Consider the following 57,301-nt stretch of genomic DNA (forward strand, 5'->3'; position numbering starts at 1 on the left):
AGTCCGGCTCCCTGGACGAGGTCTACCGCCACCACCGCATCGACACCGACAGCATCGTCGCCGCCGCACTCGATCTCACCCGGTGAAGCGGAGTGGGGGGGGGGGGGGGGGGGGGGGGGGGGGGGGCCCCCCCCCCCCCCCCCCCCCCCCCGTCGCGCATCACCCGTCCACGCGCGCGTGCGCGTCCGTGTCAGCTGTCGCCGGTGCGCTCGCCCAGGACGACGGTGGTCGTGGCGGACTTGCCGTCGCGCTCGTAGGTGATCTCCACCGAGTCGCCCGGCTTGTGGGTCCAGATCTCGCTGATCAGGGTGGGGCCGCTGTCGATCTGGTGGCCGCCGAAGCCGGTGATCACGTCGCCCGGCTTCAGGCCCGCCTTCGCCGCGGGGCCGTTCGGGGTGACCGAGGGCGTGCCGCCGGTGCCCCGCGCGGCGATCTCGGCGCCCTCGCCCTTGTCGTTCATGTTCACGGTCGCGCCGATCACCGGGTAGACCGGCTTGCCCGACTTGATCAGCTGCTGGGCAACGTTCTTCGCCTGGTTGACCGGGATCGCGAAGCCGAGGCCGATCGAGCCCGCCTGGGACTGGCCGAAGCCGCCGCTGGTGGACTGGATGGCCGAGTTGATGCCGATCACCGCGCCGCTCGCGTCGAGCAGCGGGCCCCCGGAGTTGCCCGGGTTGATCGAGGCGTCCGTCTGCAGGGCGCTCATGTACGAGTTGCTGCCGCCGGACGCGTCGCCCGAGGCGACCGGGCGGTTCTTGGCGCTGATGATGCCCGTCGTCACCGTGTTCGACAGGCCGAAGGGGGCTCCGATCGCGATCGTCGAGTCCCCGACCGCCACCTTGTCGGAGTCGCCCAACGGGAGCGGCTTGAGGCCCTTCGGGGCGTTCGTGAGCTTCAGTACCGCCACGTCGTAGCCCTCGGCCCGGCCGACGACCTCCGCGTCGTACGACTTGCCGTCGGAGAAGGTCACGGAGAGCGTGCCGCCGTCCGCCGCCGACGCCACTACGTGGTTGTTGGTGACGATGTGGCCCTCCTGGTCGTACACGAAGCCCGTGCCCGTGCCGCCCTCGCCCTGGGAGCCGCCGGACTTCGCCTGGATGGTGCCCACGCTCGGCAGCGCCTTCGCCGCGACCGCCGCGACCGTTCCCGGGTCGCGCTTGAAAGAGGCCGGGGAATCGCCCGAGGAGACGGTGGTCGAGCCGACGCCGTCGTCACCCCGCTCGGCCGCCCAGTAGCCGATGCCGCCGCCGATGCCGCCCGCGACGAGCGCCGCCGCCAGGACGGCCGCCACGAGGCCGCCGGTCCGCCTGCGCGGCGCGGCGGGAGCGGGGGGCACGGGCGCGTGCGGGGCGCCCCAGGAGGGGACGGTCGGCGGGGGCGGGGGCCAGCCGCCGGCCGCGTCCGCGGGGGCTGCGGAGGCGGCGTGGGTCGCCTGGGCCTCGGGAGCGGCGTGGTGGGGCCCGGGAGCCGCGTGGGCCGCGTGGACCGCCTGGGTCTCGGGGGCGGCCGGAGTCGCCTGGGCCGGCTGGACCGGCTGGACCGTCGGCATCTCCCGGGTCTCCGGGGCTTCCGGCCCGCTCGCGTCCGCCGGGTGCGCCGGCTCCGCCGCGGTCGGCTCGGGGGCCCGGGACGGGGCCGGAGGGGCCGACGGGGGTACGGGAGGCGTCGGAGGGGCGGACGGAGCAGCCGGATCCCCCGGAACCGCCTTGCCCTCGTTCTCGGTGCTCACAGCTCGCTCTCCTCGTTCACTGCGTTGACTGGCGTTGACTTCATGGACTGGTCGGACGTGTGGTCCGGTCGTCTGCCCGCTTTCGGCCGCGCGTACCTGTGGGTGCCCGACATTCGAACCACACGCGCGTGCGTGTGACTGTTCTCGACCGCGTGAGGTTGTGGTCGCTCCGGCTCCAGGGTGCTGCGACCAGCTTTTCCCACCGGACGTCAGGCCGCTGTAAGGCGGAGCTGTGCGTTCGCACTCCATCCTTTATAAAGGACAGAACGGACAGTCCCGGTGTGCTCGCCGCGCCCCGCCAATGGCACCATGACGCGGTGACTCACGCACGGCAGCAACCGAACCGCGCCCCCGTCCAGGTCGTCGCCCACCGCGGAGCGTCCGAGGACGTACCGGAACACACCCTGGCCGCCTATGTGAAGGCCATCGAGGACGGCGCCGACGCCCTGGAGTGCGACGTCCGGCTCACCGCCGACGGGCACCTGGTCTGCGTGCACGACCGGCGCGTCGACCGCACCTCCAACGGCCGCGGGGCCGTCTCCACCCTCGAACTCGCCGCCCTCGCCGAGCTCGACTTCGGCACCTGGAAGGGCCGGGGCGAGTCGGCGGAGAGCCCCGACCGGCGGGCCCCCGGCTCCACCTCCGTCCTCACCCTGGAACGCCTCCTGGAGCTGGTCTCCGACACCGGGCGCCGGGTCGAGCTGGCGATCGAGACCAAGCACCCCACGCGCTGGGCGGGCCAGGTCGAGGAACGGCTGCTCCAGCTCCTGAAGAGATTCGACCTCCACGCGCCCGCGTCCCCCGAGGACTCCCCCGTGCGCGTCATGAGCTTCTCGGCCCGCTCCCTGCACCGAATCGCCGCCGCCGCGCCGACGCTGCCCACCGTCTCGCTCGCCCAGTTCGTCTCGCCCCGGCTGCGCGACGGACGGCTCCCCGCGGGCGCGCGCATCGCGGGCCCCTCCATCCGGATCGTCCGGCACCACCCCGCGGTGATCCTGCGGCTCCAGAAGGCCGGGCACCAGGTCCACGTCTGGACGGTGGACGAGCCCGAGGACGTCGAGCTCTGCGAGCGGCTTGGCGTGGACGCGATCATCACCAACCGCCCGAAGCAGGTGCTGACCCAGCTGGGCCGGGACTGAGCCCCTCCGTTTTCCCTCACTTCCGCCCCATCCGTCACAGGGGACAAAGGGAGCAACACGGGTTACAGGGAGTGCACCGGCGCGTTCCGTCCGTACGCGATCGTCACGAGTGCCTCATCCCACGCCGATTGGCCGGTTTCCGGTCCAGGTCATCGGGGCATTCACACCGTGGCGTGGGGCAAAGGAGGTCTCGGGGGTGGCGTTGGTGGTGGCACAGGAGGTGCCCACGTCGTCGAGCATGGCCGTACCCCATGGCCCTGCGGGCGTGGGTGAGGCGCGGCACCGGATGCGGGACGAGCTGTACCGCAGCGGGGTCGCGGAATCGGTCGTCGACGACGCGGTACTGATCCTTTCCGAGCTGCTCAGCAATGCCTGCCGGTACGGCAGGCCGCTGGGGCGGGCGGATCGTGGCGACGGGGACGTGCGGGCGGCCTGGCGGGTCGACCCGGCGGGCGGCCTGCGGGTCGAGGTCACCGACGGCGGAGGCCCGACGCGGCCCGTCCCGTCGACGCCCTCGGTCACGGCCCGGGGCGGCCGCGGGCTGAACATCATCAGTGCGCTGGCCCAGGACTGGGGCGTGCGCGACAGCGCGACCGGCGAGGTCACCGTCTGGGTGGTCGTCACCGAGGGGCACCGCCGCGAGGACTTCGCGACGCACGTCGGCGGCGGGGCGGGCTTCGACTTCCTGGACGCGTACGAGGACTTGGACTGATCCCGGGTCCGGCTCCCGGCGCATACGAGGGTCCGGGCTGTTTCCGGGTCCGGCACCTGGGCGCGCACGAGAGCGGGGCTGATCCCGGGTCCGACCAACGGGCACGTACGAGGGTCCGGGCCGGTCCCGGGTTCGGGAGCCGCTCCCGCGGTCCGGGTCGGGGCCCCGGCGCGGCCCGCCTGAGGGGCGGTGGCGGTCGGGGCGGCTAGGCTCGCGCCCGAAACAGCACCGCAGACAAGCACCGCCGCGATCGGGAGAAAGCCACACCATGGCCAAGAAGCGCCCCCAGACGAAGGCCGGCAAGGCCGGCCAGGCACAGGTCACGAGCGGGGAGATCCCGGTCGTCGGCGCGCGCGAGCCGTGCCCGTGCGGTTCGGGCCGCCGCTACAAGGCGTGTCACGGCCGGGCCGCCGCGCACGCCGTGACCGAGCTCGTCCAGCGCCCCTTCGAGGGTCTGCCCGGCGAGTGCGACTGGGTCGCGCTGCGCGAGCTGGTGCCCGCCGCCACCGTGCCGCTCACCCTGAAGGGCGGGCTGCCCGAGGGCGTGCCGTCCGTGACCCTCGCGACCGTGCTGCCGATGGCGTGGCCGGCGCTCCGCCGCGACGACGGCTCCGTCCTGCTCGCCCTGCAGAACGACTCCACCTCCGGCGACCTGGCCCGCGACCTCGCCGACACCCTCCAGCGCGCCCTGGACTCCGAGCCGGGCACCCCCGTCCCCGCGCGCCGCGTCCCGGCCGAGGGCCCGCGCCTCCAGGACCTGCTGGACGCCGACGCCGCGTTCGCCCCCGAGGTCCACACGGGCTTCGAGTTCTGGATCCCGCAGTCCGCGGACGGCGCCGACCCGGAGGTCGCCGCCTCCCTGGAGCGGGCCAACGCGGCCGCGATCCCGACCGTCCGGCTGACGGGCGTCGACTCCGCGTACTGGTGCGAGACCCCCGACAAGAACCACCTGCGCTGGGTCATGCCGTACCCGGAGGAGAAGCTCCTCGACGCGCTCGCCCGGCTCCAGGCGGCCGGCGAGACCTCCCTCGGCCCGGACACCCGGCTCGTCGGCTCCTTCCGCGCCCACGGCCTCGTGGTGCCGGTGTGGGACCTGCCGACGTCCATGACGGCCGAGGAGTGCGAGAAGCCGGCCGCCGAGTTCTTCGAGCGGCTGACCGGGGCGCTCGCCTCGGACGCTCCGCTCACGGCGGAGGAGCGGCGTGCGCGCGGCGGCCTCACGAACCGTCAGGTCACTCTCAGCTGATACCCCAGGTGGTATCGGTGACTGACAGACCGACCAGTCGGTGACTTCCACCACAACCCGGTCTTCGGACAGGTAAATCCCTGTCCGAATAACCGAGATCGAATTTGCGAACAGCAGATCTCTTGTTACCGTTCTGGAAGCCCGGTCGCTGGTGCATCCCCCGTCGCCAGCGACCGGGCCTTTCCATGTCCGCTTCCGGCCCGGCCGGGGCGTCCGACGTCAACTTCCCTCGCGGTCCGCCGTGTTGCTGCCCGCCCGCAGCAGCAGCGGAGTGCCGCCGCCCTCGCCCGCGCCGGCGAATTCCGCCACCGCCGTATACGCCGTGACCGGGCCCGCGCCGCGCTCCCGGGGCGTTTCACAGGTGCCCGGTTCATCCTGCGCGGGAACTCCGCAGCGCACCTGCACGGTCCGGCCGCCGGGGGCCATGAGGGTCAGAAACGCGTCGAGTTCCCGCCTCGTGGCGTTGCGGTAGTACGTACGCGCCCAGACGTCGGACCCCTCGTTCAAGACACACGTCTGCGCCTCGGCGCCTCCGGGAGAGGCGAGTTCCGGCCCACAGCGCGTGACCCGCTCGGGAGCGGCCGGCGCGGCGGCGACCGGAGGGACGGAAGGAGCGGGAGGGGCCGCGGAGGTCCCGGAAGCGGTCGGTTCCGGCGTGCGGGGCCCGAGGCCGAGGCCCTTCCAGAGCCCTCCGGCCGCTCCGTCGTCCCCGGCCTTCCCGTCGCCTTCGCTCCGGGTGCCGGGAGGTCGTGCGGAGTCGCCGGCCGGCCCCGCCGTCGCGACGAGCGGCAGCAGCACGGCGACCGTGACGGCGGCCCCGAGTACGACCACGCGGAGGTTCACCGGAGTCATCGGGCCCACCTGCTCCTGCTCGGCTGGAGATCCTGAACGGTGGGGCGAACATAGCGGCGGACGGCGGGTGCCCGGACGGCCGCGCACCCGTTTCCCGTACGCGTCGGGGCGGGCCGCACCCGTTCGGGTGAACGTCCGCCGCCCGCCACGTACCGGTCGCCGCTCACCGCCCGTCGACCGCCGTCAGTACGCCAGCCGACTCCCGCCGCCCGGCATGTTCGTGCTCGCCTCCACCAGGGCGTCCACCACCGCCTCGACGTCCGGCAGCCACGGCCGGGCCGAGCCCGCGAGGGGCGCCCGCTCCCAGCGGACCTGTCCGGAGCCCGCGACCGAGGGAGGCAGCAATAGATAGCCGCCCTCACTGTGGAACCGCAGCGAACTGGGCACGCTGTCCTTCGCGTACAGCAGGTCGCCCAGCCGCTCCAGGTCGTACGGGGCGACGAGGATCGACCACCGGGTGGGGGTGGCGACCACAGGGCCGAGGCGCATCCCCGTGGCGTCGAGCGCGGCAAGGGCCCGGGCGCCCGCCACGGCGGGGAGGCTGACCGCGCAGGGCGCGCCGCCGCCCGTGGCGAGGACCACCGGGGCGTCCGGGCGCCGGGTCCACCACCAGCGGACCATGCGCTCGTCCGTGGTGGCCGCCAGCAGCCCGGGGTCGTAGGGGTGCGCGCCGGGCACCACGCAGTCGGGGTCGGGACAGGAGCAGTCGGGCCCCGCGTCCGTACGGGCCGACTCCCCCGGGCCCGCGTCCGTACGGGCGGGTCCCTCCGGCCCCGTGGCCGTGCGGGACAGCGTCCTCAGGCCCGCGGCCGTACGGGACAGCACCTTGAGGCCCGTGGCCGCGCGGGGCGTCGTTCTCAGGCCCGCTCCCGGCACGACGGGCCAGTTCCATTCGACGGCGAAGGTGACCGCCGCGTCGAGCCGTGCGGTCCTCGCCTTGCGCCGGAACCAGAGCTTGCGTCGCCTTCCGAGGATCTCGCGCATGAGCGCTCGTTCCTTTCCGTTGAACGCCGAATTCCCATCACACCACGTGCAGATTCATTCACCGTGCGTATCAGAGCGCGTACCGGGTCGGCGGGGGACCGGTACCGCGTGGGGGCGGGGCCGGTCGGGCCGGAAGAACCGTGTACAACCCGGTGGAGCCAGTGGAGCCCAGTGGAGCCAGGTCAGAGCCAGAGCGGTTCAGAACACGTTCCCCGCCAGTCGGTGGCGGGCCGCGGCCTGCGGCGTGAAAGACGCCGGGGTCCCGCATCACGTTCCGGGGCAGCTTCAACTGCCCCCGCCTGTCACCGTTTACGTACCCCGCACGCTCGGAATGACGCGCTTTCAAACGACGCCAGTCGACCGCAAAAGGTGCACACCGGGGGTAATTTTCGGCCAACTTCCCGGTTACTTCAACCCTCTCGCGCGACCTCACGGACACCACTTTTCCGGTGGGGACAATGCTGGACATCGCTCCTCTTGTGCGTGTACATGTGGGTACATCGAGCGGCGCAGGATGACATGGGGGTTTGCGATGCTATGGCGTCAAACGCACCGGTCGGAAAGCCGACTGACATGAGTGCCCCACGTCTGCCGAAAGTGGCTGGAATCGATTCAACGGTTCCCGCGCCACCGCACACTACGGCGCCCCTCCCCGGGGTCCCCCCGGCCGCGCCCCCCGCCGACGCGGCCCTCCCTCCCGGAGTCCTGATCCAGGACCGGCTCGCCTCCTGGGTCTCCGACCTCACCACCCTCCACGAACTCACCGAGCGCCTGATCAAGACCTCGTCCCTCGACGAGGCCCTCCGCGAGGTGCTCGGCGCCGGAGCCGCCCTCGTCGGCGCCCGCCGGGGCATGGCGGTCCTCGAACCCGCCGACGGCCTCGGCCCCACCAGCACCATCGGCCTCGGCCTCGCCCACGCCGACCTCGGCACCATCGAGACAGTCCCGCGCGGCTCGGGAAGCTGCGGCCGCCTCCTCGACGGACTGCCGGAGACCGATCCGCCCGGAGCCGACCTGCCCGGAACCGGTCGCCCCGCGCGCGTGCCCGATCCGATCGCCATCCGCGACGTACGGACCGAGGAGGGCCTCGACCCGCGCCACCGCGAGGTCGCCGCCCGGCTCGGCTACGCCGCCAGCTACGCCCTGCCCCTCGCCACCGAGGAGGCCGGCCGGCTCGGCGCGGCCGTCTGGCTCTACGACGAGCCCGCCGAACCCGACGAACGCCGGCGCCACCTCATCGGGCTCTACGGCCGCTTCGCCACCGAACACCTCGCCCGCCTCCTCCAGGTCGAGCGCGCCCGCGTCCGGGTCGCCACCGTCGCCGAGGAGCTGCTCCCGAGCCGGCTCCCCCGCGTCCCCGGCGTCCGGCTCGCCGTCCGCCACCGGACCGGCCCGCAGGGCGGCGGCGACTGGTACGACGCGCTGCCACTGCCCGAGGGCGCCCTCGGGCTCGCCGTCGGCTCCGTCTCCGGGACCGGCCCCAGCGCGCTCGCCGCCATGGGCCGGCTGCGCGCCTCCCTCCGGGCGTACGCGGTGATGGAGGGCGAGGACCCGGTCGCCGTCCTCTCCGACCTCGAACTGCTGCTGCGGCTCACCGAGCCCGCCCGCTCCGCGACCGCGCTCTTCGCGTACGCCGAGCCCGCGCAGCGCCGGATCGTCCTCGCCGGGGCCGGGCACGCCCCGCCGCTGATCGTCGGCGACCACCGCACCGAGTTCGTCGAGACCTCGCTGTCGGCCCCGCTCGGCATGTTGACGTGCTGGGAGGCGCCGAGCGTGGAGCTGTCCCCCGCGCCGGGAGAAACGGTGCTCCTCTACACGGACGGGCTGCTGCGCCGTACCGGCGACACCACCGACCGGGCCTTCGCCCGGCTCCACGCGGCTGCCGCGAGCGTGCCGGGGGCGGACCGGTCCGACCCGGGCGCCGTCGCCGACCACGTCTTGCGGACCCTGCTGCCCGAGGGCCTCGACCCTGCCGTGGAGGGCGAGGACGTGGTGCTGCTCGCGGCCCGTTTCGAGTGAGGATTCCGAGGGGGGACGCGCACGCGTGCCGGGCCGCCGGGTAAGCGGACCGTGACGTTCCGGTAATGGGCCTTCCGGCCCTGGGCCCCCTTCCGTACGACCGTACGATGGTGGGGGTTCAGTGTCGTACCAGAGGAGGCAGACCCGTGGCCGAGGAGCTCACCCCGGAGACCCCGGAAGAGACCGAAGACCAGCCGATCAAGCAGCGCAAGAACGGCCTTTACCCGGGCGTGTCCGACGAGCTGGCCGAGAACATGAAGTCCGGCTGGGCCGACACCGAGCTGCACGGCCTGGAGCCGATCGCCCAGGCCGACCGGACCGCCGAGCGCCGCGCCGCGCTCTCCGCCCGCTTCCCGGGCGAGCGCCTGGTGATCCCCGCCGGGAACCTGAAGACCCGGTCGAACGACACCGAGTACGCCTTCCGCGCCTCCACCGAGTACGCGTACCTCACCGGCGACCAGACGCAGGACGGCGTCCTCGTCCTGGAGCCGGTGGAGGACGGCCACGAGGCCACGATCTACCTGCTGCCGCGCTCCGACCGCGAGAACGGCGAGTTCTGGCTCGACGGCCAGGGCGAGCTGTGGGTCGGCCGCCGCCACTCCCTCACCGAGGCCGAGCAGCTCCTCGGCATCCCGGCGAAGGACGTGCGCGAGCTCGCCGCCGCGCTCAAGGAGGCCACCGGCCCGGTTCGCGCCGTCCGCGGCCACGACGCCGGCATCGAGGCCGCGCTGACCGACAAGGTCACCGCCGAGCGCGACGAAGAGCTGCGCGTGTACCTCTCCGAGGCCCGCCTCATCAAGGACTCCTTCGAGGTCTCCGAGCTGGAGAAGGCCTGCGCCGCCACCGCCCGCGGCTTCGAGGACGTCGTCAAGGTCCTCGACAAGGCCGAGGCCACCAGCGAGCGCTACATCGAGGGCACGTTCTTCCTGCGCGCCCGCGTCGAGGGCAACGACATCGGCTACGGCTCCATCTGCGCCGCCGGCCCGCACGCGACCACCCTGCACTGGGTCCGCAACGACGGCGACGTGCGCTCCGGCGACCTGCTGCTGCTCGACGCCGGCGTGGAGACCAACGAGCTCTACACCGCCGACATCACCCGGACCCTGCCGATCAACGGCCGGTACACCGACCTCCAGCGCAAGATCTACGACGCCGTGTACGAGGCGCAGGAGGCCGGCATCGCCGCGGTGAAGCCCGGCGCCGCCTACCGCGACTTCCACGACGCCGCCCAGCGCGTCCTCGCCGAGAAGCTCGTCGAGTGGGGCCTGGTCGAGGGCCCGGTCGAGCGCGTCCTGGAGCTCGGCCTCCAGCGCCGCTGGACCCTGCACGGCACCGGTCACATGCTCGGCATGGACGTCCACGACTGCGCCGCCGCGCGCACCGAGGCCTACGTCGACACGACCCTCGCGCCGGGCATGTGCCTGACCGTCGAGCCGGGTCTGTACTTCCAGGCCGACGACCTGACCGTGCCGGAGGAGTACCGGGGCATCGGCGTCCGGATCGAGGACGACATCCTCGTCACCGAGGACGGCAACCGGAACCTGTCGGACGCGCTGCCGCGCCGCTCCGACGAGGTCGAGGCGTGGATGGCCTCGCTGAAGGGCTGACCTCCGCGTACGTTGGAACACGAAGGGCCTCCGCCGACCGACCGGCGGGGGCCCTTCTCCGTGCCCGTGCGTCCTGTGTTCCCCGTGTGTCCCAGGCGCTCACGCCATGAGGAGCGACGGGGTGTCCTTCCACTTCAGGATCTTGTCGAAGCTGACGACCGCGCCGCCCCGGCCCGAGCGGTTGCCGAACTGCACGTGGTCGGCGAGCTCCTCGATCAGCCGCATCCCGCGCCCGTGCTCGGCGTCCGAGGGGGCCGCGGGAAGCTCCACGTACGGGAAACCCGGCCCCGAGTCGGCCACCTCGATGCGACAGGTCTCGCCGTCCAGGTACGCCGTCACCCGGTAGGCCCCCGAGAGCGCCCCGGGCGGTCCGCCCGGCCCCGCGTCGGGGTCCGCGCCCGCGCCGCCGTGCTCGACCGCGTTCGCACACGCCTCGGTCAGCGCCACCGACAGCTCGTACGACACGTCGGGATCGACCCCCGCCGTCTCCATCGTGCCCAGCAGTAGCCGGCGCGCGAGCGGCACGCTCGCGGCTTCGCGCCGCAGATGGAGTGACCACCAGATGCTCATGCTCCAGCCTCCCGGCATCGGCTCGGCGGACCAGTGGTCCAGCAGCACGACGTACCGATACCTATTGCCGTACGGGAGGCTCCGTAAGCGCCCCGGGGCGTCAAGAGCGCCCGTTCGGCGGATGCCCGGGGCCCGCGGGCCGGTGTATGTCGGTCCGCGGGCCGGTGTATGTCGGTCCGAAGAGGCCCAAGAACGACCTTCCGGACCTGCCGTATGGCGGTGGGGGGCGTGGTGCGATGATGGGGCCGCCATGTCTGCCCCCGCGCTCGCTCCACGGCTGCTGAGGGCCGCGGTGTTCACCGCGGTCTGCGTCGTGCTGTCCGCGCTGGGCCACGCCCTCGCGGCGTGCGCGGGCGTCGCCCCGTGGTCCCTGGTCGCCGGTTTCCTCGGCGTCTTCGGCTTCGCCGTCCTCTTCGGCGGCCGCGAGCGCTCCCTCGGCTCCGTCGTCGGCGCCCTCGCGACCGGGCAGCTCGGCCTGCACGTCCTCTTCGGCCTCGGACAGCACCGGCTCGCCCTGGGCGGCCAGGCCGACGACGCCCTCGTCCGGATGGCGGCGCGGCTGGTCTGCGGGGCCGGGGCCACGGCCCTCACCCCCGCAGACGCCACCAGGATCCTCACCGACGCCGGGGTCGACCCGGCCGCCGCGCACGCCCACGCGGGACACGGCGCGGCCGCCGCGCAGGCCGTCCCGGCCGACGGGCTGCTGCCCGGTCTGCCCATGCTCCTGGGGCACCTGCTCGCCGCCCTGGCCACGGGCTGGCTGCTGCGGCGCGGCGACCTCGCCCTCGGCCGGCTCGTCGCACTCTCCGGGCAGGGCGCGACCGAGCTCGCGGAGCACGCCCGGGTCCGCTCGCTGCGGGCCGCGCTCCGTCTCGTACGGATCCTGCTCGCCGGGCTGCCCTCGGTGGCGCGCACCGCGCCCCGGCGGACCCTCCGCACGGCCTTCGACTCCTCGCCGCCGCCGGTGGCCGAGGCGCTCAGGGACACGGTGATCAGGCGCGGCCCGCCGGCCGCCGACTGCGTGCTCGCAGCCTGACGCGGTCCGCTCGACAAGGAGCGGGGCCGCGTTCGTCCGCACGCCCGCCCGGATTCCGTTCTGGATTCGTCCCGGATTCCCGGCCCGGCGCGCCGGACCCTCTCGTCCTTCGCCGTCTCCTCTCCGAGCTGGAGTGTTCCGTCATGAGCGTTTCCCGCATCTCCACCCGCGCCGCCCTCGCCGGGGGCATCGCCCTCTCCTCCGTCGTGCTGCTCTCCGGCACCGCCTTCGCGCACGTCAGCGTGCAGCCGCAGGGCGAGGCCGCCAAGGGCGGCTACGCGACCGTCAACATCAAGGTGCCGAACGAGCGCGACAACGCCTCCACCGTGAAGCTGGAGGTCAGCTTCCCGCTCGACCACCCCCTCGCCTCCGTCATGCCGCAGCCCGTCCCCGGCTGGAAGGCCGAGGTGACGAAGAGCAAGCTCGACAAGCCGCTGGAGCTGCACGGCAGGAAGATCAACGAGGCCGTCTCCAAGGTCACCTGGACCGCCGACGGTTCGAAGATCGGCCCCGGCCAGTTCCAGCAGTTCCCGCTCTCCCTCGGGCAGCTGCCCGAGGACGCCGACCAGCTGGTCCTCAAGGCGGTGCAGACGTACGACAACAAGGAGGTCGTGCGCTGGATCGAGGAGCAGAAGGAGGGCGCGGAGGAGCCGCAGAACCCGGCTCCCGTCCTGAAGCTCTCCGCCGCGTCCGACGACCACCACGGCGGCGGCGCGGCGCCGTCGGCCACCGCGTCCGCCACCGCTTCCACGGGTGAGAAGGACGGTCACGACGACAAGGCGGGCGACCACGAGAAGGAGGCCGTGGCTTCCTCCTCCTCTTCCTCCTCCGACACCACCGCCCGGGTCCTCGGCGTCGTCGGCATCCTGATCGGCGTGGCCGGTGTGGCCTTCGGCGTCCTCGCCGGCCGCCGCCGCTCGGCCTGACGGCCCCGCTTCCTCTCCGAGGACACGGAAAGAACTCCCGAAGGACACGGAAAGAAACAGCATGTCCGCACAGAAGACGAACGCCCCCGAGTCCGAGGGCGGTCCGGCTCGTCCGGGCCGCCCGGGCCGGCGCACCCCGCTGTTCATCGCCGCGGCCGCGATCGTCGCGGCGATCGGCATCACCGCGGCCGTCGGCCTCGGCGACGACGGCAAGACCTCCGGCGCGGGCAAGGGCTCCGTCGCCGAGGTCTCCGGCGGCACCGACACCACCAAGGCCGCGACCGTCCTGGACCGGCCGTACGACAAGCCCGCCCTCGTCCTCACCGACACCAAGGGCCAGAAGTACGACCTGCGCGAGCGCACCAAGGGCAAGCCGACCCTGATCTACTTCGGCTACACGCACTGCCCCGACGTCTGCCCCATGACGATGAGCAACATCGCCATCGCCAAGAAGCAGCTCCCCAAGGCCGACCAGGACAAGCTCCAGGTCGTCTTCGTCACCACCGACCCCGAGCGGGACACCTCCGCCGAGCTCGCCAAGTGGCTGCCCGCCGCCGGCGACCCCTCCTTCACCGGTCTCACCGGCGAGTTCTCCGCCATCCAGGCGGGGGCCCGGCAGATCGGCATCGGCATCGACCCGCCGAAGAAGGAGAAGGACGGCAAGGTCGTCTCCATGCACGGGGCCCAGGTGATCGCCTTCTCGCCCACCACCGACCAGGGCTACGTCCTGTACGGCGAGGACACGACCGTCGAGGACTACGCCAAGGACCTGCCGAAGCTCGTCAAGGGGGAGAACCCGTGAACCGCCGCACCACCGCCCTGTCCGCCGCCGTGGCACTCGCCGCCTCGCTCGCGCTGACCGGGTGCTCGTCCTCGTCCGACGCCGCGGGCGGGGACGGGAAGCCCGAACTGAAGGTCAGCGGCGCGTTCATGCCCCAGCCGGTGATGGACATGGCCGGCGGCTTCCTGACCATCACCAACGACGGCGACACGGCGGACAAGCTGACCTCCGTCACCAGCCCGATCTCGGACGACGTCACGATCCACGAAACGAAGAACCAGAAGATGCAGGAGGTGAAGTTCTTCGAGATCCCCGCGAACGGGAAGCTCGCGCTGGCACGCGGGGGCAACCACATCATGTTCATGTCGCTGAAGGAGAAGCCCCGGCAGGGCGACAAGGTCAGCGTCGAGCTCCACTTCGAGAAGTCCGACCCCATCAAGGTCGACCTTCCCGTCGAGGCCGCCAACCACAACCCGCAGCAGCACTGAACGCGTTGACGGAGTTCGCACAGGGCCGGTTCGCGCAGGACCGGCGCGCACAGAACCGGTTCGCACAGGATCGGCGCGTGCAGGACCGGCGCGTACAGGACCGGTTCGCAGAGAACTGACCGACGGAGTGACCCAGAGATGACAACCACCGCCCCGCGCCTCGGTACCGCCCTGGCCCGGCTGCTGATCCTCGCGGCCGCGCTCCTCGGCACGCTGCTCGCCGGCGCCGCACCCGCCTCCGCGCACGCGGCGCTCACCGGCAGCGATCCGAAGGACGGGGCGGTGGTCGCCACCGCGCCCAAGGAGGTCAACCTCACCTTCTCCGAGCAGGTCGCCATGAGCGCCGACTCCATCCGGGTCCTCGACCCGGCGGGACGGCGGGCCGACACCGGCGAGATACGCGACCTGTGCAGCGGCTCCGTCGTCCGGTACGGGGTGGAACTCCGCGCCGGGCTGCCCGACGGCACGTACACCGTGGCCTGGCAGACCGTCTCGGCCGACAGCCACCCCATCGCCGGCGCCTTCACCTTCTCCATCGGCGCCCCCTCCGCCACCTCCGTCGCCCTGCCCGACCGGGAGCCCGGCGGCGGCCTCGTCGGCGCCCTCTACGGCATCGCGCGCTACCTCTCGTACGCCGGTTTCGCCGTCCTCGTCGGCGGCGGCGCCTTCGTCCTGGTCTGCTGGCCGCGCGGCGCGAGCGTCCGCCCGGTGCAGCGGACGGTGGTGCGGGCCTGGCTGACCCTCACCGGCGCCACCCTGGTGATGCTGCTCCTGCGCAACCCGTACACCGGCTCCGGAGAGCTCTCCGACGCCTTCGACCTGGCGGGCCTGAAGAGCGTCCTGGAGACGAAGACCGGGGCGGCGCTCACCTCCCGGCTGCTGCTGCTCGGCGCGGCCGCGCTCTTCGTGGCGGTCCTCTTCGGCTCCTACACCCGGCGCACCGACCCGAAGGAGAAGAAGGACCTCGTCTTCGGCCTCGGCATCGGCGGCGCCGTGGTGGCCACCGGGATCGCCGGGACCTGGGCCCTGGCCGAGCACGCCTCGACCGGGATCCAGCCGGGCATCGCCATGCCCGTGGACATCCTGCACCTCCTCGCCGTGGCCGCCTGGCTCGGCGGCCTCACCGTGCTGCTCGTCGCCCTGTACCGGGCGCCCTCCGTCGAACGCGCCGCGGTCGAGCGCTTCTCCAAGGTCGCCTTCGCCTCCGTGGTCGTCCTCGCGGCCACCGGGCTCTACCAGTCCTGGCGCCAGGTCGGTTCCTGGTCCGCCCTGACCGGCACCCGCTACGGCCAGCTCCTCCTCGTCAAGATCGGCCTGATGGCCGTCCTCGTCGGGATCGCCTGGATCTCCCGCCGATGGACACGGCGGCTCGCGGACCTGCCTCCGACGGAGGAGGAAGAGCGGGGAGCGAAGGAGACGGAGGACTCGGAGGAGCCCGAGGACGGCGAGAACGCTGAGGCCACCGAGGACGGCGAAGCCTCCGGCACCGACGAGGTGCCCGGGGCTTCCGGGACCGACGAGGTGCCCGGGGCTTCCGGGACCGACAAGGCCTCCGGCCCCGAAGAGGCTTCCGGAGCGGCCCCCGCCCTCGACCCCGAGCGGGCCGCTCAGCTCGCCCGGCAACGGGCCGCCGTCGCCACCGCCCGGCGCAAGCGGGAGCGGGACGCCGACCCCGAGCGGTCCGGGCTGCGCCGCTCGGTGCTGACCGAGGCCGCCGTCGCCGTCGTCCTCCTCGTCGTGACCACCGTGCTCACCGCGACCGAGCCCGGCCGCACCGAGGAGGAGGCCGGACGGTCCACCGCCGCCTCCGGCCCGGCCGCCGTGCCCGACCGGCCCGTCGACATCCGGCTGCCCTTCGACACCGGCGGCGTCGACGGCAAGGGCGTGGTCCGGCTCAGCCTCGACCCCGGCCGCACCGGCGCCAACGGCCTCCACCTCTATGTCGAGCGTCCCGACGGCAAGCCGCTGGACGTCCCCGAGGTCAAGGTCGCCCTCACCCTGGAGGCGAAGGACGTGGGCCCGCTGCCCGTCGCCCCCGACCGCATCCAGGCCGGACACTGGAGCGCGAGCGGCGTCCAGATCCCGATGTCCGGCGAGTGGCGGATCCAGGTGACCGTCCGCACCTCCGACATCGACCAGACCACCATCGACAAGAACGTGAAGATCGGCTGACCCCCCGTGAGCGAGAGCGACAACATCGAGCGCGACAACCTTGAGATCTCCCGGCGGCGGCTGCTCGGCACCGTCGGCGCGGCGGGCGCGGCCGGCCTGGTCGCCGGTGCGGCCGGCGGCGCCGGGATCTCCGCGGCCGTGTCCGGCGACGACGCCGCCTCCGCGAACGGCGCCGGCGGCCCGGCGGCCCTGACCAGCGTCGGCTCGACCCAGGTGATGTTTCACGGGAAACATCAGGCGGGCATCACCACGCCCCTCCAGGCGCGCGGCCATCTGATCGCCTTCGACCTCGCCCCGGGAGCCGGGCGCAAGGAGGCCGTCGCCCTGATGCGCCGCTGGTCGGCCACGGCGAAGGTCCTGATGGCGGGCAGGGCCCCGGCCGAGGACACCGGGGTCGCGCTCGACGCGGGCCCCTCCTCCCTCACGGTCACCTTCGGCTTCGGCCGTACCTTCTTCGACCGCACCGGCCTGACCGCCCGGCGCCCCGTCGAGCTGGATCCGCTGCCGGCCTTCTCCTCGGACGCCCTGGACCCCCGGCGTTCGGAGGGCGACCTGTGGGTGCAGATCGGTGCCGACGACGCCCTCGTCGCCTTCCACGCGCTGCGGGCCGTGCAGAAGGACGCGGGGGACGCGGCCCGGGTGCGCTGGCAGATGAACGGCTTCAACCGCTCGGCCGGTGCCACCGCGCGTCCGATGACCGCCCGCAACCTCATGGGCCAGGTCGACGGCACCCGCAACCCGAAGCCCACCGACGCCGACTTCGACCGGCGGATCTTCGTGCCGGCCGGGGCCACCGGAGCCGGGGAGTGGATGGCCGGCGGTTCGTACGCGGTGGTGCGCCGGATCCGGATGCTCCTGGACGACTGGGAGAAGCTGCCCCGGGGCACGCAGGAGAAGGTGATCGGGCGCCGGAAGTCCGACGGGGCCCCGCTCACCGGCGGCACCGAGACCACCGAACTCGACCTGGACAAGCGCGGGCCCGACGGCGGGACGGTGATCCCCGACAACGCCCACTCCCGGATCTCCGCCCCCGAACAGAACGGCGGGGCGGCGATGCTGCGCAGGCCGTTCTCCTTCCACGACGGCATCGCTCCGGACGGGACGCCGGACGCCGGGCTCCTCTTCATCTGCTGGCAGGCGAATCCGCTGCGGGGCTTCGTCCCGGTGCAGCGCAAGCTCGACCGGGGCGACGCACTGTCCCCGTTCATCCGCCACGAGACGAGCGGTCTCTTCGCGGTGCCGGGCGGCCCCGCCGAGGGCGAGTACGTGGGCCAGCGCCTCCTGGAGGCGTGAAGCCGTCCGGGCGGCGATCGACACCGGGCGCCCGGCCCGGGACGGGACGGACCGCCGACGCCCGGCCCACGCCGGACGGAGGCGCCCGAAAGGCGGCAGCGGGCGGCCCGCGAACGGCAGCCGGCCTCCGGCGGACGACCGTCGGCGGCCTCCGGGGACCATTAGGGTGACGGTATGTCCGCCACCCGGTACACCTATCTCGGCCCCGAAGGCACCTTCACCGAAGCGGCGCTGCGCACGCTGCCCGAGGCCGCGACACGGGAACTCGTCCCCATGGTCTCGGTCCCGGCCGCCCTCGACGCCGTACGGAACGGGGAGGCCGCCGCCGCGCTCGTCCCGATCGAGAACTCGGTCGAGGGCGGGGTGACCGCGACCCTGGACGAACTGGCATCCGGCGAGCCGCTGGTGATCTACCGCGAGGTGCTCCTCCCGATCGCCTTCGCGCTCCTCGTCCGGCCCGGGACCCAGCTCTCGGAGATCAAGACGGTCACGGGCCACCCGGTGGCACAGCCGCAGGTCCGGAACTGGCTGCGGAAGCACCTGCCCGACGCGGTGTGGGAGTCGGCCGCATCGAACGCGGACGGCGCCCGGCTGGTGCGGGAGGGCCGCTTCGACGCCGCCTTCGCGGGGGAGTTCGCGGCGGCGACGTACGGGCTCGAGGCGCTCGTCACCGAGATCCACGACGCGGAGAACGCCGAGACCCGGTTCGTGCTGGTGGGACGGCCGGCCCGGCCCGCGGCCCCGACGGGCGCGGACAAGACCTCGGTGGTGCTGTGGCTGGGTGACGATCATCCGGGTGCCCTCCTCGAACTGCTCCAGGAATTCGCGGTGCGCGGGGTGAACCTGATGCTGATTCAGTCCCGTCCCACGGGAGCGGGGATCGGGAACTACTGCTTCGCCGTGGACGCCGAGGGCCATATCGCGGACCGGCGGGTGGGCGAGGCGCTGATGGGGCTCAAGCGGATCTGCCCCAAGGTGCGGTTCCTCGGCTCGTATCCGCGGGCGGGCGTCGCGGTCGAGGACGTGCCGGCGCTGCGGCGCGGCACTTCGGACGGGGAGTTCATGGCGGCCTCCGACTGGCTGGCGAGGGCCCAGGACGGTCGGGCCTGACCCGAGAATGGCGGATCGCTCCCCGGAGCGTGCGCGGTCGTCCACAGGTACGAACCACTAGTCCTACCTGCATATTTTTCAGTTACCCACAGAGGTTATCCACAGGTATTCCGTCCAGCCTGGGGACAAGTCGACACCACATTCCGGCAAGGTCGACAAATCGCCCTAGTCACTCCCGATCGCCGGGGACGTCATCCACAGCGCTCCACCCGCCTCCCCGTCAGCATCCCCCGGCAGACCCACTCTTCGGAGTGAGCGATTCCCACCCGAATGAGCGTCTCGATGCTGTTTGATCACGGATTTCCCAGGCGCGGAGCGAGAAAAGCCTGCGACCCTTTCCGTAGTCCACAGTTTTTCCGCACAGGCTGTGGATAACTATTCGCGTCCACCTCGTCTGCGACACCGCCCACCCCGCCCGCGACATTTCCGAGCGCGGCAATTCGGGCGAAACCGCACACGCCCTCTTATCCGGTGGGGTCGCGCGAACGCACACCGGTAGCCTGGTGGGGTGATTGACCTTCGCCTGCTCCGTGAGGACCCCGACCGTGTTCGCGCCTCCCAGCGCGCCCGTGGAGAGGACGTCTCCCTCGTCGACGCCCTGCTCTCCGCCGATGAGCGGCGCAGGTCGTCCGGCGTCCGCTTCGACGAGCTCCGATCCGAGCAGAGGGCGCTCGGCAAGCTGATCCCCAGGGCCACCCCGGAGGAGCGCGCCGAACTCCTGCAGAAGGCCGAGCAGCTCAAGACCGACGTCAAGACCGCCGAGGCCGAGCAGAACGAGGCCGACGAGACGGCCAAGCGCCTGCTGCTCCAGCTCGGGAACATCGTCCACACGGACGTCCCGGTCGGCGGCGAGGAGGACTTCGTCGTCCTGGAGACGCACGGCACCATCCGCGACTTCGCGGCCGAGGGCTTCGAGCCCAAGGACCACCTGGAGCTGGGCGAGGCGCTCGGCGCCATCGACGTGGCGCGGGGCGCCAAGGTCTCCGGCTCGCGCTTCTACTACCTGACCGGCGTCGGCGCCCTCCTGGAGCTGGCCCTGGTCAACGCGGCGATCGCCCAGGCCACCGAGGCCGGCTTCATCCCCATGCTGACGCCCGCGCTCGTCCGTCCGCGCGCCATGGAGGGCACCGGCTTCCTCGGCCAGGCCGCGGAGAACGTGTACCACCTGGAGAAGGACGACTACTACCTCGTCGGCACCTCCGAGGTCCCCCTCGCCGCGTACCACATGGACGAGATCATCGACGCCGACAAGCTGCCGCTGCGGTACGCGGGCTTCTCGCCCTGCTTCCGCCGCGAGGCCGGCACGTACGGCAAGGACACCCGGGGCATCTTCCGCGTCCACCAGTTCGACAAGGTCGAGATGTTCTCGTACGTCGCGCCCGAGGACGCGGAGAACGAGCACAAGCGCCTCCTGGACTGGGAGAAGCAGTGGCTGACCGGTCTGGAGCTGCCGTTCCAGGTCATCGACGTCGCCACCGGTGACCTCGGCGCCTCCGCCTCCCGCAAGTTCGACTGCGAGGCGTGGATCCCGACGCAGGGCAAGTACCGCGAGCTGACCTCGGCGTCGAACTGCGACAGCTTCCAGGCCCGCCGCCTCTCCGTCCGGATGCGCGACGAGCAGGGCGGCAAGAAGACGGTGCAGCCGCTGGCCACCCTGAACGGCACGCTGTGCGCCGTACCGCGCACGATCGTGGCGATCCTGGAGAACCACCAGCTGGCCGACGGTTCGGTGCGGGTGCCCGAGGTGCTCCGGCCCTACCTCGGCGGCCGTGAGGTCCTGGAGCCGATCGCCAAGTGAGCCCCTTCCCCTACCGCCTGGTCGCGACGGACCTCGACGGGACGCTGCTGCGGTCCGACGAGTCCGTCTCGGACCGTACGCGGGACGCGCTCGCCGCCGCGACGGCGGCGGGCGCCGCCCACATCGTGGTCACCGGCCGGGCGGTGCCCTGGACCCGGCACATCCTCGACGACCTCGGCTACGAGGGGATCGCGGTGTGCGGGCAGGGCGCGCAGGTCTACCACGCCGGTGAGCACCGGCTGCTGACCTCGCTGACCCTGGACCGGCAGCTCGCCGGGCTCGCCCTGTCCAAGATCGAGGCCGAGGTGGGCCCGCTGGCCCTCGCCGCGAGCCGCGACGGCCTGGAGGGCGAGGTCCTGATGGGCCCCGGCTACCGGGTCCACGAGGGTCCGCTGCCGTACGTGCCGTACGAGGACCCGTCCGAGCTGTGGTCGGCGCCGCTGACCAAGCTGTACATCCAGCACCCGACGCTGACCGACGACGAGCTGACCCGGGCCGCCCGTGCCACGGTCGGCGGGCTCGTGGACATCGTCATGGCGGGGCCCGGCATCGTGGAGATCCTGCCGCTCGGCCTCAGCAAGGCGACGGGCCTCTCGCTCGCCGCCCGCCGGCTGGGCGTGAAGGCGGCGGAGACGATCGCCTTCGGCGACATGCCCAACGACATCCCGATGTTCGGCTGGGCGGCCCGCGGCGTGGCCATGGGCAACGCGCACGCGGAACTGCGGGCGGTGGCCGACGAGGTGACCGCCTCGAACGAGGAGGACGGCATCGCCGTCGTCCTGGAGCGCCTGCTGGCCGGCTGAACCCGAAAGCCTGCTGGTCGGCTGTACTCGGAAGCCTGCTGGTCGGCTGGACTCGAAAAGGAGGGGCGGCCCGCGCGGACCGCGGTCCGCGCGCTCGAAGCGGCCGCCCCTCTCCTCGGGAGATCCCCCGTGTCCCCCGTACGTCTAGTGTGCGCCGGGTCGCTGTTCGTGTGCGACCGGTTTTCCGCGCGTCAGCGGGTAGCAGGCGAGACCGACCGCCAGGGCGATCGTGTGCCCCAGATCGGTGTACGTGCGGTCGGTGACGAGCGGGACGGCGAAGAACGCGACCACGCCCGCCAGATAGAGCCAGCGCCAGGGGCGGGGGAGCCGGTGGGCGAGGACGCCCGCCGAGGCGGCGAGCCCGTAACTGACCCCGATGTCGACGACGTGCGCCATGCTGCGCGGCACGTCGTGGAGGCGGATGGCCGCCAGGACCACCTGCTGGCTGACGAGCGTCGCCGTGATGTGCGCGGCGGCGACGATGACGAGCCATTTCGCGGTGCCGAGCCAGCGCTCCACGGGCGCGTGCAGGAGCTCGAAGAGCGCCGCGTACAGAACGATGTCGGCCGGGTCCTCGATCCAGAACGCGCTGCCGAGCAGGGCCCGCACCGGGTGGTGCGCGAGCTGGTGCAGGTTGCTGCTGTTGCGGTGGAGGAAGTAGTCCTGCACGCCCGGCGGGGCGAGCGCGATGACGAGGCTGGTGAGCGCGATGACCGCCAGCCACGCGTGCGTACCGGGTGACGAACGCACCCACGACCTGATCGGCCGGGACGGTTCGCCACCCGGAGAGGTTCTGCTCGGCACCTTTCAGTGCCTATCACCCGGACCCGTCGGGTCGCGGGAGGAACCTCAGAAATTGATCATGTGTCCGGCGATCCCGTGGATCGCCTCCTTCACGGCCTCGCCCAGGGTCGGGTGGGCGTGGACGTTCCGGGCGACCTCGTGGACCGTGAGGTCCCACTGCTGGGCCAGGGTCAGCTCGGGCAGCAGCTCGGTGACGTCGGGGCCGATCAGGTGGGCGCCGATGATCTCGCCGTACTTGGCGTCCGCGACGATCTTGACGAAGCCGGTGGAGTCGCCGAGGCCGTGCGCCTTGCCGTTCGCGGTGAAGGGGAACTTCGCGACCTTGACGTCGAAGCCCTTCTCGCGCGCCTGCTTCTCGGTCCAGCCGAAGCTGGCGATCTGCGGCTGGCAGTAGGTGGCGCGCGGGATCATCGGGTAGTCGAGCTCCATCGTCTCGGCGTCCGCGATGGTCTCGGAGGCGATGACGCCCATGGCCTCGGCGGTGTGCGCGAGCATCAGCTTCGCGGTGACGTCGCCGATGGCGTAGATGTGCGGCACGGAGGTGCGGCAGCGGCCGTCGACGTCGATCGCGCCGCGCTCGGTCAGGGCGACGCCGGTGTTCTCCAGGCCGTAGCCGGTGACGTTCGGGGCGAAGCCGATCGCCTGGAGGACCTTGTCGGCCTCCAGGACCTTCTGGGCGCCGTCCTTGCCGGTGACGGTGACGCGGACCTGCGGGCCGGACTCGTCGATGGTCTCGACGCGGGTCGAGGTCAGGACGTCGATGCCGAGCTTGCGGTACTGCTTCGCCAGCTCCTTGGAGACGTCCTCGTCCTCCAGCGGGGCGATGCGGTCGAGGAACTCGACGATCGTGACCTTGGTGCCGTAGTTGTTCAGGACGTACGCGAACTCGATGCCGATCGCGCCGGCGCCGGCGATGACGATCGACTTCGGGGCGTCCTCGGCGAGGATCTGCTCCTCGTACGTCACCACGCGGTCGGTGCGGGAGGTGCCCGGCAGCAGGCGCGGGGTGGCGCCGGTGGCGATGATGCAGTTGTCGAAGGCGATCGTCTGCGTGGTGCCGTCGGACTTGGCCACCTGGAGGGTGTTCGCGTCGAGGAAGGTGCCCCGGCCGTCGAACTCGGTGATCCCGTTCTTCTTCATCAGGTAGTGGACGCCCTTGACGCGGCCGTCCGCGACCGTACGGCTGCGGCGGAACGCCTCCGTGTAGTCGAAGGAGACGGTGCCGTCGACCTTGATGCCGAAGGTCTTCGCCTCGTGGTGGAAGATGTGGGCGAGTTCGGCGTTGCGCAGCAGCGCCTTGGTGGGGATGCAGCCGACGTTCAGGCAGACACCGCCCCAGTACTTCTCCTCGACGACCGCGACCCGCTTGCCCAGCTGGGCGGCGCGGATGGCGGCGACGTAGCCGCCGGGGCCAGCTCCGAGTACGACGACGTCGAAGCGGTCTGACATGACTGACTCCCGAGGGTGATGAGGGTGTTCCGTCCGCGTACGGCCCCACAGTAGTCCCGTGTTCCCGGGGTGGTGAGTTGTAGGATGACTGGGCAACCGGGCGAATCGAGAGGTCGGGACGGCATGGCACTCAGGGCGGCGGGGCGGACCTCGCTGGTGGACTCCGCGGTGAAGCAGCTCCGCGGTCAGCTCGCGGACGGGGAGTGGGCGGTCGGCGACCGCATCCCCACCGAGCACGAGCTCGCGCAACAGCTCGGGGTGGGCCGCAACACCGTCCGCGAGGCCGTCCGGGTCCTCGTCCACGCCGGGCTCCTGGAGTCCCGCCAGGGCAACGGCACCTTCGTCAGGTCCACCGCCGACCCGGCGGCCGTCCTGCGCGGGGTCCGGCACGCGGGCGCGGCCGACGTGCTCGAACTGCGGGTCGCCCTGGAGGCCGAGGCGGCCCGGCTCGCCGCCGCCCGGCGCGACACCCACGACCTGCTGCGGCTGCGGGCCGCCCTGGCCACCCTGCGGGAGGAGGGCGACCGGAACGCCGACGCGGACCTCGCCTTCCACCTGGCGGTCGTCGGCGCGACCCACAACGCGGCCTTCGTGGAGGTGTACCGCTTCTTCTCGGCCCAGGTCCACGAGGTCCTGGTGGAGGCCCTCGGCGACCGGGAGATGCCGCCGGTCGACATCGACGCCCACGAGGCCCTGGTGGCCGCGGTCGAGGCGGGCGATCCGGAGGCGGCGGAGCGGCAGGCCCGCGAGCTGCTGCGGGTGCCGATGGAGACGGTGGCGGCGCTGACGGAGCGGACGCGATGAGCGCCGGAGCACGTACGTCCGGTACAGAGGCGGTCCCGATGAGCGCCGGAGCGCGTACGTCCGGTACGGAGGCGGACGCGTCGGCGCCCGTGACCGCGTCCGACACCACGTCGGCCCCTGGTTCCGCGCCCGCCTTCGGCTCCGGTCCGGACTCCGCACCCGGCTCCGCGTCCGTGTCCGGCTCCGCGCCGGGCCCCGCGCCCGTGCTCGTCGACGCCGAGGCCGGGGTCCGGACCTCGGCGGCCGGGGCGGCGGCCCGGCGCGCCCTGCTCGCGCATCCGGCGCTGCTCCTCGTCGGGATCGTGCTGGCCTCGCTGAACATGCGGGCGGCCCTGGCGAGCGTGGCCCCCTTGGTCGGCGAGATATCCGCCGCCTTCGGGCTCTCCGCGACGGCGAGTTCGCTCGTCACCTCGGTGCCGGTGCTCTTCCTGGGCGCGGGCGCGGCGGTGGCGCCGTGGCTGGGGCGCCGGTTCGGCGCCGAGCGCGTGCTGTTCGCGGCGCTCCTGCTGCTCGGCGCCGGTGTCCTCGCGCGCGTGCTGCCGTCCGTGTACGCGCTGTACGGCGGCGGGATCCTCGTCGGAACGGCGATCGCCCTGCTCAACGTGCTGATGCCCGGCCTGATCAAGCGTGACTTCCCGGACCGGGCCGCGGCGATGACCTCGGTGTACACGGGCGCGATGATCGCGGGCGCCACGGTGGCCGCGGCGGCGGCCGTCCCTCTGGAGAAGGCCCTGGGCGGCGGCTGGGAGGCCTCCCTCGGCTCCTGGTCGCTGCTCGCCGCGGTGGCGGCGGTCGCCTGGCTGCCCCAGGTGCTGATCGCCCGCGGCCGTACGGGCCACGCGGTACGGGCCGTCCCGGCCGGGGGCGCCCGCCCGGTGAACGTCTGGCGCTCGGCGCTCGCCTGGCAGGTCACGCTCTTCATGGGCCTGCAGTCGCTCTGGACGTACGTGCTGATCGCCTGGATGCCGACGATCTTCGTCGACCACGGGATGGACCGCTCCACCGCCGGCGTGGTCTTCGCCTTCAACAACCTGGTGCAGGTGGCGGGCGCCTTCGTGGTGCCGCTGCTCGCCGGCCGGATGCGGAGCCAGCGCCCGCTGATCGTGCTCGTCACCACGCTGGTCGCGGCCGGTTACGCCGGTCTGCTGGTGGCGCCGGTGGAGGGCGCCTGGCTCTGGTCGGCGCTCCTCGGCGTCGGCCAGGGCGGTGCGGTCGGGCTCGCCCTGACCCTGATCGTGCTGCGCTCCGGGGACGCGGTGACCGCGGCCGGGCTCTCGGGGATGGCCCAGACGGTCGGCTATCTGCTCGCCGCCGCGGGCCCGCTGGCGGCCGGTGCCCTGCACCAGGCCACCGGCTCCTGGACCCCGCCGATCTGCGGGGTCCTCGGCGTCTGCGCGGCGGCCCTGGCCGTGGGGCTCCTCGCGGCCCGGAACCGTACGGTCTGAGGTCACGGGCCGGGGTGGCGGGACGGCTCCGGGAGGGCCTCCCGGAGCCGGGGGCGACGCCCCTCGGAGCCGTACCGCTTCCTCGTCCGTCTTCCGGGTCTACTCCTCGCCCGCCAGGGTCAGGCGGCGGAGCTTCTGGCCGGCGAACCAAGTCGCCGCGACCGTGACCGCCACCAGGAGGACCACCGCCGTGGTGAGTCCGACCTCGGAGGTGACCAGGCCGTCGCCGGTGACCTTCTCCGCGAGGGCGAGCGCCCACTGCTGGACGCTCAGGGTGCGGGCGCCCGCGATCAGGGAGCCGAAGAGGGCCTCCCACACCAGGGCGTAGACCAGGCCGATCACCACGGCGTGCCGGCTGACCGTGCCGAGCAGCAGGAACAGGGCGCTGTACGCGATGGAGGCCACGAGCGCCGCCACCGTGTACGCCACGGCCACCTGCTGGCCGTTGCCGTTGAGGATGAACCCGGCGATCAGCGTCGGCACCGCCGAGAAGACCATGGTCACCGCGATCGCGACGATCAGCTTCGTGAAGATGATCGTGGGCCGCTTCACCGGCTTGGACAGCAGGTAGACGATCGAGCCGTCGTCGATCTCGGGGCCGATCGCGCCCGTGCCGGCGATCACGCCGATCAGCGGGACCATCGTGGCCAGGGCGAAGCCGCCGAGGACGTCGGCCGCGACCTGGTCGTCCGCGCCGTTGAACATCCGGACCGCCGCCGAGATGACCAGCAGCATGGCGGGCAGCAGGAAGAGGATCAGGGCCCTGCGGCGGCCGAGGAGGGCCCGGTAGGTGAGCCGGGCGACTGTGGGGTTGTACATCGGTCAGGCTCCTTTCAGGCCGCTACGAGGTACGAGAAGACCGATTCGAGGGACTCGTCCGAGGGCGAGACCGTCAGGAGACGGATCCCCCGCTCGCGCGCGACCTTCGGCAGCAGCTGCGTGAACCGCCCGAAGTCGACCGCCTGGATGCGCAGTCCGCCGTCCGCGTGGTCGACCTCGATGCCGGCCGTGGACGGGTCGGCGATCAGCGCGGCCGCGAGGGCCCGGTCGTCGCTGGAGCGGACCAGATAGCGGTGCGGCCGGTCCGTCATCAGGCGGCGGATCTTGCGGAAGTCGCCGGAGGCCGCGTGCCGTCCGGCCACGATCACCTCGATGTGGGAGGCGAGCTGCTCGACCTCCTCCAGGATGTGCGAGGAGAAGAGCACCGTGCGGCCGGCCGCGCCCATCCGCCGCAGCAGGTCCATCAGCTGCATACGCTGGCGCGGGTCCATGCCGTTGAACGGCTCGTCGAGCAGGAGCACGGACGGGTCGTGGACGAGGGCCGAGGCCATCTTCACGCGCTGCCTCATGCCCTTGCTGTATGTGGAGACCTTGCGGTCCTGCGCGTACTCCATCTCGACCGTGGCCAGGGCCTGCTGGGCCTCCTTGGCGCCGAGGCCCTGGAGCTCGGCGTTGGCCAGGACGAACTCGCGGCCGGTGAGGAAGTCGTACATCGCCTCCCGCTCGGGCACGACGCCGATGTCGCGGTAGACCGACTCGTTCCCCCAGATCGTCCGTCCGTCGAGGGTGACGGTGCCGGTGGAGGGGTCGAGGAAGCCGCCCATCATGTTGATCAGGGTGGACTTCCCGGCGCCGTTGGGGCCGAGGAGACCGGTGACGCCGGGGCCCACCGCCATCGTGACGTCGTTCACGGCCACGACGTTTCCGAACCAGCGGGAGACGTGGTCGATGTGGAGCGTGGTCACAGTCCGACCTTTCGGTAGCGGCGCATGAGGATGCCGTACGAGCCGGCGATCAGCGCGAGGACGACCAGCAGGTAGACCACGCCGATCCCGGCGCCCGGGCCTCCGAGCTCGGGGAACATGGGCGGTGCGCCCAGGAAGGCGGTCTGCACGCCGTCGATGAGGGTGATCGGCGAGAACAGGCCGAGCCAGTCGATGGCGCCCGGGTTCTCCGTGGCGTAGGCGATGCCCATGAGCGTCGAGACCGCGCCGTACGAGATGGTCAGGACGCCGATGACGGCGGCGACGCCGAAGCCGCGGCGCGGGGTGAGGGCCGCCATGACGAGGCCGATGCCGCCGAAGAGCAGCGAGAGCAGCGCCACCGAGACGAGCCCCTGGCCGAACATCTTGGCCTGCTCGGCGAAGTCCATCTTGGCGAGCATCGAGCCGATCCACATGATCAGCAGCGGGACGGCCGTGAGGATGAAGAGCGCCGACGCCATCGCGCCGAACTTGGCGAGCACGTAGTCCGCGCGCTCGATCGGGCGGGAGAAGTACAGCGGCACGGTCCTGAACCGGAGGTCCCGGGAGACCGACTGGGGCGCCTGGGAGGCCAGGTAGATGCCGATGACGACCTGGAGGAAGATCGCGTACTGCGTGTATTCGATCGAGAGCTTGGTCTGCTTGGTCGCCACCGCGACGGCGACGATGATCAGCGCCGGGACGCACATCACGCCGGCCAGCAGCATCGGCAGCACCTTGGACTTGGCGCTGCGGCCCAGCCCGTACGCGCCGCGCAGGGACTGCGAGAACAGCGACCGGCGCGCGTACGCCCGGCCGAGGCGCGGGCCGTCGTAGGACCGGTACCCGATGTTGTGGATGCGGGTCGTGTCGGGAGCGGCCTGGGAGGGCTGGGGGATCTGGGTGCTCATCGGGCCGGCACCTCCTCGTGCGGCGTGGACGCCTCGGCGGCCTCCGGGCGGAAGACCTCGGCGATGTGGTGGCGGCGCTGCTCCATGCGGACGAGCCCGAGGCCGAGCCCGGCGACGGTGTCGCGCACCAGGTCGTACGTCTCCTCGCCGGCCGCCTCCAGGAGCAGGACGTGGCCGGCGCCGGGCAGGCCCTCCTCCACGCCCGGGTGGAGGGTGACGCCGGCGGTCGCGAGGGCCGTGCGGAGGGCTGCCGTGCCGTCGGGGTGCTCGTCGGAGTCGGTGACCTCGACCGCGAGGGTCGTGGTGATCCGGGTGAAGTCGCTGGTGGAACTGGAGCGCAGGAGGCGTCCGCCGTCGATGACGACGACGTGGTCGCAGGTGCGCTCCAGCTCGCCGAGGAGGTGGGAGGTGACGAGGACGGAGATGCCGAAGTCGGTCCAGACTCGGCGGATCAGTCCGAGCATCTCGTCCCGGCCGACCGGGTCGAGGCCGTTGGTCGGCTCGTCGAGGAGGACCAGCTTCGGGTCGTGGACCAGCGCCTGGGCGAGTTTCACCCGCTGCTTCATGCCGGTCGAGTACCCGCCGATGGGGCGGTAGCGCTCCTCGTACAGGCCGACGTGGCGCAGGGTGTCGGCCGTCCGCTCGCGGGCGGCGGTCGGGGGCAGCCCGGACATCCGCGCCATGTGGACGACGAACTCGGTGGCCGAGACGTCCGGAGGGAGGCAGTCGTGCTCGGGCATGTATCCCACGCGCTCGCGGATCTGGGGGCCGGAGGTCCGGACGTCGAGGCCCAGGACCTCCGCGTGGCCCTCCGTGGCGGGGGAGAGTCCGAGCAGGATCTTGATCATCGTGGACTTGCCGGCTCCGTTGGCACCCACCAGTCCGGTCACACCGGGCCCGATGTCCAGGGAGAGCCGGTCGAGAGCGGTCACCCGGGGGAACCGCTTGCTGAGGCTTTCGGTCGCGATCACAGTCACGCTACGAAGGTAGTGGTGTGCGCCACACGCGTCGTCAGACCAACGGCTCGATCTCTGTCCGACTACAGGAGTACAAGCCCGCGGGGACGGAACGACGAAAGTTGTCTCCTGCGGGGCGGCGGACTGTCGTTCCCGGTGGTTCCTTCCGCGGTGGTTCCCCGTGAATCTCCGTGGTTCTCCGTGGTTCTCCGTGGTTTCAGGAGGTCGTCCGCCGTGCTTCCCGGGAATCGCCGGGTGCGCTTCCGGCGGAGTTTTCCACAGGCCGTCGTCCGACCCCTTGACTCAGCCGCCGGGCATTGTCACATTCATCGATGTCAAGTTACGAACGCGTAGCGCAGCCGGGCGCTCACAGGGGACGGCGGGTGGCATGGCAACGGCAGTGGCAGGTGGACTCTCCGCGGAGCTGCGGGGATTCAGGGAGGTGCAGCGGCTCGCCTACGCGTGCGCGGAAGCCGTCGCGGCGCAGCTGAGGCCGGGCGTGACCGAACGCGAGGCCGCCCGGATGCAGCGGGAGTGGCTGTACGAGCGGGGCGTCCGGGACTGGTTCCACCGGCCGTTCGCCTGGTTCGGGGACCGCACGGCCTTCGTGGACTTCAAGATCCCGCTCCAGTTCTTCCCGACGAACCGGCGCCTGGAGGCGGGGATGCCGTTCATCCTCGACATGGCCCCGGTCCACAAGGGATACACGGCCGACATCGGCTACAGCGGCTGCCTCGGCCTCGACCCCCTGCACGACAGGCTGCTCGCCGACCTCGCGGCCCACCGCGAGCTGATCCTGCGCGAGGTGCGCGAGCGCCGCACGCTGCGCGAGATATACGAGGACGTGGACCGGCTCATGGTCCGTCAGGGGTACGCGAACCGGCACCGGGCCTACCCCTTCGGCGTCATCGCCCACAAGATCGACCGGGTGAAGGAGCGCCGCATGGCACCGACGCTCTTCGGCTTCGGCGCCCAGGCGCTCAAGGGCCTGGCGAGCGACGCCCTGCACGGGCACCGGGACGGCTGGTCGCCGCTCTGGTCGCCGTACAAGTTCTCCGACCACCCGCCCACACCCGGGCTGTGGGCGGTCGAGCCGCACCTCGGATTCCGGGGTACGGGCGCGAAGTTCGAGGAGATCCTGGTCGTCACCGACTCCAGGGACCCCGAGCAGAGCGCGTTCTGGCTGGACGACGATCTGCCGCACGTGCGGCGCTGGAACGAGGGAGCGGTCTGATGACGGAGCTCAAGGGAGCCCGGGAGCGCCGGGTCCGTACGGGCGGGATCGAGCTGTGCGTCGCCGAGCTCGGCGAGGCGGGCCGGCCGACCGTCCTGCTCGTGCACGGCTATCCGGACTCCAAGGAGGTGTGGTCGGAGGTCGCGGTCCGGCTGGCCGAGGAGTTCCACGTGGTGCTGTACGACGTCCGGGGCCACGGCCGGTCGACGGCACCGGCCCCGCTGCGCGGCGGCTTCACCCTGGAGAAGCTGACGGACGACTTCCTCGCGGTCGCCGACGCCGTCAGCCCGGACCGGCCGGTCCACCTCGTCGGCCACGACTGGGGCTCGGTGCAGGGGTGGGAGTTCGCCACCGTGCCGCGCACCGAGGGCCGGATCGCCTCCTTCACCTCGATGTCCGGGCCCTCCCTCGACCACTTCGGGCACTGGATCAAGCGGCGGATGGCCCGGCCCACCCCGCGCCGGATCGGGCAGCTCCTCGGGCAGGGCGCCAAGTCCTGGTACGTGTACATGCTGCACACCCCCGTGCTGCCGGAGCTGGCCTGGCGCGGGCCACTCGGGAAGCGCTGGCCGGGGATCCTGGAGCGGGTGGAGAAGGTCCCGGCCGGCGACTACCCGACGTCCTCGCTGCCGAACGACGCGGCGCACGGGGCCTGGCTCTACCGGGACAACGTCCGGGCCCGGCTCTCCCGGCCGCGCCCCGACGCGTACGCGCACGTGCCCGTGCAGCTGATCGTGCCGACCGGTGACGCCTTCCTCTCCGACCGGCTCTACGACGACCTGGGCAGCTGGGTGCCGGAGCTGACCCGGCGCACCCTGCCCGCCAAGCACTGGGTGCCGCGCACCCGGCCGGACCAGCTGTCCTCTTGGATCGCCGAGTTCGTCAGGACCCACGAGGGGTCGGCGGCCGGAGCATCGGCGCCGGTCGCGGCGAAGCCGGTGAAGAGCGGGGTGCGGCCGGAGTACGCGGAGCGGTTCGGCGGCCAGCTCGTCCTGGTGACCGGGGCGGCCAGCGGCATCGGACGGGCCACCGCCTTCGCGTTCGCGGAGGCCGGGGCCCGGGTCGTGGCCGTGGACCGGGACGCCGACGGGGCGGCCCGCACGGCGGAGATGGCGCGGCTGATCGGGGCCCCGGAGGCCTGGGGCGAGGCCGTCGACGTCTCCGACGAGCAGGCGATGGAGAAGCTGGCCGCCAAGGTGGAGGACGAGTACGGGGTCGTCGACGTCCTGGTCAACAACGCGGGCATCGGGCTCGCCGGTTCCTTCTTCGAGACGTCGAGCGAGGAGTGGGGGCGGGTCCTGGACGTCAACCTGTGGGGCGTGATCCACGGGTGTCGGCACTTCGGGGCGCGGATGGTCGCGCGGGGCCAGGGCGGCCACATCGTGAACACCGCGTCCGCCGCGGCCTTCCAGCCTTCCCGGGCCCTGCCCGCGTACAGCACCTCGAAGGCGGCGGTGCTGATGCTCAGCGAGTGCCTGCGGGCCGAGCTGGCCGGACAGGGCATCGGGGTGTCCGCGATATGCCCCGGCATCGTCAACACCAACATCACGGCGACCACGCGGTTCGCCGGGGTGTCGGACGAGGCGGAGGAGAAGCGGCGGCAGAAGAAGGCGTCCCGGCTGTACGGGCTGCGGAACTACCCGCCGGAGAAGGTCGCGGACGCGATCCTGGGGGCCGTCCTGCACGACCGGGCCGTCGTGCCGGTGACCCCTGAGGCGCGGGGCGCCCGCTTCCTGTCCCGGCTGAGCCCGGGCGCGCTGCGCACCCTCGCGCGCTGGCAGCCGCCGGCGTAGGGGGCGCGGCGGCGGACGGAGGCGGGTAAGCGCGGAGACGGAGGCGGGCAGGGGACGGAGGCGGGCAGGGGGCGGGGGCGGCGGTCGTACGATCCCTCGCAGGACGGCTCCGCGGCGGCGGGGTGGTGGAAGCGGTCGGTGGGAGCGGGTTTGTCCGAGCAGTCAGCACAGCCGGAGTACCGGATCGAGGATCTCGCCCGTCTCAGCGGGGCCACGGTCCGGACGATCCGCGCCTACCAGGACCGCGGTCTGCTGCCCCGTCCGGAGCGGCGGGGCAGGGCGAACGTCTACGGGGACGCGCACCTCGCGCGGCTCCGGCGGATCGCCGACCTCCTCGACCGGGGCTACACCCTGGCCTCGATCAAGGAGCTCATGGAGGCGTGGGACACCGGCCGGGGGCTCGGCGGGGTGCTCGGCCTGGTCGCGGAGGTCCACGGGCCGTGGACGGACGAGGAGGCGGCCCGGATATCGCGCGCGGAGCTGGACGCCCGCTTCGGCGGCACGCCGGACGAGGAGGCGATCCGGGAGGCCGTGGAACTGGGCGTGCTGGAGCGGATCCCGGACCGGGAGACGGAGGAGTACCTCGTACCGAGCCCCCAGGAACTGGCGGTGGCGGCCGAGCTGTACGCGGCCGGGGTGCCGCTGACGGCGATCACCGGGCACCTGAGGGAGCTGCGGGGCCAGGTCGAGCACATCGCCTCCCGTTTCCTGGAGTTCACGACCGAGTACGTCTTCGCCCGCTATCTGGAGCACCGGCCGCCGACGGACGCGGACGCGGCCGACGCGGCGGCGATGGTGCGGCGGCTCAGACCGCTCGCCCAGCAGACGGTGGACGCCGAACTGGCGCGTGCCATGCGCCTGTTCGCCACCCGGCACCTCCAGGTCCACCTGTCGCCGGACGCGCCGCCCGCGCAGGACGACGAGCCGCGCCCGGTGGTCCTGCCCGCCGGGACGGTCCGGGCCGTGCAGGGCCTGGTCGGGGCGGAGGGGGTCGCGGCCTTCGTCACGGCGGCCACGGAACGAGAGGTCCACAAGAGAACATTGGACGCACTTACCTCAAGTCGCCCCATAGAGCCTGAAGTTGGTCAATTGCCCTGAAATAACAGTCTCGTTGTCCACAGAAAGGCTCCTGATCCTGTGGATAACTCACTCCGGCTGTGGATCAAACCTGTCCACCGTAAGTCGTCGGAAATCATTGGCCGGGGCGATCCCGGCTCCGGCATCCTGACCGGATGACCCCACGACCACCCTTGGACGAACGCCGCACGGTGAAGGTCTCCAAGTACCTCTCCAAGCACCTGCGGCACCAGCCCGAGCGCATCGGGCTCGTCCTCGACGCACAGGGCTGGACCGAGATCGACGCGCTGCTCCGGGCCACCGCCGAGCACGGCTTCCCGATCACCCGCGAGGAGCTCGACCACGTCGTCGAGACCAACGACAAGAAGCGCTTCGCCGTCGAGGGAACCCGCATCCGCGCCAGCCAGGGCCACACGGTCCAGGTGGACCTGGACCTGCCCGCCGCCGAACCGCCCGCGTACCTCTACCACGGCACGGTCGCGACCCGGCTCCCCGCGATCCGGGCGGAGGGGCTGCGGCCCATGGCCCGCCACCATGTGCACCTCTCCCCCGACCGGGAGACCGCGACGCGGGTCGGCGCCCGCCGGGGCCGGCCGGTCGTCCTGAGCGTCGACGCCGGCGCCATGCACCGGGCCGGGCACGTCTTCCACGTCAGCGCCAACGGGGTGTGGCTGACCGACACGGTCCCGCCGGATTTCCTCCGCCTCCCGTCCTGACCCCGCCGCCAGGAAGGGGCGCGAGCCGTGCGGCATGATCGTTCGCATGGCCCATCCCCACCTTCCCAGCACCGAGGCGACCGTCACCGCGATCCGTGAGATCGCCCGGGAGTTCGGCCTGGAGGTGACGGTCACCGACGACATCGGCGCGGACCGGACCTCCCGGCGTACCGCGTCGGACGCGTTCGCCGTCCTCGACCCGGACGGCTCCCTGCCGCACGAGGCCTTCGTCGAACTGGGCGGGTCCCCCGTCGTCACCGTCCAGGTCTTCCCCGAGGACGACGCCCGGATCACCGTGGAGGGCATCGAGTTCGCGGACGTCCCCCGCGACGCCGTCCCGGCCTTCCTGCGGTCCGTCCACGGCGGCCTCGCCCATGTGAAGGGCCGGTTCTTCCCGCCCGGCTGGTGGCTGGTCGTCCCGCTGCCCGGCGACGAGACGTACCGGGAACTCGTCCCCGGCGCCTCGCTCACGGCGTGGATGAACCGGAACGTCCGCTGACGCCCCCGGCCCCGGTGCCGTAGAGGTCCGTAGGGGGTCGTAGGCGGTCGTGGAGGACCGGCGAGGGCCGCCGGAACCCCCCGCGTGCCGGGCGAATCCGCCGCCGGTCCCGGGGAACACTGGCCGGATGGGAGAGATCCGGGTCGGCACCTGCTCGTGGACGGACAAGGCGCTGGTGTCCAGCGGCTGGTACCCGACGGGACAACGGGACGCGGAGGGCAGGCTCCGGTACTACGCCACGCGCTTCCCGGTGGTGGAGGTGGACTCCACGTACTACGGGCTGCCCAGCACCCGCAACAGCCATCTGTGGGCCGAGCGCACCCCCGAGGGCTTCCGCTTCGACGTGAAGGCGTTCTCGCTGTTCACCGGGCACCCGACCCGGCCGGAGGCGCTGCCCGCCGACCTCCGCCCGGCCTTCCTCCGGCAGCGGAGGGACCCGGGCGGCGGCATCGATCCCGGGCTGCTCGACGAGGTGTGGGAGCGGTACGGCGCGGCCCTCGAACCGCTGCGCGGGGCCGGCCGCCTGGGGGCGCTGGTCTTCCAGTTCCCGCACCGGCTCGTGCCGGGCAGGCCCGCGGCGGAGTTCCTGCGCCGGTGCCGCGAGCGCGCCGCCGGATGGCCGGTGGCCGTGGAGTTCCGGAACCCCGGCTGGTGGCGTGAGGAGCACGCCGACGCGACGGCCGCCCTCCTCGCGGAGCTGGACACGGCCACCGTGGCCGTGGACATGACGCAGACGCTGCCCACGTCCGTACCGCCGGTCGTCCGGGTCACCTCTCCGGACCTCGCCCTGGTGCGCTTCCACGGCCGCAACACCGCCTGGGGCACCGGCACCAAGGAGGAGAGGTTCCGCCACGACTACACACCCGCGGAACTCGCGGAGTGGACACCGCGCATCCGCGAGCTGGCCGAGCGTGCGCGGGAGGTGCACGTCCTCTTCAACAACTGCTGCGGGGACGCCGCCGTCCGCGCCGCCGCGTCGATGCGGGGGCTGCTCGGCCTCTCGTAGGGTCGTCCCATGCGACTGAGCACTGTGATCCTGCCGATCGACCGCTGGCACGAGGGGGGCCGCCGGAAGTGGCGGCACGCCGAGGAGCTCGGCTTCCACGCCGCGTACACCTACGACCACCTGTCCTGGCGCGCCTTCCGGGACGGCCCGTGGTTCGGCGCGGTGCCCACGCTCACCGCCGCCGCCGCGGTCACCGAACGGCTCCGCCTCGGCACGCTCGTGACCTCGCCGAACTTCCGGCACCCCGTGACGCTCGCCAAGGACCTGATCACCCTGGACGACGTCTCCGGCGGGCGGATCACGCTCGGCATCGGCGCGGGCGGCAACGGCTTCGACGCCACCGCGCTCGGCCAGGAGGCCTGGACGCCGAAGGAGCGGGCGGACCGGTTCGGGGAGTTCGTGCCGCTGCTCGACCGGCTGCTCACCGAGGACGCGGTCTCGCAGAAGGGCGACTTCTACACGGCGGACGAGGCCCGGAACGTCCCCGGCTGCGTCCAGCGCCCCCGGCTGCCGTTCGCGGTGGCGGCGACCGGCCCGCGCGGGATGCGGCTGGCCGCCCGGTACGGGCAGGGGTGGGTGACGACCGGCGACCCGAAGCTGTACGAGGACGGGACCCCGGAGCAGTCGGTGGCGGCCCTGGCGGGCCAGATCGAGAAGCTCGGCAAGGCCTGCGTCGAGGCCGGGCGGGACGTGGCCGACCTGGACAAGATCCTGCTCACCGGCTTCACCCCGGACCGGAACCGGCCGCTGGAGTCCGTGGACGCCTTCGTGGACTTCGCCGGGCGCCACCGCGAGCTGGGCTTCACCGAGATCGTGATCCACTGGCCGATCCCGGACTCCGACTTCGCGGCCGACCAGGCCGTCTTCGAGTCCATCGCCACGGAGGCGCTCGCCCGGCTGGGGTGACGCGCGGGACGCCGCGCCCGGCGGGTCCGCCCGGTCAGGCGCCCCGTCGGACGTGTCTTCGCTCCTGGGTGGGGATCGCCGGGGCGAGGACGGCCGGGGCACCGTCCGGGACCAGGGCGCCGGCCAGACCCGCCAGGACGTCGCCCACCAGGACCGGGTCGCGCGCGGGCTGGTCCGTCCCGGCCCGCTCGCAGGCGGGGCAGAGGGCCATGCCCAGGCTCGCGACCCACGCCCCGTACGGGGCACCGCAGAAATCGCACTCCGCACTTCGCCGGCCCGCGCCCATGCCCGCCCCCTCCGAGACGCCGTCAGCTCCCTGGAGCCTTCCCCGCCACCCGGGAAAACGAACGGATGTTTACGGCCATGTCCGAACGAGCCGGATACGGGCGGTGGTGGCCGACAGCTCCCGCCGGGAACCCGGACCGGCCCCTCCACCCCTGCGCGCCCCCTGCGCCCCCGCGCTCCCTCCACTCCCTCCCAAGCCACTCATATGTGCGACTCCCCGCACGCACGTGCGCGAGGTGCGGAAGAATGGTGCGGTGACCTCTCCCCGTTCTCCGCGCCCCCCGCGGTCCCCGCGTCCCTCCGCCCCGGCGCCCCGGCTGATCGCCACCGACCTCGACGGCACGCTGCTCCGCGACGACAAGATGGTCTCCGAGCGCACGGTCGCCGCCCTGGCCGCGGCCGAGCGGGCCGGGATCGAGGTCTTCTTCGTCACCGGCCGGCCCGCCCGCTGGATGGACGTCGTCAGCGAGCACGTCCACGGACACGGCATGGCGATCTGCGCCAACGGTGCCGCCGTCGTCGACCTCCACTCCGGAGGCACCTTCCTGGAGGTCCGCCCGCTGGAGCGGCCGGTCGCCCTCGACGTCGTCGAGGCCCTGCGCGCCGCCGCGCCCGGGACCTCCTTCGCCGTGGAGCTCACCACCGGCATCCACTACGAGCCGCACTACCCGCCCTTCTTCCTCGACCCCGGCGCCACCGTCGCCACCGCCGAGAAGCTCCTCTTCGAGGAGGAGTCCGGAGCGGCGGCCCCCGTGCTCAAGCTGCTCGCCCAGCACCCGGACCTCGACCCCGACGCGTTCCTCGCGGTGGCCAGGGCGGCGGCGGGCGACCGGGCCGCCTTCACCCGGTCCAGCCCCACCGCCCTCATCGAGATCAGCGGGCTCGGCGTCTCCAAGGCCTCCACCCTCGCCCTGTGCTGCGCCGCGCGCGGCATCACGGCCGAGGAGGTCGTCGCCTTCGGGGACATGCCGAACGACATCGAGATGCTCACCTGGGCGGGCCGCTCGTACGCGATGGGCAACGCCCACCCGGACGTGTTCGCCGCCGCCTCCGGTCGTACGGCCGGCAACAACGAGGACGGCGTGGCCGTCGTCATCGAGCGGCTGGTCGCCGAGGCCCTCACCGGAACCACGGGCCCGCGCTAGCCGCGACGGACACCCCCTAGAGCGGTGCCTCCCACACCACCGTCGTCCCCCCGCCGCCGTCCCCGAGCCCCGGCCCGCACCAGCTGGCGCCGCCCAGGGACTCCGCCCGGCGCGCCAGGTTGCGCAGGCCGCTGCGCCGCCCGCCCGCCGGGATGCCGACGCCGTCGTCGGCGACCGACAGGCGCACCCCGGCGGAGCCATCGGGCAGGGTGACGCCCGCGTCGACGACCACCTCGATCCGGCTCGCGTCGGCGTGCCGGAACGCGTTGGAGAGCGCCTCGCGCAGCGCGGCGACGAGGTTCTTGCCGGTGAGCTCGCCGACCGTCGAGTCGATCGCGCCGAGGAAGCGGTGCGCGGGCTTGAAGCCGAGCGGCACGGCCGCCATGTTGATCTCCCGCAGGACCCGGGTGCGCAGCCCCGACGGGGCCTCCGCGGGTCCCTGCTGGAGCGCGAAGATCGCCGTACGGATCTCCTGGATGGTCACGTCCAGCTCGTCCACGGCCTTGCCCACGCCCTCGCGCACGGCCGGCACGATCGACCTGCGCTGGGCGCTCTCCAGCATCATGCCGGTGGCGAAGAGCCGCTGGATGACCAGGTCGTGCAGGTCACGGGCGATCCGGTCGCGGTCCTCGTACACGGCGAGGCGCTCCCGGTCGCGCTGCGCGTCGGCCATCATCAGGGCGAGCGCCGCCTGCGAGGCGAACTGGGTGGCGAGCGTCCGCTCCGTCTCCGTGAACGGACGGCCGTCCCGTACGCGCGGCATGGCGAGCGCCCCGAGCACCCGCCCGCCGCTCTGCAGCGGAAGGATCATGCTCGGCCCGTACGTCGAGGTCATCGGGCTGGTCATGCGCGGGTCCGAGGAGGCGTCCTGGACGAAGACCGCCTCGCCCTCGAAGAGCTGCTCCACCACGTCGCTCTCGGGCGGGACCACCACGCCCAGCCACTTCGTGGACCGGGGCGAGGAGACCGCGACGACCTCCAGACCGCCCTCCTCGGCGGGGAGCAGCACGATGCCCGCGTCCGCGTCGGCGAGCCGGCGGGCCTGTTCGGCGACGACCGTGAGGGCGTCGTCGGCGTCGCCGCCGGAGAGCAGGGCGGTGGTGACGGCGACCGAGCCGTCGATCCACCGTTCGCGCTGCCGGGCCGCCTCATACAGGCGGGCGTTGCCGATGGCGATGCCCGCCTCGGTGGCGAGCACCCGGACCATGTGCACGTCGTAGTCGTTGAAGTCGTCGGCGCCGCGCTTCTCCGCGAGGTACAGGTTGCCGAAGATCTCGCCCTGGACCCGGATGGGGACGCCGAGGAAGGACCTCATCGGCGGGTGTCCGGGCGGGAAGCCCGCCGCGCGCGGGTCCTTGGAGAGGTCGGCGAGGCGGATGGTCTGCGGGTCGCGGATCAGCGCGCCGAGCAGCCCCGCGTGGCCGTCGGGGCGGCGTCCGATCCGGCGGGCCGTGTCCTCGTCGACGCCGAAGGTGACGAAGTCGGAGAGGCCGTCGCCCTCGTCGTCGACGACGCCGATCGCCGCGTACCGGGCGTCGGCGAGTTCGGCGGCGGTCTCGCAGATGCGGTCGAGGGTGGAGTGGAGTTCGAGCCCGGTGCCGACCGAGCGCATGGCCTCCAGGAGCTGCGGTACGCGGGCGGTGAGCTCCGTGGACAGCCCCTGGAGGCTGCGGGTGGCCCGGGTGGCGGCTTCCAGGGGGTCCGGGGCGTCGGACTCGGCGGCGGTCATGGCTTGAGCCTAGTAAGTCCTATTTAGCGAGAAAAGTCAGCTGCTCCGGTCGTCGTGGTGACGGCGAGCAGGTCGGTCGCCCTCTCCTGCTCCAGCATCCGGCGCAGCGGGCCGTCCTCCGCGGCGAGCTCGGCGTACGGGCCGCGCTGCACGGTCCGGCCCCCGTCCAGGACGAGCACCTCGTCGACGGCGTCGAGGCCGTGCAGCCGGTGGGTGATGAGGACGGTGGTGCGGCCCTCGGTGGCCCGCAGCAGGTCGTCGGTGAGCGCGTCGGCGGTGGCGAGGTCCAGGTGCTCGGCGGGTTCGTCGAGGACGAGGACCGGGAAGTCGGCCAGGAGGGCCCGCGCGAGCGCGAGCCGCTGGCGCTGGCCGCCGGAGAGCCGGGCGCCGTGTTCGCCCACGAGGGTGTCGAGCCCGTCGGGCAGCCCGTCGACCCAGTCGAGCAGCCGGGCCCGGCGCAGCGCCTCGCGCAGCTCCCCGTCGTCCGCGCCGACCCTGGCGAGCCGCAGGTTCTCGCGGACGGAGCTGTCGAAGAGGTGCGCGTCCTGGGCGCACAGGCCGACCATCCGCCGGACCGCGTCCCCGTCCAGCTCCCAGGCGGGCACGCCGCCGAGCCGGTACGTGCCGTGCTCCACGTCCAGGAACCGCAGCAGGACCTGGGCGAGCGTGGTCTTGCCGGAGCCGGAGGCGCCGACGACGGCGACCCGGCGCCCGGCCTCCAGGGTGAGCCCGAAGCCGGTGAGCGCCGGACGCTCCTGCCCGGCGTACCGGGCGGAGATCCCGGACAGTTCGAGGGGGAACGGACCCGCCGGGGGAGCGGCGGGCGTCCGCGGCTCCCGTACGGGCACGGGGGCGTCGAGCACCTCGAAGACCCGCTCGGCGCTGTGCTTGACGCGCTGGCGGTACTGGACGGCGAGCGGAAGCCCGGTCACGGCCTCGAAGGCGGCCAGCGGGGTCAGGACGACCACGGCGAGCGAGACCCCGTCGAGCCGCCCCTCCCGTACGGCCTGGACGCCGACGAGCGCGGCGGCCGCGACCGTCAGGCCGCAGGCCAGGGCGGAGAGCCCGGCTCCGAGCGCGGTGGCGGCGGCCTGCCGGGAGGCGATGCCGGTGAGGGCGCCGTCGGCCTCCCGTGCCCTTTCGGTACGGCTCCGCAGCGCGCCGGCCACGGTCAGCTCGGCGCAGCCGCGCAGCAGGTCGGCCACGGCGGTCGCCAGGGCGCCGCGCGCGGGGGCGAGCCGCCGTTCGGCCCGGCGGGCGAGGGCCCCGCCGGCCGCCGGTACGGCGATTCCCGCGACGAGCAGGCCCACGGCGAGGACGGCACCGGCCTCGGGGAGCAGCCAGGCGGTGAACCCGGCGGCCCCGACGCCCACGACGAGCGCGGCGCCCACCGGGAGCAGCCAGCGCAGCCAGTAGTCCTGGAGCGCGTCGACGTCCTGGACGAGCCGGGAGAGCAGGTCGCCGCGCCGGGTGCGGCCGAGGCCGGCCGGGGCGATCCGCTCCAGCCGCCGGTAGACGGAGACCCGCAGGTCGGCGAGCATCCGCAGGACGGCGTCGTGGGAAACGAGCCGCTCGGCGTACCGGAAGACGGCCCGGCCGATGCCGAAGGCGCGCGTGGCGGTGACCGCCATCATCAGGTGGAGGACGGGGGGCTGTTCGGAGGCCCGGGAGATGAGCCAGCCGGAGACGGCCATGAGCCCGACGGCGGATCCGAGGGCGAGGCTTCCGAGCAGCAGCGCGAGCGCCATCCGCCCCTTGAGCTCCCCGGCCATGTCCCGGACCCGCAGGAGCACACCGCGCGGGGCCGCGAACGCCCCGGAACCCCCGGGGACCGACGCCTCGCCGTCGGGCGCGGCGGCCACGGTCGCCACCCCGGACCAGACCGCCGCGTCGACGGCACCGGATCCGGTGTCCCTGAAGGCGTCCTTGAAGGCGTCCCGGCCGGCGTCCCGGTTGACCTCCCCGGAGGCATCCCGACCGGCGTCCCAGGAGGCGCCGACCGGAGCCGTCCCGGCAGCCTCCGTACGCCCGGCGGGCACCACCGGTCCGGCGGCACCCGCGCCACCGGCCGAAGCCGACGCCCCATCCGTACCGACGCGGTCGACCGAAGCCGACGCCCCGTCCGTACCGACGCGGTCGACCGAAGCCGACGCCCCGTCCATACCGACGCCACCGGCCGGGCCCGCACCGCCGCCCGCCCCGGTACCCGTTCCCAGGCCCACCACCCGGTCCGCCACCGCGAGCAGCGCCGGGCGGTGGACCACGAGCAGGACCGTCCGGCCGGCCGCGAGGCGCCGGACCGCGTCGACCACGCCCGCCTCCGTCTCGCCGTCGAGCGCGGCCGTGGGCTCGTCGAGCAGCAGCAGGGGCCGGTCGGCCAGGAACGCGCGGGCGAGCGCGAGCCGTTGCCGCTGCCCCGCCGAGAGCCCGGCGCCGTCCTCGCCGAGCGGGGTGTCGAGCCCGCCGGGCAGCTCCGCGACGAACCCGTCGGCGCCCGCGTCCCGCAGGGCCTCCCGTACCGCCTCGTCGGAGGCGTCCGGGCGGGCGAGCCGTACGTTCTCGGCGATCGTCCCCGCGAAGAGGTACGGGCGCTGCGGCACCCAGGCGATCCGTGACCGCCAGGCCTCCAGGTCGAGCCCCGCGAGGTCCTCGCCGCCGACCCGGACGGTGCCGCCCGGCTCCGGGGCCGTGAACCCGAGGACCACGTCGAGCAGCGTCGACTTCCCCGAGCCGCTCGGCCCGACCAGAGCCACCGTCTCGCCCGGCTCGACCGTCAGCGTCGCCGCGTCGAGCGACGGTTCGGTCCGCCCCGCGTGGCGCACCGTCACGGCGTCCAGTTCGAGGCGCACGGAGTCCGGGACCGCGCCCGTCCCCCCGTTCCGTACCGGCTGCTCCAGGACGTCGAAGATCTCCTCCGCCGCCGCGAGCCCCTCCGCCGCCGCGTGGTACTGCGCCCCCACCTGCCGCAGCGGGAGGTACGCCTCGGGCGCCAGGATCAGGATGACGAGCCCGGTGTAGAGGTCGAGGTCGCCGTGGACGAGCCTCATGCCGATGGTCACGGCGACGAGGGCGACCGACAGGGTGGCGAGCAGTTCGAGGGCGAAGGAGGAGAGGAAGGCGATCCGCAGCGTGCGCATGGTCGCCTGCCGGTACGCGGAGGTGATCGCGCGGATCGACTCGGCCTGGGCCTTCGCCCGGCCGAAGACCTTGAGGGTGGGAAGGCCGGCCACCACGTCCAGGAAGTGACCGGAGAGCCGCGAGAGCAGCTTCCACTGCCGGTCCATCCGGGCCTGGGTGTACCAGCCGATGAGGATCATGAAGAGCGGGATGAGCGGCAGCGTGACGACGATGATCGCCGCCGAGACCCAGTCCTCGGTGACGATCCGGGCCAGGACCGCCACCGGCACGACCACCGCGAGGCCCAACTGGGGCAGGTAACGCGCGAAGTAGTCGTCGAGCGCGTCCACGCCCCGCGTCGCGAGGGCGATCAGCGAGCCGGTCCGCTGCCCGCCGAGCCATCCCGGTCCGAGCGCGGCGGCGCGGACGAGGAGCCGCCCCCGCAGTTCGGACTTGACCGCCGCGCTCGCCCGGTGGGCGGCGAGCTCGGTCAGCCAGGAGACCAGCCCCCGCGCCACCGCCACTCCGGCGAGCAGCAGCAGGGGCGTGGCCAGGGCGGAAACCGACCGGCCCTCCTTGAAGGACCCCACCACGACCTCGGCGACGAGCATCGCCTGGGCGACGACCAGCGCCGCTCCGACGAGGCCGAGCACGACCACCGCGATCAGGAAGACACGGGTGGCCCGGGCGTACCGGAGCAGACGCGGGTCGATCGGTTTCACGTGAAACATGCCCCTCTCTGAGCGCCGGCCGGCCCTAGTGGGCGCTGTCGGCGATGTGCTGCGTACCGATCCGCTTGCGGAACACCCAGTAGGTCCAGCTCTGGTAGAGCAGCACCAGCGGGGTCGCGATCCCGGCGCACCACGTCATGATCTTGAGCGTGTACGGGCTCGACGACGCGTTCGTCACGGTAAGGCTCCACTCAGGGTTGAGCGAAGACGGCATGACGTCCGGGAAGAGCGCCAGGAAGAGCATCGCCACCGAGGCGGCGATCGTGACGCCCGAGAGCGCGAACGACCAGCCCTCGCGCCCCGCCTTGATGGCGACGATCGCGCCGACCAGCGCCACCGCCGCGACCACCATCGCCACGAAGCTGGCGGCGTCGCCCGTGTGGATCTGGGTCCAGATCAGGAAGACGAGGGCGAGCACCGCCGTGACCAGACCCAGCTTGAGCGCGAGCGCCCGGGCCCGTACCCGGATGTCACCGTCCGTCTTGAGCGAGGCGAAGACCGCGCCGTGGAAGGTGAAGAGGGTGAGCGTGACCAGTCCGCCGAGGAGCGCGTACGGGTTGAGCAGGTCGAAGAAGGTGCCCACGTACTCCATGTCCGCGTCGATCTTCACGCCCCGGACGATGTTGCCGAAGGCCACGCCCCAGAGGAACGCGGGGAGCAGCGAGGTCCAGAAGATGGCCTGCTCCCAGTTGCGCTGCCAGTTCTCCTCGGGCCGCTTCGCCCGGTACTCGAAGGCCACGCCCCGGATGATCAGACAGACCAGGATGAGCAGCAGCGGCAGGTAGAAGCCGGAGAACAGCGTCGCGTACCACTCGGGGAAGGCGGCGAAGGTGGCGCCGCCGGCGGTGAGCAGCCACACCTCGTTGCCGTCCCAGACGGGTCCGATGGTGTTGATGAGGACCCGCTTCTCGGGCCGGTCCCTGGCGAGCAGCTTGGTCAGGATGCCGATCCCGAAGTCGAAGCCCTCCAGGAAGAAGTAGCCGATCCAGAGGACGGCGATGAGTACGAACCAGACGTCGTGAAGTTCCATGCCTCGGTCTCCTGAGCCTCAGTACGAGAAGGCCATGGGCCGGTCGGGGTCACGGGTGTCCCCGCCGATCTTGGTGGGCGGGTTGAGGTCGTCGTCGGTCAGCTCGGGCGGCCCCGCCTTGACGTACTTGACGAGGAGCTTGACCTCGATGACCGCGAGAACGGCGTAGAGCAGCGTGAAGCCGATCATCGAGGTGAGGACCTCGGCCTGGGAGACACCGGGGGAGACCGCGTCCCGGGTGCGCAGCACGCCGTAGACGACCCACGGCTGACGGCCCATCTCGGTGAAGATCCAGCCCCAGGAGTTGGCGATCAGCGGGAAGAGCATCGTCCAGAGCGCGACGATCCAGTACCACCTGCCGATGCGGGGGCTGAGGGCCTTGTTCTTGAAGAGGACCAGGTTCGGCACCTCGTCCTCGCCCGTCCGCAGCCCCGGCGCCAGCATGAACTTCTTCCGGGTCAGCCAGAGGCCGATGATCCCCAGCGTCAGGGAGGCCATGCCGAAGCCGATCATCCAGCGGAAGCCCCAGTAGGCGACGGGGATGTTGGGCCGGTAGTCGCCGGGGCCGTACTTCTCCTGCTCGGCCTTGTTGACGTCGTTGATGCCGGGGACGTACGAGGTGAAGTCGTCGTTCGCGAGGAAGGACAGCAGGCCGGGGATCTCGATGGCGACCTTGTTGTGGCCCTTGTCGACGTCGCCGTAGGCGAAGATCGAGAAGGGGGCGGGCGCCTCGCCGTCCCAGAGCGCCTCGGCGGCGGCCATCTTCATCGGCTGCTGCTTGAACATGACCTTGCCGAGCAGGTCACCGCTGATGGCGGTGCCGAGGCCGGCGATGATCAGGGTGACCAGGCCGAGCCGCAGCGAGGTCCTCATCACGGGGATGTGCTTCTTGCGGGCCAGGTGGAAGGCGGAGATGCCGACCATGAACGCGCCGCCGACCAGGAAGGCCGCCGTGATGGTGTGGAAGAACTGGGTGAGGGCCGTGTTCTGGGTGAGCACGAGCCAGAAGTCGGTGAGCTCCGCCCGGCCGCGCTCCTCGTTGATGCGGTAGCCCACCGGGTGCTGCATCCAGGAGTTGGCCGCCAGGATGAAGTACGCGGAGAGAACGGTGCCGATCGAGACCATCCACATGCAGGCGAGGTGGATCCTCTTCGGCAGCTTGTCCCAGCCGAAGATCCAGAGCCCGATGAAGGTCGACTCGAAGAAGAAGGCGATGAGCGCCTCGAACGCGAGCGGGGCGCCGAAGATGTCGCCGACGAAGCGCGAGTAGTCGGACCAGTTCATGCCGAACTGGAACTCCTGCACGATGCCGGTGACGACGCCCATGGCGATGTTGATCAGGAAGAGCTTGCCCCAGAACTTCGTCGCCCTGAGGTACTTCTCGTTCTCCGTCCGCACCCAGGCGGTCTGGAGGCCTGCCGTGAGCGCCGCGAGGGAGATCGTCAGCGGGACGAAGAGGAAGTGGTAGACGGTGGTGATGCCGAACTGCCAGCGCGCGAGGGTCTCTGGCGCAAGAGCGAGGTCCACGTCGTTTTCTCCTTACATCGCCGTGGTCACATCGGCAGTTTGCCCTGACCGTCCCCCCTATAGCGGGACGAACCGGGGCACGCTTGTGAACGCGTTCACATTCACAAGCATTATGGCTCATACGAAATCCGTACTTGTCTTCGGGGGCCCTTTCCAGGGCGTCTCTTTCCTCACACGCCGACGGCCCCCGCGAGCGGTTGCTCGCGGGGGCCGTCGGAACGCGCTCCGGTGAGGCTCAGAGCTCCTTGCGGAAGCCCTCCGCCGCCTGGAGGAACAGGTCGTTCGCCTCGCCCTCGCCGATCGTGACGCGCACGCCCTCGCCGGCGAACGGGCGCACCACGACGCCGTGCCGCTCGCACGCCGCCGCGAAGTCCGCCGTCCGCTCGCCGAGCCGCAGCCAGACGAAGTTCGCCTGGGTGTCCGGCACGGTCCAGCCCTGGTCGACCAGGGCCGCGCGGACCCGCTCGCGCTCGGACACCAGCGCGCCGACCCGGCCGAGCAGCTCGTCCTCGGCCCGCAGCGAGGCCACCGCCGCGTCCTGCGCCAGCTGGCTCACGCCGAACGGCACCGCCGTCTTGCGCAGCGCCGCCGCCACCGGCTCGTGGGCGACCGCGAAGCCGACCCGCAGCCCGGCCAGGCCGTACGCCTTGGAGAAGGTGCGCAGCACGGCGACGTTGGGCCGGTCGCGGTACAGCTCGATGCCGTCCGGGATCTCGGGGTCGCGCACGAACTCCTTGTACGCCTCGTCGAGCACGACCAGGACGTCGGAGGGCACCCGGTTGAGGAAGCGCTCCAGCTCGGCCCGGCGCACCGCGGTGCCCGTGGGGTTGTTGGGGTTGCAGACGAAGATCAGCCGGGTCCGGTCGGTGATCGCCTCCGCCATCGCGTCGAGGTCGTGCACCTCGCCGTCGGTCAGCGGCACCTGCACCGAGGTGGCCCCGCTGATCTGCGTGATGATCGGGTACGCCTCGAAGGAGCGCCAGGCGTAGATCACCTCGTCGCCCGGGCCCGAGGTCGCCTGGAGCAGCGACTGCGCGACCCCGACCGAGCCGGTGCCCGTGGCCAGGTGCGAGACGGGCACGCCGAAGCGGTCCGCCAGCTCCTGCGTCAGAGCGGTGCAGGCCATGTCCGGGTACCGGTTGAAGGTGTCGGCGCCGGCCACCACGCTCTCCAGGACCCCCGGGAGCGGCGGGTAGGGGTTCTCGTTGGAGGACAGCTTGAAGGCCACGGGTCCGTCCGCGGCGGCCGGCTTGCCCGGCTTGTAGGTGGGGACGCCGTCCAGCTCGGCGCGCAGCCTGGGGCTGCCGGTCCTCGTCCCGCTGGTCTCGCTCACAGTGTGGCCTCCTCGACCGTCCGTACCGCCAATACTGCTCACCTTAAGAGGATTCGCTCCCGCTGCGAATGGGCCGCGGACAACAGGAGGGACACGGCCCCGCCACCGGCCCCGGGGGTGGGGGCGCGCGGACGGGTGGCGCGCGCCGGTGGCGAGCGCCGTGGCGCGCATCCCCCGTAGAGGTGAGTTGAGACCTCTTCGAGACTTCGCCCCCTCGCCAGGCCCACACCGCCTGTCAACGCCAAGTCATAGGCGTGGACCTGCAACTACCTTTGATCCAGATCCATTTCATGCTTTTCGATCATGCAGAAACGTGCCTGTCAACGTCTGCATATGCGTCCGTACCGACCGCCCCTCATCGCCCTACTATCGGCTCGCCATGACAGCAGCAGGGAAGCACCAGGTGAGCCGGGCACAGACCCGGGGAAGCCGGCAGGGCCGGGCGGGCATCCGGGACGTGGCCGCCGCCGCCGGGGTCTCCATCACGACTGTCTCCGACGCGCTCAACGGGAAGGGCCGGCTCCCCGACGCCACCCGCCGCCACGTCCGCGAGGTCGCCGACCGGCTGGGCTACCGCCCGTCCGCGGCCGCCCGCACGCTCCGCACGGGCAAGTCGGGACTCATCGGCCTGACCGTGACCACGTACGGGGATGAACCTTTCACCTTCACCGAATTCGCGTACTTCGCGGAGATGGCCAGGGCGGCCACATCGGCCGCGCTCGCCCGGGGCTATGCCCTGGTCATCCTCCCCGCCACCTCCCGCCATGACGTCTGGTCGAACGTCGCCCTCGACGGCACCGTCGTCATCGACCCCTCCGACCACGACCCCGTCGTCACCGAACTGGTCCGCCAGGGCCTGCCCGTCGTCTCCGACGGACGCCCCGCCGGCACCCTTCCGGTCACCGCCTGGGTCGACAACGACCACGAAGCCGCCGTCCTCGACCTGCTCGACCACCTCGCCGACGCCGGCGCCCGCCGCATCGGCCTCCTCACCGGCACCAGCACGGACACCTACACCCGCCTGTCCACCACCGCCTACCTCAACTGGTGCGCGCGGGTGGGCCAGGACCCCGTCTACGAGGCCTATCCGGCGCACGATCCGTGCGCGGGCGCCGTCGCGGCCGACCGGCTGCTCGCCCGCCCGGACCGGCCCGACGCCGTGTACGGCCTCTTCGACCCCAACGGAACCGACCTCCTCGCGGCCGCGCGCCGCTATGGGCTGCGCGTCCCGGACGACCTCCTGCTGGTCTGCTGCAGCGAGTCGGCCGGCTACGCCACCACCGAACCGCCCCTCACGACGCTCTCGCTCAAACCGCGCCGGATCGGCACGGCCGTCGTCCAGCTCCTCATCGACGCCATCGAGGGGGTCGAAACCGACGGACCGGTCGAGCAGGTGATACCGACCGAACTCATCGTCCGCACCTCCTCGCAGCGCCGCCCGCCCCGCACGACGGTCAGCCCGCCGCGCTCACCCGCGAAGGACTGACACGGAGGACTGACACGGAGGACTGACACGGGGGGCTGACGCGAAGAACCGCGGCGACCGGACACGGAGGACCGCGGCGAAGGTCCGGCTCCCCTGGAAAGGAACGCCTTCGAACACGCCGTTCTCGTCCCTGCCCACGGGCGAGAACGGCGAAACCGATCACCGCACCGGCCCCAACCCTGGACTGGACCTTCCCAATTCGGGCGAAACGACCGGTGAACCCGGAGTGGACCCGGATTCACCACCCCTGGTGCGTCACACAGGAGGACGCTCATTCCTATGATGGGCGGACGACACCGCGGGCCACCCCGACCAGGCCGGTCCGCGATGTGCAGGGCATCGCGACGGTGGTGGAGGGGTCGATGACTCAGGGGGCCGGTCAGGAGCCCGTGGTACGCACGGCGACATTGCGTGACTTCCGCGTACCACCGTACGCACGCGTGCCCGTACAGAGCCATGCCGTCGAACAGTCGGGGCAGGAGCGGACGCCCGCGCCGGCGGAGCACGTACGGTCCGAACACCCGGTGCCGCACGAGGCCCCGACGCCGCACGAGGCCTCCGCCTCCGGCTCCGGCGAGCACCCGGCGCCGCGCCCGGCCTCGACGCCGCACGCCGGCCCGGAACCGCACGCCGCCCCGGCCCCGGCCGCCCGGCCGGCCGTCGGCGAGCCGCTGCCCCCCGTCGCGCCCTCCCCGGTCGAGGCCGTGCCGGTGCGGGCCCCGGCGCCGGTGCACCCCCCGGCGGCCGAGGCCGTGCCGCAGGCGTCCGTACCGCAGACGCCCCCGCCCCCGCCGCAGGCCCCCGCGCCCATGCCCGCCGATCCGACGCTCCACCTCGGTCACCGCGCCGCCGCGCCCGCGTACCCCGCCGCCTCCGGCCACCCCGGGAACGCGTTCCCCGAGGGCGAGGTGCCCGAGGGGTACACGCCGACCGAGCGCGACCTGCCCGTCATCAACCGCGGCGACACCGTCCAGGTGAAGGTCTCCCCCGTGCCCGCCCCCGCGGGCGAGGTCCCGTCCGGCGACGGACCCGGTCCCCTCTACGTCGTCGGGGACGTCCACGGCTACCTCGACGAACTCCTCGCGGCCCTCCGCGCCCAGGGCCTCGTCGACGAGAACGGCGGCTGGTCCGCAGGCAACGCCCGCCTCTGGTTCCTCGGCGACTTCACCGACCGCGGTCCCGACGGGATCGGCGTGATCGACCTGGTCATGCGGCTCTCCGCCGAGGCCGCCGCCGCCGGCGGCTACTGCAAGGCCCTCATGGGCAACCACGAGCTGCTGCTCATCGGCGCCAAGCGCTTCGGCGACACCCCGGTCAACTCCGGCGCGGGCACGGCCACCTTCCAGGCCGCCTGGCTGCTCAACGGCGGCCAGAAGCAGGACATGGACCGACTCCAGGACGTCCACCTCCAGTGGATGTCCCGGCTCGACGCCGTGGTGCGGGAGGACGACCACCTCCTCGTCCACTCGGACACCACCGCGTACCTCGAATACGGCGAGACCATCGAGGACGTCAACGACACGGTCCACGAGATCCTCACCCGGAACGACGCGGACGAGGTCTGGGACGTGTTCCGGAAGTTCACCAAGCGCTTCGCGTTCCGTGACGACGGGGGCCCGCAGGCCGTCCAGGAGCTGCTCTCCACCTACGGCGGCAGCCGGATCGTGCACGGCCACAGCCCGATCCCGTACCTCCTCGGCCAGGTCGGCACGGAGGACGGCGAGGACGGCGGCGGCCCGGTCGTCGACGGGCCGCACGTGTACGCCGACGGGCTCGCGATCGCCATGGACGGCGGAGTGACCATGGCCGGAAAGCTGCTTGTCGTCCAACTCCCCCTGAACGAAAGAGCGAACGCCTGACGCATCACCCTGCGCATCCGTGGAGGGCGATTTCCGGAAACACCCTGTCAGCCCGTGGCGTCGCCGCAATACCATCGGGTGCATCCGTAGCAGGCTCTCCTCCGTTTCCGCCCGCCCGGCCGCCTTCCCGCTGCCGTCACGGGCCTACGGAGCATCGGGGGATGCACATGAACGTGGCTCCGCACCTGCTGACCGAGGACCGTGCCGAGTACGAGCGGGTCCTCGACGACGCACTGGACACCGCCCACGCACGTCCGGAACTCGCCGGGGTGGGCACCCGGCTCACCGTCGCGCAACTACGCGCGATGACCCTGAACGCGACGGCGCTCGTCACCTCCGCCGCCGCGAGCGAGTACGACCACTTCGTGAAGGTCCGCGAGCAGAACCGCACGGCCTTCGGGACCCGCGCCCCGGCCGCGTACGACCTCCCCGGCCCCGGCGCGGGCGTCGTCGCGATCGTCACCGTCATGGTCCCGGTCCTCGCGGGCGCCGCCTCCGTCATCTTCCTGCTGGTCGGCGCGGTGCTGCACGCCCTCGCGCCCACCGTGGCGTTCGGCGCGACCCTGCTCACGGCCGGCCTGGTCTTCGGCTCCCTCGCCGCCGCCGGGCTGCTCTGCGCGGCCGCCGGACTCCTCGTCACGGCCCTGCGCAACAGCCCGGCCGAGGTGAGCACGGGCGGCCCGCCCCCCGCCCCGGACGACGAACTCTCCCGCGCCCGCGAGGCCTGGCGCCTCGCCCTCCTCGAACGCGGCATCCTCCCCTTCCTCCGCGACGCCCTCGCCGCCACGGACCCTTCCGATCCTTCCGACCCCTGACGGAACTCCCGGAACTCCCGGAACGACGGAACGGGCCCGTCGGCTACAGACGGAGCGGGCCCGTCGGCTACAGGTCGGGCAGCCGTTCGTCGGCCCCGGGAGACCGCCCCTCCTCCAGCCAGTGGAGGTAGATCCGCAGATCCGTCGCCAGGCGTCCCGCGAGGGAGGACTCGTAGTCCCGGACGGCGGCGGCCACGCCCTGCCGAGCCCAGTCGACGTCGTCCCAGTCGTGGGCGGACAGGTACTCCGCGATCCGGCCGCGGTCGCGCCACCACTCCCGCACCGCGCCCGGCGTCCACCGCGAGTCGCCGTCGCAGCCGTACCCGAGAAGGGGATCGCGGTCGGCTGCTTCGACCAGCCGTGCCGTCTCCGCCGGCGTCCCGGGCTGGCGGTAGACGTACTCGGTCAGGTACGCGCCGCCGTAGAGGACGTGCCGGGGCGCGGAGTCCCGGCCCGTCCGGCACGTATCGGTCTCGCCGCCGTAGAAGGGCCCCGGCACGTTGAGCCAGAGCCGGTCCTCCCAGTCGCCCCGGAATGCTTCGCGGTCGCCGCCGAGGCGCGCGACGGGGTCGTAGTAGAGGGTCACCGGCCGAGCATAGAAGCCGTCGTCCCATCACGCCGAAGGGGTCCGGATGTCCGGAACGCCGTTCCGGGAAGCCCCTCGTCCTTCCCGGAACGGCGCGCCCGAAGGGCCCGGCGTCAGTCCGCCAGCGGCAGATAGACCCGGTTGCCGCTCGCCGCGAACTCCTTCGACTTCTCCGCCATGCCGGCCTCGATCTCCTGCTCCGTGCCGCCGTGTTCGCGGCGGATGTCCTGGGAGATCTTCATCGAGCAGAACTTCGGACCGCACATCGAGCAGAAGTGCGCGGTCTTCGCGGGCTCCGCCGGGAGGGTCTCGTCGTGGAACTCGCGGGCGGTGTCCGGGTCGAGGGCCAGGTTGAACTGGTCCTCCCAGCGGAACTCGAAGCGCGCGTCCGAGAGCGCGTCGTCCCACTCCTGGGCGCCCGGGTGCCCCTTGGCGAGGTCCGCCGCGTGGGCCGCGATCTTGTAGGTGATGACGCCGGTCTTCACGTCGTCGCGGTTGGGCAGGCCCAGGTGCTCCTTGGGCGTCACGTAGCAGAGCATCGCCGTGCCCCACCAGGCGATCATCGCCGCGCCGATGCCGGAGGTGATGTGGTCGTACGCGGGCGCGACGTCCGTGGTCAGCGGGCCGAGGGTGTAGAACGGCGCCTCCTCGCAGATCTCCTGCTGGAGGTCGATGTTCTCCTTGATCTTGTGCATCGGGACGTGCCCGGGGCCCTCGATCATCGTCTGGACGTTGTGCCGCTTGGCGATCGTGTTCAGCTCGCCGAGCGTCTTCAACTCCGCGAACTGCGCCGCGTCGTTGGCGTCCGCGATCGAGCCGGGCCGCAGTCCGTCGCCGAGCGAGTACGTGACGTCGTACGCCGCCAGGATCTCGCAGAGCTCCTCGAAGTGCGTGTAGAGGAAGTTCTCCTTGTGGTGCGCGAGGCACCAGGCGGCCATGATCGAGCCGCCGCGCGAGACGATGCCGGTCTTGCGGCGCGCGGTGAGCGGCACGTACGGCAGGAGCACGCCGGCGTGCACCGTCATGTAGTCGACGCCCTGCTCGGCCTGCTCGATGACCGTGTCCTTGTAGATCTCCCAGCTCAGCTCCTCGGCCCTGCCGTCGACCTTCTCCAGGGCCTGGTAGAGCGGGACGGTGCCGATCGGCACGGGGGAGTTGCGCAGCACCCACTCGCGGGTGGTGTGGATGTTGCGGCCGGTGGACAGGTCCATGACCGTGTCGGCGCCCCACTTGGTCGCCCAGGTCATCTTCTCCACCTCCTCCTCGATGGAGGAGGTGACGGCGGAGTTGCCGATGTTGGCGTTGACCTTCACCAGGAACCGCTTGCCGATGATCATCGGCTCGATCTCCGGGTGGTTGACGTTCGCCGGGAGCACGGCCCGGCCCGCCGCGATCTCCTCGCGCACGACCTCGGGGGAGACGTTCTCGCGGATCGCGACGTACTCCATCTCCGGCGTGATCTCGCCACGGCGGGCGTACGCGAGCTGCGTCACCGCCTGACCGGAGCGGCCCCGGCGCGGCAGCCGGGGGCGGCCGGGGAAGACGGCGTCGAGGTTCTTGAGGCCGCCGCCGCGCGGCGAGGTGTGCTTGATGCCGTCGTCCTCGGGACGGGCCGGACGGCCCGCGTACTCCTCGGTGTCGCCGCGCGCGATGATCCAGTTCTCGCGCAGCGGCGGCAGACCCCGCCGCACGTCGGTGTCGACGGTGGGGTCGGTGTACGGGCCGGACGTGTCGTACAGCGTGACGTCCTTGCCGTTGGTGAGGTGCACCTGACGGACCGGCACCCGCAGGTCGGGGCGCGATCCCTGGACGTACCCCTTGTGCCAGCCCGGCGTGCGGTCTTCCTGGCTGGTGGCAGGCGTGCGTGCATCCTGAATGGTCATGAGACCGATCTCCCTACGCCGGCATTACCCGGTAACAGGTTCGGCGGTCGGCGCAGCCTCCTCCCGTACGTACATCGGTACGCGCGTACGGTGATCAGCGCCCTCTCAGCCCGGTGCTCCGAGCTCCCGCGTGTGCAAAGGTGTCACCACGCTAGCGTCATCCCGGGCGTGCTGAACAGTGGGCCCCCGCCGTTCTTGCGATGATCGGTCGGTGACTTCCCCCCAGCAGCCCCCCGAGCCCCACGACCACTCCCACGGTCCGGGACCCTCCCACGGCCATGGACCCTCCCACGGTCATGGATCCGGCGGCGGCCATGGATCCGGCGGCGGAGCAGGGCCCGGTCACGGAGCCGGACACGGGCACAGCCACGCGCACGGGCCCGCCGTGCCCGTGTCCCGGCACCTGCGCAAGGTCATCGCCGCCGTCCTGGTCCCCTTCGCCACCGCCGTCCTGGTCGGTCTCGCGGTCCTGTGGCCCGGCGGCGCCCCGCCGCACGAGCGGACCGGTGTCGGTTTCGACCGGCAGACCGAGCAGGGCAGGGTCGTCTCCGTCGAGCAGGTCGACTGCAAGGCCGTGAACGCCGGTCAGGTCCCGCCGACCGGCGACACCTCCACCCCGGAGGGGCGCGAGGCGGTCGAGGCGCAGCAGGGGGAGTGCAAGCGGGCGAAGGTCGAGGTCACCACCGGTCCGAACAAGGGGCGCGAGTTCACCGAGATCGTGCAGCCGGGCGCCCCGCGCCAACTGGAGGAGGGGCAGGGCGTGGTGGTGGCGTACGCCCCCGACGCCCCCTACGACCTGCAGTATTCGGTGACGGACGTGAACCGCAAGGTGCCGTTGGCGGTGCTCGCCGGCATCTTCGCCCTCGCGGTCGTGGCGGTCGGGCGGATGCGGGGGCTGATGGCCCTGGTCGCGCTCGCCGTGAGTTTCCTGGTGCTGATGTTCTTCATCCTGCCCGCGATCCTGCAGGGGTCGAATCCGCTGGTGGTGGCGGTGGTCGGGTCGAGCGCGATCATGCTGATCGCGCTCTACATGTGCCACGGCCTCTCGGCCCGCACCTCGGTCGCGGTCCTCGGCACGCTGATCTCGCTGCTGCTCATCGGGCTGCTCGGCTCGCTCTTCATCGGCTGGGCCTCGCTCAGCGGCAACACCGACGACAACACCGGCCTGATCAAGGGGCTCTATCCGGACATCGACATGTCCGGCCTCCTGCTGGCCAGTGTGATCATCGGTTCGCTCGGTGTGCTCGACGACGTGACGGTCACCCAGACCTCGGCCGTCTGGGAGCTGCACCAGGCCGATCCGGGCATGGGGCCGCGCGGCCTGTACCGGGCGGGGATCCGGATCGGCCGCGACCACATCGCCTCGGTCGTGAACACGCTGGTGCTCGCCTACGCGGGCGCCGCCCTGCCGCTGCTGCTGCTCTTCTCCATCGCGCAGAGCAGCATGGGGACGGTGGCCAACAGCGAGCTGGTGGCCGAGGAGATCGTCCGGACGCTGGTCGGGTCGATCGGTCTGGTGGCGTCCGTCCCGGTCACCACGGCGCTCGCGGCGCTCGTGGTCTCCGCCGACCGCGCGGAGGGAACCGACCGCCCGGGGACCGGCGGCCGGAAGCCCTCACCGGCGCGGGGCGGACGCCGCCGCCGCGCCAAGTGACGCGCACGCACCGGGTGGTACGTCCGGTCCGTCGGCGCGCCGGCTCGGGGGGTCGGCCACGCGGAGGGGTCCGGATCGGTACGGGTCGGTGACGGCGTGCTCGTTTCAGGCCGGGCCGGCGTTCTCCTCGGCGAGGATCCGGCCGAGCGCCGCCTCCAGGTTGTCCTCGAAGTCGCCGAGTGTCCGTTCCTGACCGAGCGGAACCAGCTTGTCCGTACGGTCGAGGAAGGCGACGAGCGGCGGCGCGCTGGCCCGGAACAGGGCGCGGTCGCCGCCGACCTGGAGCCGGATGGAGACGTCCGAGAGCCGCTCGGGCTCGGTCGGGGCGATGTGCACATCGCCGTCCCCGCTCGGCCGGTTGATCCCGTCGAGCAGCAGTTCACGGCCGAAGGCCCAGGTCACGGGTGCGTCCCCGGGGAGGTGGAACGTCATCCGCACCGCATAGGGATCCCGGGTCTCATACCGCAGTTCGACCGGGATCTTGAAGGAGAGCTCCTCGGAGACGAGGAAGCTCATCAGGACCTCGGCCTGAACCGACTCTCGCATCATGTACCCCGCAGTAGATGAAGCAGTTGTGTAAACACAGCTGCTGAAAGCTGTGACCGAAACGGCCAGGAATGATCCCCCGTGGCCCTCTTGACGCAATCGTGCTGTAAGCACTAGCAGATCACAAGGAGTGATTTTTCAGATACTGATAGAGAACGCGAGCGACCCGAAGAGCCTTCCGATCTCGGTGCGTAGTCGCTCGACTGCTGGGAGCAACCGTTCTTGCTGGTGAAGGGGGAGGGAAATCGCCATTGCGGCCGCCGCGGAGCCCACGGTGAGGGGGATTGCGGCGCAGACCGTGCCGAGCGCATATTCCTGACGCTCCACCAGGGGTTCCATTCTCCCCAAACCGCCCAAACGATCCAAAAGCGCACTTCGGTTACTCACCGTGTACGGGGTGATGGATTCCACCGGGTGGCGGTCAAGGTGGTCTTGACGAGTTCCCGGATCAAGTTGGCTCAAGATGCACTGCCCGATCGCGTGAGCGTGCGCCGTCTCGCGGAAATCTGCCCATTCCTCCACTGCGGGGGCGGAGGGGGTGTCGGCGACGGCGACGAGCTCGACCTCCCCCTCCCGGTAGACGGCGAAGTAGATCGGGACGCCGATCTCGTCCCGCCAGCGGGCGAGAGAGTTTTCGATCTTGATGCGACGATTCTGCACAGCCGCGCCGTCGGCCAGCCTGACGGCGGCGTCCCCCAGGACGAACACGCCCTTCTCGCGGAGCAGATAGCCCTCGTGCGTCAGGGTGCGGAGCAGGTGGTACGTGGTGGGCAGCGGAAGGCCGGTCTCACGGGCGAGCTGTTTCGCCGGGGCGCCGTCCGGGTGGGAGGCGACCGCCTCCAGGAGTCTCAGCGCGCGTTGCACCGAGCCGATCAGGGTAGGAGCGGTCGTCTGCGAAGCCATGGCCAAAGGTCACCCCCAGGCGTGACGACGGATGCGTCGCACCCGCCCGCGGGGGCCGCCCCCGC

At 72.3% G+C, this 57,301-nt stretch carries 48 protein-coding genes and 1 riboswitch; of the genes, 28 read left to right on the forward strand and 20 right to left on the reverse strand.

Features of this window, described 5'->3' with window-relative positions; translation table 11 throughout:
• Positions 1-190 precede the first annotated feature (190 nt).
• On the reverse strand, positions 191-1,729 hold the full coding sequence (locus tag ACIQVI_RS22870) for a S1C family serine protease (RefSeq protein WP_403598809.1): 1,539 nt from the start codon (positions 1,727-1,729) through the stop codon (positions 191-193).
• Positions 1,730-2,046: 317 nt separating this feature from the next.
• On the opposite strand from ACIQVI_RS22870, the gene ACIQVI_RS22875 reads away from it, so the two are divergent.
• The 3 genes from ACIQVI_RS22875 (at position 2,047) to ACIQVI_RS22885 (ending at position 4,826) form a co-directional block, all read left to right on the forward strand.
• Entirely contained in the window at positions 2,047-2,868 is an 822-nt protein-coding gene (locus ACIQVI_RS22875; RefSeq protein WP_351970913.1) for a glycerophosphodiester phosphodiesterase, read from the forward strand.
• Between the two features lie 109 nt (positions 2,869-2,977).
• Entirely contained in the window at positions 2,978-3,580 is a 603-nt protein-coding gene (locus ACIQVI_RS22880; protein WP_121833417.1) for an ATP-binding protein, read from the forward strand.
• 268 nt (positions 3,581-3,848) lie between these two features.
• Complete coding sequence (locus ACIQVI_RS22885; protein ID WP_351970912.1) at positions 3,849-4,826, forward strand: DUF5926 family protein; 978 nt, start codon at positions 3,849-3,851, stop codon at positions 4,824-4,826.
• Between the two features lie 219 nt (positions 4,827-5,045).
• Here ACIQVI_RS22885 and ACIQVI_RS22890 read toward each other — a convergent pair whose 3' ends face one another.
• The gene (locus ACIQVI_RS22890) at positions 5,046-5,678 is read right to left on the reverse strand and encodes a hypothetical protein (protein WP_403598814.1); all 633 of its coding nucleotides are present in this window, start codon (positions 5,676-5,678) and stop codon (positions 5,046-5,048) included.
• Positions 5,679-5,861: 183 nt separating this feature from the next.
• On the reverse strand, positions 5,862-6,662 hold the full coding sequence (locus ACIQVI_RS22895; RefSeq protein ID WP_403598817.1) for a bifunctional DNA primase/polymerase: 801 nt from the start codon (positions 6,660-6,662) through the stop codon (positions 5,862-5,864).
• A gap of 537 nt (positions 6,663-7,199) precedes the next feature.
• Between ACIQVI_RS22895 and ACIQVI_RS22900 the strand changes: the two genes are divergently transcribed.
• A complete protein-coding gene (locus ACIQVI_RS22900; protein WP_403598820.1) occupies positions 7,200-8,681 on the forward strand; it encodes a PP2C family protein-serine/threonine phosphatase in 1,482 nt (493 codons plus the stop codon).
• Between the two features lie 146 nt (positions 8,682-8,827).
• Positions 8,828-10,288 (forward strand): aminopeptidase P family protein, encoded by a 1,461-nt coding sequence (locus ACIQVI_RS22905; protein WP_403598823.1) that lies wholly within the window; start codon positions 8,828-8,830, stop codon positions 10,286-10,288.
• 99 nt (positions 10,289-10,387) lie between these two features.
• Here ACIQVI_RS22905 and ACIQVI_RS22910 read toward each other — a convergent pair whose 3' ends face one another.
• Positions 10,388-10,858, reverse strand: a complete 471-nt coding sequence (locus ACIQVI_RS22910; RefSeq protein WP_403599754.1) for an ATP-binding protein — start codon at positions 10,856-10,858, stop codon at positions 10,388-10,390.
• Positions 10,859-11,108: 250 nt separating this feature from the next.
• On the opposite strand from ACIQVI_RS22910, the gene ACIQVI_RS22915 reads away from it, so the two are divergent.
• The 9 genes from ACIQVI_RS22915 to ACIQVI_RS22955 all read left to right on the forward strand — a co-directional run bounded on the left by ACIQVI_RS22915 (position 11,109) and on the right by ACIQVI_RS22955 (position 21,265).
• Positions 11,109-11,894, forward strand: coding sequence for a hypothetical protein (locus ACIQVI_RS22915; RefSeq protein WP_403598826.1), 786 nt, complete (start codon positions 11,109-11,111; stop codon positions 11,892-11,894).
• A 143-nt stretch (positions 11,895-12,037) separates the two neighbouring features.
• Positions 12,038-12,820 (forward strand): YcnI family protein, encoded by a 783-nt coding sequence (locus ACIQVI_RS22920; protein ID WP_351970906.1) that lies wholly within the window; start codon positions 12,038-12,040, stop codon positions 12,818-12,820.
• A gap of 61 nt (positions 12,821-12,881) precedes the next feature.
• A complete protein-coding gene (locus ACIQVI_RS22925; protein WP_403598829.1) occupies positions 12,882-13,622 on the forward strand; it encodes an SCO family protein in 741 nt (246 codons plus the stop codon).
• Positions 13,619-14,089 carry a copper chaperone PCu(A)C gene (locus ACIQVI_RS22930; protein WP_351970904.1) on the forward strand — a complete coding sequence of 157 codons (471 nt, stop codon included), beginning with the start codon at positions 13,619-13,621 and terminating at the stop codon, positions 14,087-14,089. Before ACIQVI_RS22925 ends, ACIQVI_RS22930 begins: the two co-directional genes overlap by 4 nt.
• A 138-nt stretch (positions 14,090-14,227) precedes the next feature.
• Positions 14,228-16,261 (forward strand): copper resistance protein CopC, encoded by a 2,034-nt coding sequence (locus ACIQVI_RS22935; RefSeq protein ID WP_403598833.1) that lies wholly within the window; start codon positions 14,228-14,230, stop codon positions 16,259-16,261.
• A gap of 6 nt (positions 16,262-16,267) precedes the next feature.
• Positions 16,268-17,554 (forward strand): iron uptake transporter deferrochelatase/peroxidase subunit, encoded by a 1,287-nt coding sequence (gene efeB / locus ACIQVI_RS22940; protein WP_403598836.1) that lies wholly within the window; start codon positions 16,268-16,270, stop codon positions 17,552-17,554.
• A 174-nt stretch (positions 17,555-17,728) separates the two neighbouring features.
• Positions 17,729-18,664 (forward strand): prephenate dehydratase, encoded by a 936-nt coding sequence (pheA, locus tag ACIQVI_RS22945; protein WP_351970901.1) that lies wholly within the window; start codon positions 17,729-17,731, stop codon positions 18,662-18,664.
• Between the two features lie 508 nt (positions 18,665-19,172).
• Positions 19,173-20,462 carry a serine--tRNA ligase gene (gene serS / locus ACIQVI_RS22950; RefSeq protein WP_351970900.1) on the forward strand — a complete coding sequence of 430 codons (1,290 nt, stop codon included), beginning with the start codon at positions 19,173-19,175 and terminating at the stop codon, positions 20,460-20,462.
• Entirely contained in the window at positions 20,459-21,265 is an 807-nt protein-coding gene (locus tag ACIQVI_RS22955; protein WP_383149441.1) for an HAD family hydrolase, read from the forward strand. Before serS ends, ACIQVI_RS22955 begins: the two co-directional genes overlap by 4 nt.
• A gap of 144 nt (positions 21,266-21,409) precedes the next feature.
• Here ACIQVI_RS22955 and ACIQVI_RS22960 read toward each other — a convergent pair whose 3' ends face one another.
• Both ACIQVI_RS22960 and lpdA read right to left on the reverse strand, forming a co-directional pair.
• On the reverse strand, positions 21,410-22,069 hold the full coding sequence (locus ACIQVI_RS22960) for a rhomboid-like protein (RefSeq protein ID WP_403598841.1): 660 nt from the start codon (positions 22,067-22,069) through the stop codon (positions 21,410-21,412).
• 45 nt (positions 22,070-22,114) lie between these two features.
• Positions 22,115-23,518 carry a dihydrolipoyl dehydrogenase gene (lpdA, locus tag ACIQVI_RS22965; protein ID WP_351970897.1) on the reverse strand — a complete coding sequence of 468 codons (1,404 nt, stop codon included), beginning with the start codon at positions 23,516-23,518 and terminating at the stop codon, positions 22,115-22,117.
• A gap of 123 nt (positions 23,519-23,641) precedes the next feature.
• Here lpdA and ACIQVI_RS22970 point away from each other — a divergent pair, with 123 nt between their 5' ends.
• Both ACIQVI_RS22970 and ACIQVI_RS22975 read left to right on the forward strand, forming a co-directional pair.
• Positions 23,642-24,322, forward strand: a complete 681-nt coding sequence (locus ACIQVI_RS22970) for a FadR/GntR family transcriptional regulator (RefSeq protein WP_403598844.1) — start codon at positions 23,642-23,644, stop codon at positions 24,320-24,322.
• A 38-nt stretch (positions 24,323-24,360) separates the two neighbouring features.
• Positions 24,361-25,767 (forward strand): CynX/NimT family MFS transporter, encoded by a 1,407-nt coding sequence (locus ACIQVI_RS22975; protein ID WP_403598847.1) that lies wholly within the window; start codon positions 24,361-24,363, stop codon positions 25,765-25,767.
• Positions 25,768-25,866: 99 nt separating this feature from the next.
• On the opposite strand, the gene ACIQVI_RS22980 is transcribed toward ACIQVI_RS22975, so the two are convergent.
• From ACIQVI_RS22980 to ACIQVI_RS22995, 4 genes are read right to left on the reverse strand one after another with little or no spacing between them, the layout of a single operon-like run.
• A complete protein-coding gene (locus tag ACIQVI_RS22980) occupies positions 25,867-26,586 on the reverse strand; it encodes an ABC transporter permease (RefSeq protein WP_351970177.1) in 720 nt (239 codons plus the stop codon).
• A 14-nt stretch (positions 26,587-26,600) separates the two neighbouring features.
• Positions 26,601-27,512: an ABC transporter ATP-binding protein gene (locus tag ACIQVI_RS22985; protein WP_351970178.1), complete on the reverse strand. Its 912-nt coding sequence runs from the start codon at positions 27,510-27,512 to the stop codon at positions 26,601-26,603.
• Positions 27,509-28,420, reverse strand: a complete 912-nt coding sequence (locus ACIQVI_RS22990; RefSeq protein ID WP_351970179.1) for an ABC transporter permease subunit — start codon at positions 28,418-28,420, stop codon at positions 27,509-27,511. The genes ACIQVI_RS22985 and ACIQVI_RS22990 overlap by 4 nt, the downstream gene beginning before the upstream one ends.
• Positions 28,417-29,391, reverse strand: coding sequence for an ABC transporter ATP-binding protein (locus ACIQVI_RS22995; RefSeq protein ID WP_351970196.1), 975 nt, complete (start codon positions 29,389-29,391; stop codon positions 28,417-28,419). Before ACIQVI_RS22995 ends, ACIQVI_RS22990 begins: the two co-directional genes overlap by 4 nt.
• 373 nt (positions 29,392-29,764) lie before the next feature.
• Between ACIQVI_RS22995 and ACIQVI_RS23000 the strand changes: the two genes are divergently transcribed.
• The 7 genes from ACIQVI_RS23000 to ACIQVI_RS23030 all read left to right on the forward strand — a co-directional run bounded on the left by ACIQVI_RS23000 (position 29,765) and on the right by ACIQVI_RS23030 (position 36,607).
• Positions 29,765-30,610: a M24 family metallopeptidase gene (locus tag ACIQVI_RS23000; RefSeq protein ID WP_403598852.1), complete on the forward strand. Its 846-nt coding sequence runs from the start codon at positions 29,765-29,767 to the stop codon at positions 30,608-30,610.
• Positions 30,610-32,403 (forward strand): SDR family oxidoreductase, encoded by a 1,794-nt coding sequence (locus tag ACIQVI_RS23005; RefSeq protein WP_403598855.1) that lies wholly within the window; start codon positions 30,610-30,612, stop codon positions 32,401-32,403. The genes ACIQVI_RS23000 and ACIQVI_RS23005 overlap by 1 nt, the downstream gene beginning before the upstream one ends.
• A gap of 150 nt (positions 32,404-32,553) precedes the next feature.
• On the forward strand, positions 32,554-33,501 hold the full coding sequence (locus ACIQVI_RS23010; RefSeq protein WP_403598858.1) for a MerR family transcriptional regulator: 948 nt from the start codon (positions 32,554-32,556) through the stop codon (positions 33,499-33,501).
• Between the two features lie 152 nt (positions 33,502-33,653).
• Complete coding sequence (locus ACIQVI_RS23015) at positions 33,654-34,196, forward strand: RNA 2'-phosphotransferase (RefSeq protein WP_403599757.1); 543 nt, start codon at positions 33,654-33,656, stop codon at positions 34,194-34,196.
• Positions 34,197-34,242: 46 nt separating this feature from the next.
• Positions 34,243-34,695: a hypothetical protein gene (locus ACIQVI_RS23020; protein ID WP_403598861.1), complete on the forward strand. Its 453-nt coding sequence runs from the start codon at positions 34,243-34,245 to the stop codon at positions 34,693-34,695.
• A 127-nt stretch (positions 34,696-34,822) separates the two neighbouring features.
• Positions 34,823-35,701: a DUF72 domain-containing protein gene (locus ACIQVI_RS23025; protein ID WP_403598864.1), complete on the forward strand. Its 879-nt coding sequence runs from the start codon at positions 34,823-34,825 to the stop codon at positions 35,699-35,701.
• Positions 35,702-35,710: 9 nt separating this feature from the next.
• Positions 35,711-36,607, forward strand: coding sequence for an LLM class flavin-dependent oxidoreductase (locus tag ACIQVI_RS23030; protein WP_403598866.1), 897 nt, complete (start codon positions 35,711-35,713; stop codon positions 36,605-36,607).
• Positions 36,608-36,641: 34 nt separating this feature from the next.
• Here the strand turns inward: ACIQVI_RS23030 and ACIQVI_RS23035 are convergent, their stop codons facing one another.
• On the reverse strand, positions 36,642-36,818 hold the full coding sequence (locus ACIQVI_RS23035; protein WP_403598869.1) for a hypothetical protein: 177 nt from the start codon (positions 36,816-36,818) through the stop codon (positions 36,642-36,644).
• Positions 36,819-37,146: 328 nt separating this feature from the next.
• Between ACIQVI_RS23035 and ACIQVI_RS23040 the strand changes: the two genes are divergently transcribed.
• On the forward strand, positions 37,147-38,037 hold the full coding sequence (locus ACIQVI_RS23040) for a Cof-type HAD-IIB family hydrolase (RefSeq protein WP_403598872.1): 891 nt from the start codon (positions 37,147-37,149) through the stop codon (positions 38,035-38,037).
• A 16-nt stretch (positions 38,038-38,053) separates the two neighbouring features.
• On the opposite strand, the gene ACIQVI_RS23045 is transcribed toward ACIQVI_RS23040, so the two are convergent.
• The 5 genes from ACIQVI_RS23045 to hisC form a co-directional block, all read right to left on the reverse strand.
• Positions 38,054-39,766, reverse strand: coding sequence for a GAF domain-containing protein (locus tag ACIQVI_RS23045; protein ID WP_403598875.1), 1,713 nt, complete (start codon positions 39,764-39,766; stop codon positions 38,054-38,056).
• 23 nt (positions 39,767-39,789) lie between these two features.
• Entirely contained in the window at positions 39,790-43,605 is a 3,816-nt protein-coding gene (gene cydD, locus ACIQVI_RS23050; RefSeq protein WP_403598877.1) for a thiol reductant ABC exporter subunit CydD, read from the reverse strand.
• A 34-nt stretch (positions 43,606-43,639) separates the two neighbouring features.
• The gene (gene cydB, locus ACIQVI_RS23055) at positions 43,640-44,644 is read right to left on the reverse strand and encodes a cytochrome d ubiquinol oxidase subunit II (protein ID WP_403598879.1); all 1,005 of its coding nucleotides are present in this window, start codon (positions 44,642-44,644) and stop codon (positions 43,640-43,642) included.
• An 18-nt stretch (positions 44,645-44,662) separates the two neighbouring features.
• Positions 44,663-46,171, reverse strand: a complete 1,509-nt coding sequence (locus ACIQVI_RS23060) for a cytochrome ubiquinol oxidase subunit I (RefSeq protein ID WP_403598882.1) — start codon at positions 46,169-46,171, stop codon at positions 44,663-44,665.
• Positions 46,172-46,406: 235 nt separating this feature from the next.
• Positions 46,407-47,504 carry a histidinol-phosphate transaminase gene (hisC, locus tag ACIQVI_RS23065; RefSeq protein WP_403598885.1) on the reverse strand — a complete coding sequence of 366 codons (1,098 nt, stop codon included), beginning with the start codon at positions 47,502-47,504 and terminating at the stop codon, positions 46,407-46,409.
• A 379-nt stretch (positions 47,505-47,883) separates the two neighbouring features.
• Between hisC and ACIQVI_RS23070 the strand changes: the two genes are divergently transcribed.
• From ACIQVI_RS23070 to ACIQVI_RS23080, 3 genes are all read left to right on the forward strand, one after another.
• On the forward strand, positions 47,884-48,990 hold the full coding sequence (locus tag ACIQVI_RS23070; protein ID WP_121828919.1) for a LacI family DNA-binding transcriptional regulator: 1,107 nt from the start codon (positions 47,884-47,886) through the stop codon (positions 48,988-48,990).
• 362 nt (positions 48,991-49,352) lie between these two features.
• On the forward strand, positions 49,353-50,849 hold the full coding sequence (locus ACIQVI_RS23075) for a metallophosphoesterase family protein (protein WP_403598889.1): 1,497 nt from the start codon (positions 49,353-49,355) through the stop codon (positions 50,847-50,849).
• 161 nt (positions 50,850-51,010) lie between these two features.
• A complete protein-coding gene (locus ACIQVI_RS23080) occupies positions 51,011-51,664 on the forward strand; it encodes a hypothetical protein (protein ID WP_351972308.1) in 654 nt (217 codons plus the stop codon).
• A 67-nt stretch (positions 51,665-51,731) separates the two neighbouring features.
• Here ACIQVI_RS23080 and ACIQVI_RS23085 read toward each other — a convergent pair whose 3' ends face one another.
• Positions 51,732-52,250, reverse strand: a complete 519-nt coding sequence (locus ACIQVI_RS23085; protein ID WP_403598893.1) for a ferredoxin — start codon at positions 52,248-52,250, stop codon at positions 51,732-51,734.
• A gap of 113 nt (positions 52,251-52,363) precedes the next feature.
• Positions 52,364-54,133: a phosphomethylpyrimidine synthase ThiC gene (gene thiC / locus ACIQVI_RS23090; RefSeq protein WP_351972306.1), complete on the reverse strand. Its 1,770-nt coding sequence runs from the start codon at positions 54,131-54,133 to the stop codon at positions 52,364-52,366.
• Positions 54,127-54,273: riboswitch (TPP riboswitch) on the reverse strand. Its footprint overlaps the gene before it by 7 nt.
• A gap of 38 nt (positions 54,274-54,311) precedes the next feature.
• Between thiC and ACIQVI_RS23095 the strand changes: the two genes are divergently transcribed.
• The gene (locus ACIQVI_RS23095; RefSeq protein WP_403598896.1) at positions 54,312-55,787 is read left to right on the forward strand and encodes a YibE/F family protein; all 1,476 of its coding nucleotides are present in this window, start codon (positions 54,312-54,314) and stop codon (positions 55,785-55,787) included.
• A 105-nt stretch (positions 55,788-55,892) separates the two neighbouring features.
• Here the strand turns inward: ACIQVI_RS23095 and ACIQVI_RS23100 are convergent, their stop codons facing one another.
• Positions 55,893-56,333 (reverse strand): SsgA family sporulation/cell division regulator, encoded by a 441-nt coding sequence (locus tag ACIQVI_RS23100; protein WP_030206856.1) that lies wholly within the window; start codon positions 56,331-56,333, stop codon positions 55,893-55,895.
• A 138-nt stretch (positions 56,334-56,471) separates the two neighbouring features.
• On the reverse strand, positions 56,472-57,236 hold the full coding sequence (locus ACIQVI_RS23105; RefSeq protein ID WP_403598899.1) for an IclR family transcriptional regulator: 765 nt from the start codon (positions 57,234-57,236) through the stop codon (positions 56,472-56,474).
• Between the last annotated feature and the right edge of the window lie 65 nt (positions 57,237-57,301).

The organism is Streptomyces sp. NPDC098101 (assembly GCF_044760185.1).
Classification (GTDB): Bacteria; Actinomycetota; Actinomycetes; order Streptomycetales; family Streptomycetaceae; genus Streptomyces.

Excerpts from the sequence above, each read along its gene's own strand:
- ACIQVI_RS22915 (WP_403598826.1), top strand. The coding sequence starts at position 11,109 with ATGTCTGCCCCCGCGCTCGCTCCACGGCTGCTGAGGGCCGCGGTGTTC.
- ACIQVI_RS22920 (WP_351970906.1), top strand. The coding sequence starts at position 12,038 with ATGAGCGTTTCCCGCATCTCCACCCGCGCCGCCCTCGCCGGGGGCATC.
- ACIQVI_RS22910 (WP_403599754.1), bottom strand. The coding sequence starts at position 10,858 with ATGAGCATCTGGTGGTCACTCCATCTGCGGCGCGAAGCCGCGAGCGTG.
- lpdA (WP_351970897.1), bottom strand. The coding sequence starts at position 23,518 with ATGTCAGACCGCTTCGACGTCGTCGTACTCGGAGCTGGCCCCGGCGGC.
- ACIQVI_RS23080 (WP_351972308.1), top strand. The coding sequence starts at position 51,011 with ATGCACATGAACGTGGCTCCGCACCTGCTGACCGAGGACCGTGCCGAG.
- ACIQVI_RS23105 (WP_403598899.1), bottom strand. The coding sequence starts at position 57,236 with ATGGCTTCGCAGACGACCGCTCCTACCCTGATCGGCTCGGTGCAACGC.
- ACIQVI_RS23025 (WP_403598864.1), top strand. The coding sequence starts at position 34,823 with ATGGGAGAGATCCGGGTCGGCACCTGCTCGTGGACGGACAAGGCGCTG.
- ACIQVI_RS22970 (WP_403598844.1), top strand. The coding sequence starts at position 23,642 with ATGGCACTCAGGGCGGCGGGGCGGACCTCGCTGGTGGACTCCGCGGTG.
- ACIQVI_RS23075 (WP_403598889.1), top strand. The coding sequence starts at position 49,353 with ATGACTCAGGGGGCCGGTCAGGAGCCCGTGGTACGCACGGCGACATTG.
- ACIQVI_RS22980 (WP_351970177.1), bottom strand. The coding sequence starts at position 26,586 with ATGTACAACCCCACAGTCGCCCGGCTCACCTACCGGGCCCTCCTCGGC.
- ACIQVI_RS23100 (WP_030206856.1), bottom strand. The coding sequence starts at position 56,333 with ATGCGAGAGTCGGTTCAGGCCGAGGTCCTGATGAGCTTCCTCGTCTCC.
- ACIQVI_RS22935 (WP_403598833.1), top strand. The coding sequence starts at position 14,228 with ATGACAACCACCGCCCCGCGCCTCGGTACCGCCCTGGCCCGGCTGCTG.
- cydB (WP_403598879.1), bottom strand. The coding sequence starts at position 44,644 with ATGGAACTTCACGACGTCTGGTTCGTACTCATCGCCGTCCTCTGGATC.
- ACIQVI_RS23020 (WP_403598861.1), top strand. The coding sequence starts at position 34,243 with ATGGCCCATCCCCACCTTCCCAGCACCGAGGCGACCGTCACCGCGATC.
- ACIQVI_RS23005 (WP_403598855.1), top strand. The coding sequence starts at position 30,610 with ATGACGGAGCTCAAGGGAGCCCGGGAGCGCCGGGTCCGTACGGGCGGG.
- ACIQVI_RS22885 (WP_351970912.1), top strand. The coding sequence starts at position 3,849 with ATGGCCAAGAAGCGCCCCCAGACGAAGGCCGGCAAGGCCGGCCAGGCA.
- pheA (WP_351970901.1), top strand. The coding sequence starts at position 17,729 with ATGTCCGCCACCCGGTACACCTATCTCGGCCCCGAAGGCACCTTCACC.
- ACIQVI_RS23035 (WP_403598869.1), bottom strand. The coding sequence starts at position 36,818 with ATGGCCCTCTGCCCCGCCTGCGAGCGGGCCGGGACGGACCAGCCCGCG.
- ACIQVI_RS22895 (WP_403598817.1), bottom strand. The coding sequence starts at position 6,662 with ATGCGCGAGATCCTCGGAAGGCGACGCAAGCTCTGGTTCCGGCGCAAG.
- ACIQVI_RS22975 (WP_403598847.1), top strand. The coding sequence starts at position 24,361 with ATGAGCGCCGGAGCGCGTACGTCCGGTACGGAGGCGGACGCGTCGGCG.
- ACIQVI_RS22890 (WP_403598814.1), bottom strand. The coding sequence starts at position 5,678 with ATGACTCCGGTGAACCTCCGCGTGGTCGTACTCGGGGCCGCCGTCACG.
- ACIQVI_RS23070 (WP_121828919.1), top strand. The coding sequence starts at position 47,884 with ATGACAGCAGCAGGGAAGCACCAGGTGAGCCGGGCACAGACCCGGGGA.
- ACIQVI_RS23030 (WP_403598866.1), top strand. The coding sequence starts at position 35,711 with ATGCGACTGAGCACTGTGATCCTGCCGATCGACCGCTGGCACGAGGGG.
- ACIQVI_RS23000 (WP_403598852.1), top strand. The coding sequence starts at position 29,765 with ATGGCAACGGCAGTGGCAGGTGGACTCTCCGCGGAGCTGCGGGGATTC.
- ACIQVI_RS22900 (WP_403598820.1), top strand. The coding sequence starts at position 7,200 with ATGGCGTCAAACGCACCGGTCGGAAAGCCGACTGACATGAGTGCCCCA.
- ACIQVI_RS22925 (WP_403598829.1), top strand. The coding sequence starts at position 12,882 with ATGTCCGCACAGAAGACGAACGCCCCCGAGTCCGAGGGCGGTCCGGCT.
- ACIQVI_RS23045 (WP_403598875.1), bottom strand. The coding sequence starts at position 39,766 with ATGACCGCCGCCGAGTCCGACGCCCCGGACCCCCTGGAAGCCGCCACC.
- thiC (WP_351972306.1), bottom strand. The coding sequence starts at position 54,133 with ATGACCATTCAGGATGCACGCACGCCTGCCACCAGCCAGGAAGACCGC.
- ACIQVI_RS22990 (WP_351970179.1), bottom strand. The coding sequence starts at position 28,420 with ATGAGCACCCAGATCCCCCAGCCCTCCCAGGCCGCTCCCGACACGACC.